This window comes from Actinoplanes nipponensis, assembly GCF_016862275.1.
Classification (GTDB): Bacteria; Actinomycetota; Actinomycetes; order Mycobacteriales; family Micromonosporaceae; genus Actinoplanes; species Actinoplanes nipponensis.
Genome location: NZ_BOMQ01000054.1, coordinates 1 through 54,204, shown reverse-complemented (window position 1 = coordinate 54,204; position 54,204 = coordinate 1). Strand labels below are relative to the sequence as shown.

The 54,204-nt window shown below is 73.1% G+C and carries 59 protein-coding genes, 1 tRNA gene and 2 pseudogenes (1 of these 62 only partly in view); 35 read left to right on the top strand and 27 right to left on the bottom strand.

The genetic code is table 11. The annotated features are described in order from the left end of the window. On the bottom strand, positions 1 to 8 hold the start of the coding sequence (locus Ani05nite_RS23095) for a flavoprotein (RefSeq protein ID WP_203771339.1). It extends 577 nt beyond the left edge of the window; only the first 8 of its 585 coding nucleotides appear in the window; its start codon is at positions 6 to 8; its stop codon lies beyond the left edge, outside the window. Positions 9 to 24: 16 nt separating this feature from the next. Continuing rightward, complete coding sequence (locus Ani05nite_RS23090; protein WP_203771337.1) at positions 25 to 1,254, bottom strand: helix-turn-helix domain-containing protein; 1,230 nt, start codon at positions 1,252 to 1,254, stop codon at positions 25 to 27. 245 nt (positions 1,255 to 1,499) lie between these two features. Between Ani05nite_RS23090 and Ani05nite_RS23085 the strand changes: the two genes are divergently transcribed. The 3 genes from Ani05nite_RS23085 (at position 1,500) to Ani05nite_RS23075 (ending at position 4,420) form a co-directional block, all read left to right on the top strand. Then, positions 1,500 to 2,195, top strand: a complete 696-nt coding sequence (locus Ani05nite_RS23085; protein ID WP_203771335.1) for a bifunctional DNA primase/polymerase — start codon at positions 1,500 to 1,502, stop codon at positions 2,193 to 2,195. 182 nt (positions 2,196 to 2,377) lie between these two features. Further along, complete coding sequence (locus Ani05nite_RS23080) at positions 2,378 to 3,217, top strand: class I SAM-dependent methyltransferase (protein ID WP_203771333.1); 840 nt, start codon at positions 2,378 to 2,380, stop codon at positions 3,215 to 3,217. A gap of 87 nt (positions 3,218 to 3,304) precedes the next feature. Continuing rightward, on the top strand, positions 3,305 to 4,420 hold the full coding sequence (locus Ani05nite_RS23075; protein WP_239130517.1) for an SGNH/GDSL hydrolase family protein: 1,116 nt from the start codon (positions 3,305 to 3,307) through the stop codon (positions 4,418 to 4,420). 54 nt (positions 4,421 to 4,474) lie between these two features. Here the strand turns inward: Ani05nite_RS23075 and Ani05nite_RS23070 are convergent, their stop codons facing one another. Next, complete coding sequence (locus Ani05nite_RS23070; protein WP_203771331.1) at positions 4,475 to 5,059, bottom strand: helix-turn-helix domain-containing protein; 585 nt, start codon at positions 5,057 to 5,059, stop codon at positions 4,475 to 4,477. Between the two features lie 47 nt (positions 5,060 to 5,106). On the opposite strand from Ani05nite_RS23070, the gene Ani05nite_RS23065 reads away from it, so the two are divergent. Then, a complete protein-coding gene (locus tag Ani05nite_RS23065; protein WP_203771329.1) occupies positions 5,107 to 6,033 on the top strand; it encodes an NAD(P)/FAD-dependent oxidoreductase in 927 nt (308 codons plus the stop codon). A gap of 146 nt (positions 6,034 to 6,179) precedes the next feature. On the opposite strand, the gene Ani05nite_RS23060 is transcribed toward Ani05nite_RS23065, so the two are convergent. Further along, positions 6,180 to 7,712 carry an FAD-dependent oxidoreductase gene (locus Ani05nite_RS23060; protein WP_203771327.1) on the bottom strand — a complete coding sequence of 511 codons (1,533 nt, stop codon included), beginning with the start codon at positions 7,710 to 7,712 and terminating at the stop codon, positions 6,180 to 6,182. Positions 7,713 to 7,804: 92 nt separating this feature from the next. On the opposite strand from Ani05nite_RS23060, the pseudogene Ani05nite_RS41300 reads away from it, so the two are divergent. Further along, positions 7,805 to 8,143 (top strand): annotated as a pseudogene (locus Ani05nite_RS41300) (ArsR/SmtB family transcription factor); the annotation flags it as partial. Then, positions 8,120 to 8,470: an ArsR/SmtB family transcription factor gene (locus Ani05nite_RS41295; RefSeq protein WP_275410610.1), complete on the top strand. Its 351-nt coding sequence runs from the start codon at positions 8,120 to 8,122 to the stop codon at positions 8,468 to 8,470. The pseudogene Ani05nite_RS41300 and the gene Ani05nite_RS41295, both read left to right, overlap by 24 nt. A gap of 11 nt (positions 8,471 to 8,481) precedes the next feature. Here Ani05nite_RS41295 and Ani05nite_RS23050 read toward each other — a convergent pair whose 3' ends face one another. The 3 genes from Ani05nite_RS23050 to Ani05nite_RS23040 form a co-directional block, all read right to left on the bottom strand. Further along, complete coding sequence (locus Ani05nite_RS23050; RefSeq protein ID WP_203771323.1) at positions 8,482 to 9,345, bottom strand: hypothetical protein; 864 nt, start codon at positions 9,343 to 9,345, stop codon at positions 8,482 to 8,484. A gap of 262 nt (positions 9,346 to 9,607) precedes the next feature. After that, on the bottom strand, positions 9,608 to 10,162 hold the full coding sequence (locus tag Ani05nite_RS23045) for a hypothetical protein (protein WP_203771321.1): 555 nt from the start codon (positions 10,160 to 10,162) through the stop codon (positions 9,608 to 9,610). Positions 10,163 to 10,285: 123 nt separating this feature from the next. After that, positions 10,286 to 10,912, bottom strand: coding sequence for a maleylpyruvate isomerase family mycothiol-dependent enzyme (locus tag Ani05nite_RS23040; RefSeq protein WP_203771319.1), 627 nt, complete (start codon positions 10,910 to 10,912; stop codon positions 10,286 to 10,288). Between the two features lie 54 nt (positions 10,913 to 10,966). On the opposite strand from Ani05nite_RS23040, the gene Ani05nite_RS23035 reads away from it, so the two are divergent. The 3 genes from Ani05nite_RS23035 to Ani05nite_RS23025 all read left to right on the top strand — a co-directional run bounded on the left by Ani05nite_RS23035 (position 10,967) and on the right by Ani05nite_RS23025 (position 13,777). Then, positions 10,967 to 11,425 (top strand): NUDIX domain-containing protein, encoded by a 459-nt coding sequence (locus Ani05nite_RS23035; protein WP_377880805.1) that lies wholly within the window; start codon positions 10,967 to 10,969, stop codon positions 11,423 to 11,425. Positions 11,426 to 11,490: 65 nt separating this feature from the next. Beyond that, positions 11,491 to 12,705: an MFS transporter gene (locus Ani05nite_RS23030; RefSeq protein WP_203771317.1), complete on the top strand. Its 1,215-nt coding sequence runs from the start codon at positions 11,491 to 11,493 to the stop codon at positions 12,703 to 12,705. A gap of 208 nt (positions 12,706 to 12,913) precedes the next feature. Beyond that, positions 12,914 to 13,777 (top strand): TIGR02569 family protein, encoded by an 864-nt coding sequence (locus Ani05nite_RS23025; RefSeq protein ID WP_203771315.1) that lies wholly within the window; start codon positions 12,914 to 12,916, stop codon positions 13,775 to 13,777. Here Ani05nite_RS23025 and Ani05nite_RS23020 read toward each other — a convergent pair. Then, entirely contained in the window at positions 13,750 to 14,247 is a 498-nt protein-coding gene (locus tag Ani05nite_RS23020) for a DUF402 domain-containing protein (RefSeq protein WP_203771313.1), read from the bottom strand. The genes Ani05nite_RS23025 and Ani05nite_RS23020 overlap by 28 nt on opposite strands. A 56-nt stretch (positions 14,248 to 14,303) precedes the next feature. Between Ani05nite_RS23020 and Ani05nite_RS23015 the strand changes: the two genes are divergently transcribed. Beyond that, complete coding sequence (locus tag Ani05nite_RS23015; RefSeq protein ID WP_203771311.1) at positions 14,304 to 14,597, top strand: barstar family protein; 294 nt, start codon at positions 14,304 to 14,306, stop codon at positions 14,595 to 14,597. Between the two features lie 27 nt (positions 14,598 to 14,624). On the opposite strand, the gene Ani05nite_RS23010 is transcribed toward Ani05nite_RS23015, so the two are convergent. Both Ani05nite_RS23010 and Ani05nite_RS23005 read right to left on the bottom strand, forming a co-directional pair. Next, complete coding sequence (locus Ani05nite_RS23010; protein ID WP_203771308.1) at positions 14,625 to 15,344, bottom strand: class I SAM-dependent methyltransferase; 720 nt, start codon at positions 15,342 to 15,344, stop codon at positions 14,625 to 14,627. 179 nt (positions 15,345 to 15,523) lie between these two features. Continuing rightward, on the bottom strand, positions 15,524 to 16,567 hold the full coding sequence (locus Ani05nite_RS23005; RefSeq protein WP_203771306.1) for an NAD(P)-dependent alcohol dehydrogenase: 1,044 nt from the start codon (positions 16,565 to 16,567) through the stop codon (positions 15,524 to 15,526). Between the two features lie 130 nt (positions 16,568 to 16,697). On the opposite strand from Ani05nite_RS23005, the gene Ani05nite_RS23000 reads away from it, so the two are divergent. Continuing rightward, complete coding sequence (locus Ani05nite_RS23000) at positions 16,698 to 17,573, top strand: helix-turn-helix transcriptional regulator (protein WP_203771304.1); 876 nt, start codon at positions 16,698 to 16,700, stop codon at positions 17,571 to 17,573. Here Ani05nite_RS23000 and Ani05nite_RS22995 read toward each other — a convergent pair. After that, entirely contained in the window at positions 17,548 to 18,117 is a 570-nt protein-coding gene (locus tag Ani05nite_RS22995) for an isochorismatase family protein (RefSeq protein ID WP_203771302.1), read from the bottom strand. The two genes, Ani05nite_RS23000 and Ani05nite_RS22995, sit on opposite strands and share 26 nt — an antisense overlap. Positions 18,118 to 18,204: 87 nt before the next feature. On the opposite strand from Ani05nite_RS22995, the gene Ani05nite_RS22990 reads away from it, so the two are divergent. From Ani05nite_RS22990 to Ani05nite_RS22980, 3 genes are read left to right on the top strand one after another with little or no spacing between them, the layout of a single operon-like run. After that, positions 18,205 to 18,585: a VOC family protein gene (locus tag Ani05nite_RS22990; protein WP_203771300.1), complete on the top strand. Its 381-nt coding sequence runs from the start codon at positions 18,205 to 18,207 to the stop codon at positions 18,583 to 18,585. A gap of 17 nt (positions 18,586 to 18,602) precedes the next feature. Then, positions 18,603 to 19,013: an SRPBCC family protein gene (locus Ani05nite_RS22985; RefSeq protein ID WP_203771298.1), complete on the top strand. Its 411-nt coding sequence runs from the start codon at positions 18,603 to 18,605 to the stop codon at positions 19,011 to 19,013. Between the two features lie 51 nt (positions 19,014 to 19,064). Then, positions 19,065 to 19,796 carry a class I SAM-dependent DNA methyltransferase gene (locus Ani05nite_RS22980; protein WP_203771296.1) on the top strand — a complete coding sequence of 244 codons (732 nt, stop codon included), beginning with the start codon at positions 19,065 to 19,067 and terminating at the stop codon, positions 19,794 to 19,796. A 27-nt stretch (positions 19,797 to 19,823) separates the two neighbouring features. On the opposite strand, the gene Ani05nite_RS22975 is transcribed toward Ani05nite_RS22980, so the two are convergent. The 7 genes from Ani05nite_RS22975 to Ani05nite_RS22945 form a co-directional block, all read right to left on the bottom strand. Next, complete coding sequence (locus tag Ani05nite_RS22975) at positions 19,824 to 19,985, bottom strand: hypothetical protein (RefSeq protein ID WP_203771294.1); 162 nt, start codon at positions 19,983 to 19,985, stop codon at positions 19,824 to 19,826. A gap of 50 nt (positions 19,986 to 20,035) precedes the next feature. Then, positions 20,036 to 20,479 (bottom strand): VOC family protein, encoded by a 444-nt coding sequence (locus Ani05nite_RS22970; RefSeq protein WP_203771292.1) that lies wholly within the window; start codon positions 20,477 to 20,479, stop codon positions 20,036 to 20,038. Between the two features lie 218 nt (positions 20,480 to 20,697). Further along, a complete protein-coding gene (locus tag Ani05nite_RS22965; RefSeq protein WP_203771290.1) occupies positions 20,698 to 21,276 on the bottom strand; it encodes a hypothetical protein in 579 nt (192 codons plus the stop codon). 85 nt (positions 21,277 to 21,361) lie between these two features. Then, positions 21,362 to 21,436, bottom strand: a tRNA-Val gene (locus Ani05nite_RS22960). 69 nt (positions 21,437 to 21,505) lie between these two features. Next, positions 21,506 to 21,970, bottom strand: coding sequence for a peroxiredoxin (locus Ani05nite_RS22955; RefSeq protein WP_203771288.1), 465 nt, complete (start codon positions 21,968 to 21,970; stop codon positions 21,506 to 21,508). A gap of 76 nt (positions 21,971 to 22,046) precedes the next feature. Beyond that, positions 22,047 to 22,478 (bottom strand): DUF3052 domain-containing protein, encoded by a 432-nt coding sequence (locus Ani05nite_RS22950; RefSeq protein WP_203771286.1) that lies wholly within the window; start codon positions 22,476 to 22,478, stop codon positions 22,047 to 22,049. 108 nt (positions 22,479 to 22,586) lie between these two features. Next, positions 22,587 to 24,869: a thiamine pyrophosphate-dependent enzyme gene (locus tag Ani05nite_RS22945; RefSeq protein ID WP_203771284.1), complete on the bottom strand. Its 2,283-nt coding sequence runs from the start codon at positions 24,867 to 24,869 to the stop codon at positions 22,587 to 22,589. Between the two features lie 8 nt (positions 24,870 to 24,877). Between Ani05nite_RS22945 and Ani05nite_RS41945 the strand changes: the two genes are divergently transcribed. From Ani05nite_RS41945 to Ani05nite_RS41285, 5 genes are all read left to right on the top strand, one after another. Next, the gene (locus Ani05nite_RS41945) at positions 24,878 to 25,000 is read left to right on the top strand and encodes a hypothetical protein (protein ID WP_275410608.1); all 123 of its coding nucleotides are present in this window, start codon (positions 24,878 to 24,880) and stop codon (positions 24,998 to 25,000) included. Positions 25,001 to 25,031: 31 nt separating this feature from the next. Then, positions 25,032 to 25,436, top strand: a complete 405-nt coding sequence (locus tag Ani05nite_RS22940; RefSeq protein ID WP_203771282.1) for a YjbQ family protein — start codon at positions 25,032 to 25,034, stop codon at positions 25,434 to 25,436. Between the two features lie 149 nt (positions 25,437 to 25,585). Next, on the top strand, positions 25,586 to 28,324 hold the full coding sequence (gene aceE / locus Ani05nite_RS22935) for a pyruvate dehydrogenase (acetyl-transferring), homodimeric type (protein WP_203771280.1): 2,739 nt from the start codon (positions 25,586 to 25,588) through the stop codon (positions 28,322 to 28,324). A gap of 67 nt (positions 28,325 to 28,391) precedes the next feature. After that, positions 28,392 to 29,207 carry a Cache 3/Cache 2 fusion domain-containing protein gene (locus Ani05nite_RS41290; protein WP_239130516.1) on the top strand — a complete coding sequence of 272 codons (816 nt, stop codon included), beginning with the start codon at positions 28,392 to 28,394 and terminating at the stop codon, positions 29,205 to 29,207. Between the two features lie 33 nt (positions 29,208 to 29,240). Then, positions 29,241 to 30,032 carry a methyl-accepting chemotaxis protein gene (locus Ani05nite_RS41285; RefSeq protein WP_239130514.1) on the top strand — a complete coding sequence of 264 codons (792 nt, stop codon included), beginning with the start codon at positions 29,241 to 29,243 and terminating at the stop codon, positions 30,030 to 30,032. Between the two features lie 15 nt (positions 30,033 to 30,047). On the opposite strand, the gene Ani05nite_RS22925 is transcribed toward Ani05nite_RS41285, so the two are convergent. Further along, positions 30,048 to 30,581: a dihydrofolate reductase family protein gene (locus Ani05nite_RS22925; RefSeq protein ID WP_203771278.1), complete on the bottom strand. Its 534-nt coding sequence runs from the start codon at positions 30,579 to 30,581 to the stop codon at positions 30,048 to 30,050. 294 nt (positions 30,582 to 30,875) lie between these two features. Between Ani05nite_RS22925 and Ani05nite_RS22920 the strand changes: the two genes are divergently transcribed. The 6 genes from Ani05nite_RS22920 (at position 30,876) to Ani05nite_RS22895 (ending at position 35,936) form a co-directional block, all read left to right on the top strand. After that, positions 30,876 to 31,478, top strand: a complete 603-nt coding sequence (locus tag Ani05nite_RS22920; protein ID WP_203771276.1) for a tlde1 domain-containing protein — start codon at positions 30,876 to 30,878, stop codon at positions 31,476 to 31,478. Positions 31,479 to 31,517: 39 nt separating this feature from the next. Beyond that, a complete protein-coding gene (locus tag Ani05nite_RS22915) occupies positions 31,518 to 32,345 on the top strand; it encodes a hypothetical protein (RefSeq protein WP_203771274.1) in 828 nt (275 codons plus the stop codon). 95 nt (positions 32,346 to 32,440) lie between these two features. Further along, positions 32,441 to 32,977 (top strand): SigE family RNA polymerase sigma factor, encoded by a 537-nt coding sequence (locus Ani05nite_RS22910; RefSeq protein WP_203771272.1) that lies wholly within the window; start codon positions 32,441 to 32,443, stop codon positions 32,975 to 32,977. Continuing rightward, on the top strand, positions 32,977 to 33,621 hold the full coding sequence (locus Ani05nite_RS22905; protein WP_203771270.1) for a hypothetical protein: 645 nt from the start codon (positions 32,977 to 32,979) through the stop codon (positions 33,619 to 33,621). Before Ani05nite_RS22910 ends, Ani05nite_RS22905 begins: the two co-directional genes overlap by 1 nt. Before the next feature lie 20 nt (positions 33,622 to 33,641). Next, positions 33,642 to 34,667: a winged helix DNA-binding domain-containing protein gene (locus Ani05nite_RS22900; RefSeq protein WP_203771268.1), complete on the top strand. Its 1,026-nt coding sequence runs from the start codon at positions 33,642 to 33,644 to the stop codon at positions 34,665 to 34,667. An 18-nt stretch (positions 34,668 to 34,685) separates the two neighbouring features. Next, positions 34,686 to 35,936, top strand: coding sequence for an MFS transporter (locus Ani05nite_RS22895; protein ID WP_203771266.1), 1,251 nt, complete (start codon positions 34,686 to 34,688; stop codon positions 35,934 to 35,936). A 24-nt stretch (positions 35,937 to 35,960) separates the two neighbouring features. On the opposite strand, the gene Ani05nite_RS22890 is transcribed toward Ani05nite_RS22895, so the two are convergent. Further along, on the bottom strand, positions 35,961 to 37,340 hold the full coding sequence (locus Ani05nite_RS22890) for a glycosyl hydrolase family 18 protein (RefSeq protein ID WP_203771264.1): 1,380 nt from the start codon (positions 37,338 to 37,340) through the stop codon (positions 35,961 to 35,963). A 145-nt stretch (positions 37,341 to 37,485) separates the two neighbouring features. Here Ani05nite_RS22890 and gltX point away from each other — a divergent pair, with 145 nt between their 5' ends. Then, a complete protein-coding gene (gene gltX / locus Ani05nite_RS22885; protein ID WP_203771262.1) occupies positions 37,486 to 38,895 on the top strand; it encodes a glutamate--tRNA ligase in 1,410 nt (469 codons plus the stop codon). A gap of 331 nt (positions 38,896 to 39,226) precedes the next feature. Beyond that, complete coding sequence (locus Ani05nite_RS22880) at positions 39,227 to 39,880, top strand: hypothetical protein (RefSeq protein ID WP_239130512.1); 654 nt, start codon at positions 39,227 to 39,229, stop codon at positions 39,878 to 39,880. A gap of 10 nt (positions 39,881 to 39,890) precedes the next feature. On the opposite strand, the gene Ani05nite_RS22875 is transcribed toward Ani05nite_RS22880, so the two are convergent. The 4 genes from Ani05nite_RS22875 to Ani05nite_RS22860 form a co-directional block, all read right to left on the bottom strand. Further along, positions 39,891 to 40,655, bottom strand: a complete 765-nt coding sequence (locus Ani05nite_RS22875; RefSeq protein ID WP_203771260.1) for a hypothetical protein — start codon at positions 40,653 to 40,655, stop codon at positions 39,891 to 39,893. Further along, positions 40,652 to 41,173 (bottom strand): RNA polymerase sigma factor, encoded by a 522-nt coding sequence (locus tag Ani05nite_RS22870; protein WP_203771258.1) that lies wholly within the window; start codon positions 41,171 to 41,173, stop codon positions 40,652 to 40,654. The genes Ani05nite_RS22875 and Ani05nite_RS22870 overlap by 4 nt, the downstream gene beginning before the upstream one ends. A 47-nt stretch (positions 41,174 to 41,220) precedes the next feature. After that, on the bottom strand, positions 41,221 to 41,784 hold the full coding sequence (locus Ani05nite_RS22865; protein ID WP_203771256.1) for a TetR/AcrR family transcriptional regulator: 564 nt from the start codon (positions 41,782 to 41,784) through the stop codon (positions 41,221 to 41,223). Between the two features lie 83 nt (positions 41,785 to 41,867). Next, positions 41,868 to 42,086 (bottom strand): hypothetical protein, encoded by a 219-nt coding sequence (locus Ani05nite_RS22860; protein ID WP_203771254.1) that lies wholly within the window; start codon positions 42,084 to 42,086, stop codon positions 41,868 to 41,870. 269 nt (positions 42,087 to 42,355) lie between these two features. On the opposite strand from Ani05nite_RS22860, the gene Ani05nite_RS22855 reads away from it, so the two are divergent. From Ani05nite_RS22855 to fabF, 5 genes are all read left to right on the top strand, one after another. Further along, positions 42,356 to 43,552: a PucR family transcriptional regulator gene (locus Ani05nite_RS22855; RefSeq protein WP_203771252.1), complete on the top strand. Its 1,197-nt coding sequence runs from the start codon at positions 42,356 to 42,358 to the stop codon at positions 43,550 to 43,552. 154 nt (positions 43,553 to 43,706) lie between these two features. Continuing rightward, entirely contained in the window at positions 43,707 to 44,879 is a 1,173-nt protein-coding gene (locus Ani05nite_RS22850; protein WP_203771250.1) for an acyltransferase domain-containing protein, read from the top strand. Between the two features lie 31 nt (positions 44,880 to 44,910). Then, positions 44,911 to 45,861, top strand: coding sequence for a beta-ketoacyl-ACP synthase III (locus tag Ani05nite_RS22845; RefSeq protein ID WP_203771248.1), 951 nt, complete (start codon positions 44,911 to 44,913; stop codon positions 45,859 to 45,861). Between the two features lie 58 nt (positions 45,862 to 45,919). Next, a complete protein-coding gene (locus Ani05nite_RS22840) occupies positions 45,920 to 46,162 on the top strand; it encodes an acyl carrier protein (RefSeq protein WP_203771246.1) in 243 nt (80 codons plus the stop codon). A 1-nt stretch (position 46,163) separates the two neighbouring features. Further along, a complete protein-coding gene (gene fabF, locus Ani05nite_RS22835; RefSeq protein WP_203771244.1) occupies positions 46,164 to 47,390 on the top strand; it encodes a beta-ketoacyl-ACP synthase II in 1,227 nt (408 codons plus the stop codon). A gap of 185 nt (positions 47,391 to 47,575) precedes the next feature. Here the strand turns inward: fabF and Ani05nite_RS22830 are convergent, their stop codons facing one another. Both Ani05nite_RS22830 and Ani05nite_RS22825 read right to left on the bottom strand, forming a co-directional pair. After that, the gene (locus Ani05nite_RS22830) at positions 47,576 to 49,291 is read right to left on the bottom strand and encodes a glycoside hydrolase family 3 protein (RefSeq protein WP_203771242.1); all 1,716 of its coding nucleotides are present in this window, start codon (positions 49,289 to 49,291) and stop codon (positions 47,576 to 47,578) included. Positions 49,292 to 49,347: 56 nt separating this feature from the next. Then, positions 49,348 to 49,839 (bottom strand): DUF3145 domain-containing protein, encoded by a 492-nt coding sequence (locus Ani05nite_RS22825; RefSeq protein ID WP_203771240.1) that lies wholly within the window; start codon positions 49,837 to 49,839, stop codon positions 49,348 to 49,350. Positions 49,840 to 50,091: 252 nt separating this feature from the next. Here Ani05nite_RS22825 and Ani05nite_RS22820 point away from each other — a divergent pair, with 252 nt between their 5' ends. Further along, positions 50,092 to 50,421: a hypothetical protein gene (locus Ani05nite_RS22820; RefSeq protein ID WP_203771238.1), complete on the top strand. Its 330-nt coding sequence runs from the start codon at positions 50,092 to 50,094 to the stop codon at positions 50,419 to 50,421. 1,493 nt (positions 50,422 to 51,914) lie between these two features. On the opposite strand, the gene Ani05nite_RS22815 is transcribed toward Ani05nite_RS22820, so the two are convergent. Then, on the bottom strand, positions 51,915 to 52,601 hold the full coding sequence (locus Ani05nite_RS22815) for a carbonic anhydrase (RefSeq protein ID WP_203771236.1): 687 nt from the start codon (positions 52,599 to 52,601) through the stop codon (positions 51,915 to 51,917). A 177-nt stretch (positions 52,602 to 52,778) separates the two neighbouring features. Between Ani05nite_RS22815 and Ani05nite_RS22810 the strand changes: the two genes are divergently transcribed. Both Ani05nite_RS22810 and Ani05nite_RS22805 read left to right on the top strand, forming a co-directional pair. After that, entirely contained in the window at positions 52,779 to 53,723 is a 945-nt protein-coding gene (locus Ani05nite_RS22810; RefSeq protein ID WP_203771234.1) for an alpha/beta fold hydrolase, read from the top strand. Between the two features lie 151 nt (positions 53,724 to 53,874). Then, positions 53,875 to 54,204 (top strand): annotated as a pseudogene (locus Ani05nite_RS22805) (ATP-dependent DNA helicase); the annotation flags it as partial.

Here is a 54,204-nt window from a genome sequence, read left to right as displayed (position 1 = left end):
ATGCTCATCACCCGAGAACCCACCTCATACGCCGACTCCCATCTGCTCGGCCAGCTCCGCGATCGGCGCCGGCGGTGTGCCCCGGGTGCGTCGCAGCACGTCGGAGATGACCTCGTGGGCGAGCGGCCGGCAGCGGATCTCCGCCGGGGCGAGCCGGTCGCCCTCCAGCAGCATCTCGCTGGCCTTCTCCACGTCGCCGACCTGCGAGTAGCCGCGGGCGATGTCCAGGTAGTGGTGGGCCCGCCGCTCCGGCAGCATCGCGGCGAAGCTCTCCGGGTTGATCCGGTTGTGCGTCTCGATCGCCTTGCCGCCGTCGCCCAGCTCCACCGCGGCCGCGGCCCGGTGCAGCTCCACGTTGGTCGGGCCGAACGACGACCAGTAGTAGTTGAAGTCGCCGCCCAGCGCGCCGGCCGCCTGCTCGGCGCCGCACACCAGGTCGCGCACGGTGGCGCTGTCGCCGATCCGGGCCGCCGCCATGGCCCCGGTGAGCAGCAGCAGGCCGTACACCGAGAGCCGCTCCGGGGTGGCCGCCTCGGGGGTCATCGGCGCGAGCCGGTTGGCGATGTTGACGTTGACCTCCAGGGCCGAGCGGATCCGGCCGAGCGAGAGCAGCGCCATGCCCACCCGGTGCGTGGCCATCCCGGCGAGCAGCTGGTCACCGGCCCGCTGCGAGACCGCGATCGAGCGGTCCGCGGCCAGCCAGGACAGCTCGTGCTCGCCGACCTTGCGCAGCGCCGACGAGGCGATCTGGTAGACCTGCCCGAGCAGGTGCGCCGCGTCGCGGGCCTCGTCGCCGGTGGCGTGGGCGCTGTCGGCCGCCTGGGCGTCGCGCAGCAGCTGGGGAAGTTTGCGGGCGAGGACGCCGTACTTGGCGTGCTGGTAGGTCAGCCAGGCGTGGCTCACCGCCTTGCGCATCTCGGTCAGCGGCGGCGCCACGGGCACCGGGTGGAAGAACGCGCTCATCTGGTCGTACCGCTCCAGGGCCGCGCGGATCTCCTCCACCTCGACCTGGTCGATGCAGTTCTGCGTCTCCGGCCGGCGCTCGACGTCCTTGCCCAGCAGCAGCTGGACGTCGATCTGCAGGACGTCGGCGATCTCATAGACGACGGAGAACTTGTCGAGCCGGCGTACGCCTCGCTCCACCTTGTCGACCCAGCTCTTCGACTTGCCCAACCGGTCCGCGAAGACCTGCTGGGACATCTTGCGACGGCCGCGCCAGTAGGCGACTCGGCGGCCGATCGGCAGCTCGTCCACGGTGCCTCCCCCACTCATCCGGCGACCCCCGCCGGTGAGCATGTCCGGTGTCTCAGCTGCAGTGTGGACCTCACTGGACCGTGCGGGTCGCACAGCTTGTGTGATCGCCTGCTCACCGATGCTCGATAGTTTCTCATGCAAGTTGCAATAGCTGATCTGCCCCAACAAACGAGGCGTGTCCTGCCGGGTAACGGCAGTCGCGCCTGCTATAGCGGCACGAGTGCCGGATCGGGGGTATTCCGACCATGCAGTGGAGCAACCGATGGCCGATCGGCCCATGGGAGTACCTGGATCGATTGCGCCTGCGGCGCGCCGCGCTGCGGTACGCCGCCCGGGGGTGGGCCGTGACACCGGGCGCCCGCCTGGACGGCCACCGTTTCGCCTGCGGCCGGCCGGGCTGCCCGATCCGGGGCTGCCATCCCGCCGTCGAGTCCTGGGAGGACGACGCCAGCACGGACCCGGCGCGGGTGGCGGGCTGGTGGCGCCGGCGGCCGTACTCGGTGCTGCTGGCCACGGGCCGGACGTTCGACGCGCTGGAGGTGCCCGCGGCCGTCGGCCTGCGGGTGCTGGGCGCGGTGCGCCTGCACACCGGCGTCCTCGGCCCGGGCCGCGGAGAGGCGCGCGGTCCGGTCGCGGTGACGCCGTCGGGACGCTGGATGTTCCTGGTACGCCCGGGCGCCGACCTGCGACCGGAGCTCGGCGCCTGCCTGGACGTCCTGCGGCACGGGCGTGGCTCGTGGATTCCGGCCGCGCCCAGCCGTACCCCGGAGGGCCCGGTCCGCTGGGCCGTCTCCCCCGAGCAGACCGCCTGGCGCCTGCCCGAGTCCGCAGCCGTCCAGGCGATGCTGCTCGACGCGCTGGAGGCCCTCGGCCGCCGGCCGCGGCCCGCCGCCGCGGTGAGTGTTCCCCGCCAGCTGTCCACGGCCCGCCGGGCGGCGTGACGGGGACCCACCGGACGTTCTCGGGACCGACGGTATCGGGGCATGGCGCGGGGAACTCATCGTGGCTGACAACCTATTTGCCTACCTTGGGGTAGTCGAGTCACCCGAAGGAGTGAACATGCGATCACGGTGTGTTCCCAGGGTCGGCCGTTCGGGGCTTGACGGCCGGGGAAGATGGCCGCATGGCGCATTCCCACGACACTGTGGACTGGGCGGAGCTCGGTCCCGATCTCATCACCGACGCGGAGGTCAACGCGCCGATGGTGGACCAGGCCCTCGAGTGGCTCGCGCGGCGCGTACCGCGGGCGGATCTGGCGCTGGATGTCGGCAGTGGCCCCGGAATCGCGGCCTGCCGGCTCGCCCAGCTGCTGCCCGGCGCGACCGTGCTGGCCGCCGACGGCGCCGCGCCGCTGCTGGCCCTGGCCCGCGAGCGGGCGGCGCGGCTCGGCCTCGGCGAACGGGTGGTCACCCGGGAGGTGAAGCTGCCGGACGGCCTGGCCGACCTGCCCCGCGCCGACCTCATCTGGGTCAGCGGCGTTGCGCACCATCTGCCAGATCCGGCAGCCGGCGTACGGGCGTTCGCCGGGCTGCTGCGGCCGGGCGGGGTGCTCGCGCTGCGCGAGGGCGGCCTGCCGTTGCAGTACCTGCCGCCGGCCGCGGACGGCGGGCTGGCCGCCCGGATCACCGTGGTCGACCAGGCGCTGTCCCGGGACCACGCGCACCCGATGGGCGCCGTCGTCGCGCCGCGCTCCTGGCCGGAGCTGCTGGCCGAGGCCGGGCTCGCCGAGGTGCGCAGCCGCAGCTTCCTGCTGGACCTGCCGGCGCCGCTGCCCGGGCCGGCCCGGCGGCACCTGGCCCGTACCCTGCGCCGCACGCGGGAACTGCTCGCGGACCACCTGTCGGCCGGCGACCGGGCCCGGCTGGAGGTCCTCGCCGATCCCGATCACCCGGAGGGCGTGCTGCACCGCCCGGACGTCTTCCTGCTGCGCGCCACGACGGTCCACACCGCCGTCCGAGGTTGACACTTGACCGGTTCAGTGCTGACATCGACGTTCATGATTGTTCAGCGCTGTCGCCGGGCCCGGCGAGACCGGGTACGACCGGGCCGCATGACCGGTGTTCTGATGGCCGCCGCCCTGGCGCCGGCTGTCCTGCTGCCCACCGCCCTGCTGCCCACCGCCGCGGGCGCGGCGCCCCCACCGGTCCGGCCCGGCGCCGTGCTGTCCCAGGCGCACACCGCCGGGCGCGTGGAGGCGACCCGGGACGCGGCGCGGTACAGCTGGCCCGGGGTCTACTTCGAGGGCCGGTTCCGCGGCACGGGCGTCGGGATCGCCCTGGACGACGCCGCCGCCGACTACGACGTCCAGGTCGACGGCGCGACGGTCGCCACCCTGGTGACGCCCGGCCGGACCACGTACTGGGTGCGCGACCTGGCCCCCGGCGCGCACCGGGTACGGCTGGTCAAGCGGTCCGAGAGCCCGTGGGCGATCAGCGAGTTCGGCGGCTTCCGGGCGGCGCCCGGCGGCGCGATCCTGCCCGGCCCCCCGGCCCGGCACCGGCAGATCGAGTTCATCGGCGACTCGTACACCGCGGGCTACGGCAACCTGTCCCCGACCCGCGACTGCACCGGCGACGAGGTCAACCGCACCACGAACGCGGACCTGAGCTTCGGCGCCCGCACCGCGCGGCAGCTGAACGCGGACTACCAGATCAACGCGTTCTCCGGCCGCGGGATGGTGCGCAACTACAACGGCGGTGAGCCGGGAACCAGCTACCGCACCTACTACGACCGGGCGCTGCTGAGCGTGGACGGCGACGTGTGGCGGCCGGGCCGGTGGCGGCCCCAGCTGGTGGTGATCGGCCTGGGCATCAACGACTTCTCCACGGCGATCAACCCGGGCGAGCCGTGGACGCCGGAGAGCCTGGTCGCCGCGTACCGGGCGGCCTACCTGGAGTTCCTCGGCAAGCTGCGGGCCCGCTACGGGCCCCGGACCGTCATCGTGGTCAGCGCGACCGCGGTGTCCGGCACCACGGCGTTCGCCGACACCGCGCGGCAGGTCGTCCAGGAACGCAACGCGCAGGGGGACGAGCTGGTCCGCTACTGGTACTACGACAGCGCGGGGCTGGACTACGGGGGCTGCCACTGGCATCCGTCGCTGCACGACCACGAGGTGATCGCGGAGCGGCTCGAGGCGTATGTCGCCACCTTGCCGGTGCGCTGGTAGGTCTCACGACCGTGCGGGTGTCACGGCCGTGCGGGCCTCACTGCCGTGCGGGCCTCAGGGGGTGCGGGTGGAGCGGGCGCGGACGTGCATGCGCTCGCCCTGGCGGCCGAAGATGCTCAGGAACTCGACGGCCTCGCCGTTCGCGCTGCCGAACCAGTGCGGCACCCGGGTGTCGAACTCCGCCGCCTCCCCCTCCGGCAGGACCAGGTCGTGCTCGCCGAGGATCAGGCGCAGCCGGCCGTGCAGGACGTACAGCCACTCGTACCCCTCATGGGTCTTGGGGTCCGGCTCGGCCGGAGCGCCGGCGGCGATGAGGTGCTTGAAGGCCTGCAGGCCGGTGGCCTGCCGGCTCAGCGGCAGGATGGTCTGGCCGCTGCGGTGCCGCAGCGGCCGGGCGTAGATCCGCGGGTCGCCGGTGGGCGGGGCGCCGACCAGCTCGTCCAGCGGCACCCGGTAGGCGCCGGCCAGCGGCAGCAGCAGCTCCAGCGTCGCCCGGCGCTGCCCGGACTCGAGCCGGGACAGGGTGCTCACCGAGATCCCGGTGGTCGCGGCGAGCTCGGCGAGGGTCGTCCCGTGCTCCTGCCGCAGGGCCCGCAGCCGCGGCCCGACCGCCGCCAACACGTCCTCGTTTGCCGTCATGGCAACAAAGCTTGCCACTTCTGCGGGACCGGGGCCACCGTGGCGGCATGACATACGACGTGATCGTGATCGGCGGCGGGCCCGCCGGACTGAGCGGCGCGGTGGCCCTGGGCCGCGCGCTGCGGTCGGTGCTGGTGATCGACGCGGGCGAGCCCCGCAACGGCCCGGCCGACGGCATCCACAACTTCCTGACCCGCGACACCATCCCGCCGGCGGACTTCCGGGCGGCCGGGCAGGCCGAGGTACGCCACTACGGCGGCGAGATCATCGACGGCCGGGTCACGGCCGCGGGGCGCGACGGCGACCTGCTCACGGTGCGGTTGGCGGACGGACGGTCGTACGCCGCCCGGCGACTGCTGGTCACCACCGGGCTGACCGACGAGCTGCCGGACATCCCCGGGCTGCGCGAGCGGTGGGGCCACGACGTGCTGCACTGCCCGTACTGCCACGGCTACGAGGTGCGGGGCCGGGCCATCGGGATCATCGGCGGGTCGCCCCTGTCGGTGCACCAGGCGCTGATGTGGCGGCAGTGGAGCGACGACGTGACCCTGTTCCAGCACACCGCCCCGGAGCCGGACGCCGAACAGGCCCGCCAGCTCGCGGCGCGCGGCATCACGGTGGTGCGGGACAAGATCGCCGAGGTGCTGGCCGAGGGTGGCCGGCTGACCGGCGTACGGCTGACCGACGGCGCCGTGATCGCCCGCGAGATCCTGGTCGTGGCCCCGCGCTTCCTGGCCAACGCCGAACCGCTGCCGTCGCTGGGGCTGACCGCGACGGACAACGACTTCGGCAGTTCCGTGGTGGCCGAGCCGAACGGGCGGACGGCGGTTCCCGGGGTGTGGGTGGCCGGCAACGTCACCGACCAGATGGCGCAGGTGATCAGCGCGGCGGCAGCGGGGCTGCACGTGGCCGCTCAGCTCAACATGGATCTGATCATGGAGGAGACCGGACGGGCGGTCGCGGCCGCCGGGTGAGCCGCCGCTCTCCACCGACGGCTTTTGACGTCAGCCTTCACCCCACCGCCGTGCGGCTCACTGGAACGTGAGCCTTCACCCCCACCGCCGTGCGGCTCACCGGACGGTCAGCCCTCACACCCCCGGCCGTGCGGCTCACCGGACGGTCAGCTGCAGCAGCCGCCGCCTCCGGCCGAGGCGGACACGAGGGTGAGCGGCGCGGACACCAGCCCACCGGCGACACCGGTGGCCAGCCCCCGGCCCGCGATGTCCGCACCGGTGACCGGGTTGCTGTTGCAGACGCCGGTCTCCGGCAGGTCGAGCTGCACGTCGCGGGCCGCGGCCCAGTCGCCGGCGAGCGCGGCCGCGACCGAACGAGCCTGTTCGTAGCCGGTGGCCAGCAGGAACGTCGGGGCCCGGCCGTAGGACTTCACGCCGATCGCGTAGAAGCCCGGCTCGGGGTGCGACAGCTCGTCGACGCCGTGCGGCGGGACGGTGCCGCAGGAGTGCTCGTTGGGGTCGATCAGCGGCGCGAGGGCGCGGGTCGAGCCGAGCACCGGGTCCAGGTCCAGCCGCAACTCCGAGGTGATCGTGTGGTCCGGGCGGAAGCCGGTGGCCGACACGATCCGGTGCGCGGTGACCGTACGGGTGCCGTCGGAAACCTCGACCGTGCCGTCCGTCCCGGCGGTGACGCGCTGCACCCGGAAGTCGCGGAGCAGCGTGATCGCGCCGGACTCGACGTGCTCGCGCAGCCGGCTGCCCAGGGCGCCCCGGGCCGGCAGCGCGTCGGCCGTCTGACCGCCGTAGCTGCGGGCCGGGTCGGCCGCCCGGATCGCCCAGGTCACCGCGGTGCCGGGCGCCTGTTCGGCCAGCTCGGCCAGGGCGAGCAGGGTGTTGGCGGCGGAGTGCCCGGCGCCCACCACCAGCGTGTGGCGGCCGGCGAACCGGTCGCGGTCGCGGCCCAGGACGTCGGGCAGCGCCGATTCCCGGAACGCCGCCGCCTCCGCCTCACCGTGGGCGGGGATGCCGGAGGCGCCGAGGACGTTGGGCGTACCCCAGGTGCCGGAGGCGTCGATGACCGCGCGGGCCAGGATGTCCTCGCCGCCGGCCAGGCGGACCAGGAACGGGGTGGTGGCGCGGCCGGCGGTACGGACGCGGTCGAGCCCGAGCCGGGTGATCGCGACGACGCGGGCGCCGTAGCGGACGTGCGGCTTGATCGCGGGCAGGTCGGCCAGCGGCTGGAGGTAGTCGGCGGCCAGCTCGGCGCCGGTGGGCAACCGGTCGTCGGCGGGACGCACCCAGCCGGCCTCGGCGAGCAGGCGGGCCGCGGCGGTGTCGATGTCGTAGCGCCAGGGCGAGAAGAGGCGTACGTGGCCCCAGCTGCGCACGGCGGCGGCGGGACCGTCGCCGGCCTCGAGCACCTCGAAGGCGAGCCCGCGTTCCCGCAGCTCGGCGGCCGCGGCCAGACCGACCGGGCCGGCCCCGACGATCACGACCGGCAGCCCCGCCCACTCATCACTCGATCCTGATACGTCATGCCCCGCGGCGTCGTGGCTCCCCTGCCCCGCCGCCTCGCCGCAGCAGTTCGCGCCGGCGGCCAGCGCCTCGTCCTTGGCGGCCGGGTCGCAGCAGGCGCCCGCCGCCTGGGCCGCTTCGGTGGTGCCGCAGCAGGGACCGGCACCGACAGTCTCGTCACTCATGACTTGGCTCCTCGAACACTTCGCTGGATCGACTGCGGTCTAACTTCCGCCACCACCTTGCCTCGAACTTAGACAAGTGTCAAGCTATTGCCATGTCCGTTCTCACCGTGGTCGACGTCCCGCCGGCGGCGGCGTGCTGCCCTCCCCTCTCGGCGCAGGCGCTCGCGCCGCAGGCCGCCGCCGAGCTGGCCCCGATATTCAAGGCGCTCAGCGACCCGGTCCGGCTGCGGCTCCTGTCGCTGATCGCGGCGTCACCGGAGGCCTGCGTCTGCGACCTGACGGACGCCTTCGACGTGACGGGCGCGACCATCTCGCACCATCTGCGGGTGTTGCGCGAGGCCGGGCTGGTGGACGCCGAGCGCCGGGGCACCTGGGTGTACTACTCGGCGCAGAGGCAAGCCCTGGACCTGCTGGGCGGCCTCCTGGCGTCCCCCGCGACGGCGTCTCATCAGGGCTCGCTGATATCAGCCGGTTCCGATGTCGTCCGGCTGCTGGCCGATCCGCTGCGGGCCCAGCTGGTGGAGATCCTGGCCGGCGGGCCGGCGTGCACCGCCTACCTGGTGGCCGAGACCGGGGCCAAGCAGCCGAATGTCTCCGGCCACCTCAAGCAGTTGCGGGAGGCCGGGGTGGTGGGAGCGGAGCCGCGGGGGCGGTACACGTTCTACCGGCTGGTGCCGGAGATGTTGCAGGGCGCGGCGGCGCATCTGGGGGACCTGGCCGAGCAGGCGCGGGCGAACGCGGACAACTTTCGGTCCTGACGGACGCCGCCTCAGCGGCCGGAGGCCAGCTCGCGGTAGGCGGCGATGACCGCAGCCGTGCGTTCGGCCAGTTCCGGGCCGGCCTCGGTGCGGGGCGGGCCGGCCGCCGTCAGCCGGGAGATCGCCAGTTCCGCTTCGCGGGCGGTGTCGCCGATGCGCTGCTCGCGGATGAGGTGCTCCCCCGCCAGCGCGGCGGCGTTGATGCTGGCCAGGATGCGGTTGGCCGCCCCGGCGGTGGACCGCCAGAGTGACTCGACCCGCAGCCGCTGCTCCGCCAGCGCCTGCACGGCCGGGCTGTCCGCCGGCAGGTCGTGGCGGTTGGCCTGGGTGAGCTCCTCGCGCAGGCGGCGGATCTGCTGGCGCCGAGCCATGATCGCGGCGAGTTCCTCCAGCGCGGCCGCCAGGCTCCGGTCGGCGTCGTCCGCGTCGATCATGTGCCGCAGCGCGGGCCAGGTGCGCCGTACCCGCTTGGCCACGGCGAAGGCCCGCTCGAACGCGGCCCGTTCCTCGGCGGCGTGCAGCACGTGGGCGCGGTCGCCCTTGGGCAGGGCGATGATCCCGGTCCGGGCCGCCCGCGCCTGTTCCACGGCCACGAAGGCGACGAGCGCCACCGAGCCGCCCGCGGCCAGCCACCAGGCGACGCCGAGCGCGCCGAGCACGGCCGACAGCACCACCAGCGCGAGGACGAGCTGGGAGGCGAACCGCGTCCGCTCCTCCCGGCTGCGCCCGCTGGGCGCAACCGGCACGACCTCGGTGACCGAACCCCAGCGAACCCGCCGGGCCCGCCCGGTACGCATCCTGAGCGGAACGGGCGACACGACGACCTTCTCCGCGTCGATGCCGATGTGCAGGCCCCTGGGCCCCGGTGTGACCACGGTGCACCCTTCCGCCTGCGGGAGCTGAGCGGGCCCGGACGCCGAGGGGGTTACGCCCGGGCCCGCTCACCAGCGGAGCCGTCCGCCAGTGCCTGAAGGAATCGGGTGGACGTGGCCCTACCTGAGCTCACGCCGGGTGCAGCGAGGGTGCATACCGCCGGGCGCGGGCGATGGCGGTGTGCACCCTCGCGATCGGCGAACTCGAGCGACGCCAGCGGCCGAGACGGAACCGAACGGGCAGGCCGCGTACCGCCGCACCGGCTCATGCCGCCTCGGTGACCACCCCCGTCCCGTCGCCGGCGCCGCTGCGCTGCGCCGGGGCCACCGGCACGGCGTCGGGCGTGATCAGGCCGAGGTGTTCGAGCCGGGCCAGGATCCCGCCCCGGCTGCGCCCGAACTCCGCCATCAGCTCCCGTGAGCTCGCGCCGGCCCGATGCCGCGCGGCCAGCCGTTCGTCGTCCTCGGCCGTCCAGCGGACGCCCTGGTTACGGTGGCGCCGCTGCCGCTCCCCCGGCGCCGTCGGGGCGGAGGCCGCCGAGCCCGACGCCGTCAGGCGTTGGCGGCGCAGCGCGGCCAGGCCCGCCAGCGTCGAGGTCAGGGCGTCCGCCACCGGGGCCAGGTCGGCGGGCGAGATCCCCCCGCTGATCTCGCTCACCACCTCGCCCGTGGCGCTCCACCCGACCAGGGACAGACCGATGGGCTCGTCGCCGGTGCCGGCGGCGGTGAGCTGGTAGACGTGCGGACCGATGGTCAGATGTCGTTCGAGGTTGAGGTGTGGACGGTGATCGTTCTCGGGTGGGTGCTCGTTGTCATCCATGCCGCGACGGTAGGACCGGCCACTGACATTTTCCGGCTCGGCGTGGCGCACGGCTCCGCGCGTCGCGGACAACTATCCGGAAAGGACCTCGCGGCCCCGCTCGGCTCGGAGGTTCCGCGCTGGTCAGGCCAGGCGGTTGCGCAGGATCGGCACGCCCGGGCCGTCCAACTCGGTCAACGCCACGCCGCGGCCCGTCATCGCCAGCATCAACGCTTCCGCCGGACCGGTCACCAGCGGACCCGTTCCCGTGGCCCAGTCCAGGTCCGCCGCCTCGAAACGCAGCCCGGCCAGGCGCCGTCTCGGGGCGAAACCGACGGCCCGGCCGCCCACCAGGAAATCCAGCGACACGCGCAGCCGTTCCAGCCGCAGCCCGTGCGGCAGGCCCAGCGGCCGCCGCATGTCCTGGCCGTGCACCTGCAGGTCGGTGAGCTGCCCGGGATAGCCGACGATCGGCGGCCGGAACGGGTTCTCCGCGTTGTCCCGCAGACCGCGGGCAAGCTCGCCCGGCGGTCGTTCGGCCGTCAGCACCGCAAGCCGCGCGTTGGCCCGGTGGATATTGAAGCCGCTGCGGGCGACCAACGGCAGCAGCGGCGTGACCGGCTTGCTGATCGCCGCCAGCAGGTGACCGGCGACTTCCCGGACCGTCCACTCGCCGCACAGGCTGGGGGTGTCGAGCTGCTCGGGGGTCAGCGATTCCACCAGATCGGCGACGCGGCGCCGCTCGTCGGCGATCGCGGGGAGGATATCCACAGGGTCAGGCTAACGTCGCGCGGCCGCCCGGCCATCGCCCGTACGCTGGCCGCCGTGACCGACTGGACCGCCACCTTGCCGCGCAAACGGATGGGCGCCGCTCTCCTCCTGCGGGATCGCGACGACCGCATCCTGCTGGTGGAGCCCACCTACAAACCCGACTGGGAGCTGCCCGGCGGCGTCGTCGAGGCCGACGAGTCGCCGCGGGACGCCGCCGCCCGCGAGATCACCGAGGAGCTCGGCCTCACCGTCGTGCCGGGGCGGCTGCTGGTCGTCGACTGGGTGCCGCCGCGCGACGGGCGCACCGACGGATTGATGCTGGTCTTCGACGGCGGCCGGTGCGACGGTCCGGCGCGCCTGGCCGCCACGGAGCTGCGCGGCTGGGCCTGGTCCGACCCGGACGAGGCGGCCCAACGCCTGCGGCCTCTGCTGGCCCGCCGGGCCGCGGCGGCCCGGCAAGCAGTGCGCACCGGCGTCACCGCTTACCTGGAGGACGGTCGTGAGCCGGACTGAAGCATCGAGAGGTGCGGAAATGTCAATGCTTGACCGGACGTCACGGCCACGACGACAGTCGGGGTATGACCCTTGCGCCGGAACAGTTGTGGCGCAACCGGGAGTTCAACCTGCTCTGGGTCAGCCAGTCGCTCTCCGACGTGGGCAACGCGATCTCCGCGCTGGCCGTACCGCTGCTGGTGCTGGCCCTGACCGGCTCGCCGGTGCAGGCCGGGCTGGTCGGCACGATCGGCCTGGTCGCGACGGTGGTGTGCCGGCTGCCGGCCGGCGTGCTGGTCGACCGCGCCGACCGGCGCCGGATCATGCTCAGCTGCGACGCGATCCGGCTGGTCGCCTATCTCGCGCTCGGCGTCGCGGTGCTGCAAGGCCGGGCGACGCTCACCCTGGTCGTCGCGGTCGTGGTGATCGGCGCGGCGGCCAATGCCTTCTTCGGTACGGCGGAGCACTCGTCCCTGCGCACCATCGTGCGCCGGGGCCAGTTGCCGGCCGCGGTCGCCCGCAACGAGGCCCGCAGCTATGCCACGTCGCTGGCCGGTCCGCCGGTGGGCGGCCTGCTATTCGGCCTCGGCCGCTCGCTGCCCTTCTTCGGCGACGCGGTGACGTTCCTCGCCTCGTTCGCGGGCATCTGGCTGATCCGCCGGCCGCTGCAGCAGGCCCGGGACATCGAGCCGGGCGGGCACGCGGCCGCCCTGGCCGAGGGCTTCCGGTTCGTGTTCGGCGACCCGTTCCTGCGGGCCGTGCTGTTCATCGCCGCACCGCTCAACCTGGCCATCCACGGCATCATCTTCACGATCATCGTGACGCTGCAACGCGACGGCGTGCCCCCGGCCATCATCGGTGGCGTGGAGACAGTGGTCGCGGTCGGTGGCCTGCTCGGGGCCCTGGCCGCGCCGGCGCTGCAACGGCGGCTGCCGCTGCCGGCGCTGATCCGCGGCATCTGCTGGACCGCCGCGTTGCTGATGTCGGCCAGCGCCCTGCTGATCCACAGTGTCGCCGCGGCTGTGCCGGTGGCGCTGGCGGTGTTCCTGGGCCCGGCGTCGAACGCGGCGCTGTTCGGCCACCAGGCGGCGATCACGCCGGACCGGCTGCAGGGCCGGGTGGTCAGCGTGATCATCGTGGTCGCGACGTCGGTGGCGGCCGCCGCGCCGTTGCTGGCGGGCGCGCTGATCACCCTCTGGAACCCGCCGATGTCGGTGCTGGCCTTCGCCGCCACCGTGGGGGGCGCGGCGGTGGCCGCGACCACGAGCAGCGGCATCCGCGAGGTCCGACCGGCGCCGTAGGGGTGCGGGCCGGTGTTGTAGGTATGCGGGCCGGCGCTACGGGCGCGTGGGGCGGCGAGGTGGACGTGCGGGCGGCGGAGACGCGCGGCGCACGAGCGCAGGACCACCGCCAGCACGCAGGCGCAAGACGACGGCAGACGGCCGGCCGACGGGATCGCCCGGCCCACCTGCCGCACCGGCCGGCCACGCCAGCCGGTTCAATAGGGACATGGCAGAGGAAGGACCGCCGGCGTGGGTGCGGGCGGCGTTCGCCGCTCAGGGCGACCCCGTGCGCCTGGCCGGAGGCAAGGGCGGCACCTGGCGGGTGGGTGACGTCGTGCTCAAGCCGGCCGAGGGTGACGAGGAGGTCCGCTGGCGCGGTGACATCCTGGCCGGGCTGCCGGAGTCGCCGCATTTCCGGATCGCCCGGCCGGTGCGGGCGGCCGACGGCGACTGGCTGGCCGGGGGCTGGGAGGCGACCCGCGCCGTGGCCGGGCAGCCGGACCCGCGCCGCGTCGACGACGTGATCCGGGCCGGGGCCGCATTTCACGAGGCTGTCGCGGCGGTGCCGCGGCCCGCGTTGCTGGACCGCCGGGACAACCCGTGGGAGTACGGCAACAAGCTGGCCTTCGGCGACGACGTGCCCGCGGGGCGGCGGCGGCCGTCGGCGGTGCTGGACCAGTTGCTCGATCTGTGGCGGCCGGTCGCGCTGCCGGAGCAGATCGTGCACGGTGATCTGCTCGGCAACGTGCTGTTCGAGCCCGGCCTGCCGCCCGCCGTGATCGATTGGGCGGCCTACTGGCGGCCGGCGGTGTGGGCGTCGGCGGTCGTGGCGGTGGACGCGATGGTCTGGCACGGCGCCGGCAGCGGGGTGATCAACCGGTGGGCGCATCTGCCGGAGTGGGGGCAGGCGCTGGTCCGGGCCGCGATCTACCGGCTCGCCACCTGGGACGCGGGCGGATGGCCGCAGGAGCCCGAGGAGCCGTACCGCCCGCTGGTGACCGCGTTCGAGCGGCTGCTCGCCGGGCACGAGGAGGGCCTGTCCGGCGGGGTGCGAGCGGCGGGTCAGACGCGGTCGAGCCAGGAGATGTAGTGCGTACCGAACGGCTCGACCCGGGCACGGGCGGCGGCGACGATCTGCCGGGCGGCTTCCGCGACTGCCTCGATCACCTCGCCGGGGTAGCCGTAGCTGACCTGGTGCGCCGCGGACTCCTCCTCGTCGAGCAGGGCGACGCGGCCCCGGTGGGTGCGGGTGACGCCCAGGTCGAGGTCCACGAGGCTGACCTGCGCCGGGCCGGCCCATTCGGCCGGCGCGGTGATGTCGCAGTACATCTCCAGCCGGCGGGTCGGCGCGAAGAACAAGGCCGTGTACCAGCCGTCGCGGGGGACGAGGCGTACGCCGCGATGCTTGTCGCGGCGGGTCACACCGGCAGAGACGTAGTGGATCTCGGTGCCGCAAGGAACGCCGAGCCAGGTGCCCCATTCGTCCTCGCCGAGGTGGTGCTCGACCGCCCGCCGGTGCAGGCGGCCGTCGTACTCGCGGACCACGTCGACTTCGCCCACGCGAGGCACCCTGGCGGCGGCGCGCGCCTCACGATCGGGAGAGGAGACGCGGAGAGGTGAACGTGGTCATCGACGGCCGTTTCGTTCTGAACGAGGCCGACCTGCAGCGGCGTCTCGCCGGGGCGTTCGGCTACGGTCCGTACTACCGCTTGGACCTGGACGACCTGTGCGCGCACCTGGCGGCCGGCGACCCCCGGCCGGTGCAGCTGGTGTGGATCCACTGTGAGGCGATCAAGATGGCCCTGGGCATGGCGCTGTACGACCGCTATGTCGGCGCCCTGAACCGGATCGAGGCGGCGGACGAGGGCCTGGACTGGAACGAGCGCTTCATCTTCCGGGTCCTGGAATGACCCTGCCGAGACCTTCCCGCGACCGGGTCAGCCGGTGAAGACGACCAGGTCGAGGCGCTCGTCGAGCGGATAGCTCAGTCCCGGCGCATCGCGTCGCACGGCTCGCAGACCGGCGGCGAAGTCGTCGTCGGGCAACCTGGCGAGGTTGCTCAGCGACCGGGTGGCCACCTTGTCGACCAGCTCACGGGCGCTCCCGGCGTACCGTTGCGGCACCTCGACCCGCGCCGTGCGGGACACGCCGCATGCGCTCAGCCGGGCCGCCACCTCGGCGAGCAGGCCGTGGGAGTCGCCGAAGGCGCTCGGGAACCAGCGGTGCAGCGGGATCAGCTCCGGCGCGCCGAAGCCGCCGCGCAGCAGCAGGCGACCGCCCGGGCGCAGCACGTGACGGATGCCGCGGGCGAAGGCCGCCAGGTCGCGCACGTGGTGCAGCACCTGCGACGCCCAGACGGCGTCGAAACTCGCCCGGCGGAACGGTGGCGTCTCCGCGGCGCCGCCCACGAGATTTCCCTCACGGGGGCAGACGGCTCGCATCGCCGGCGACGGCTCGCAGGCGATCACCGTCGCGCCGGTGGCCTGCCCGAGCGCCGCGGTGAACCGGCCGGTGCCCGCGCCCAGGTCGAGGATGCGGCCGCCCGGGCCGGGCAGGTGGGGCGCGGCCGCGCTCATCCAGGCGGCGACGTCCTCCGCGCGCAAGGTGCGTCCGCGCAGGTAGGCGCCGGCCATCGTGGTGTCGTAGACCGGGGACATCGGGGCAGGCTATCGCGGGGTGGCCGGTGCCAGCAGGTCCCGGCCGACGGCGGTGCCGATCAGGGCCAGGTCAGGTCGCCCAGCGGTCGAGGCCTCCTCCTTGCGCCCCATGGTCCGGCCCCCACCGGCGCCGGCCTGTGCCCGCCACGCTGGATCCGTGGCGGGCCCAGGCGCGCCCCTCAGCTCAGCGTGGCCACGTCGATGACGAAGCGGTACCGCACGTCGGAGGCGAGGACCCGCTCGTACGCGTCGTTGATCTTGTCGGCCGGGATGACCTCGATCTCGGCGCCGAGCCCGTGCTCCGCGCAGAAGTCGAGCATCTCCTGCGTCTCGCGGATGCCGCCGATCGAAGAGCCGGCGAACGAGCGCCGCCCGGTGAACAGCGAGAAGACGTTGACCGGCAGCGGCTCGGCGGGCGCGCCCACGTTGACCAGGGAGCCGTTCAGCGCGAGCAGCGACAGGTACGCGTCCACGTCGATCCGGGCGCTCACCGTGTTGACGATGAGGTCGAAGGTGTTGGCGAGCTTGGTGAACGTCTCCGGGTCGGACGTGGCGTAGTAGTCGTCGGCGCCCAGCCGCAGCCCGTCGTCCTGCTTGTTCAGGGTCTGGGACAGCACCGTGACCTCGGCGCCCATGGCGTGCGCGAGCTTGACCGCCATGTGCCCGAGCCCGCCGAGCCCGACCACGGCCACCTTCTTGCCCGGCCCGGCCCCCCAGTGGTGCAGCGGCGAGTACGTGGTGATGCCGGCACACAGCAGCGGCGCGGCGACGTCCAGCTCGAGCCCGTCCGGGATCTTCACGACGAAGTCCTCGGTGACCACGATGTGGGTGGAGTAGCCGCCCTGGGTGATCTCCCCGTCCCGGCCGACCGCGGCGTAGGTGCCGGTCATGCCGTTGAGGCAGTACTGCTCCTCGCCGTTGCGGCAGTTCACGCACTCGCGGCAGGAGTCGACCATGCAGCCGACACCGACCCGGTCCCCGACGGCATGCTTGGTGACCTGCTCCCCCACCTCGGTGACCACACCGGCGATCTCGTGACCGGGCGTGAGCGGATACCGCACCTCACCCCACTCACCGCGCACGGTGTGGATGTCGGAGTGGCAGATGCCGGCGTACCGGATCTCGATGAGCACGTCGTGCGGGCCGACCTCACGGCGCTCGAGCGTCGTCCGGACCAGGGCTTCGGTCGCGGACGGGGCAGCGTAGGCGTTGACAGTGAACACGATTCTCCCGTTTGTCGGTCAGGTCTGGCAGCTTCAGTCAACCGGCTCGCCCCGGAGTCCGGGAGGGCCTGCTGAGGCAGGTACTGACAGAACCTCCATACCCCGTCACGGCGGCCGTACCGTTGATCGCGTGGACAACCGCAACGACATCCGCGAGTTCCTGGCCTCGCGGCGCGCCCGGATCACCCCGGAACGGGCCGGGCTGCCGACCTACGGCGGCCACCGGCGGGTGCCCGGCCTGCGGCGCGAGGAGGTGGCCCTGCTCGCCGGGGTGAGCCCCGACTACTACACGCGCCTGGAACGCGGCAACCTCGGCGGGGTCTCCGAAGGCGTGCTGGACGCGATCTCCCGGGCGTTGCAGCTCGACGAGGCGGAGCGGGCCCACCTGACCGACCTGGCCCGGGCCAGCAACGCGCCCGCGCGGGCCCGGCGCCGCCCGGCCACGCACCGGATCCGCCCCGGCGTGCAGCAGCTGCTCGACGCGATGACCGACGCGCCGGCCTTCGTCCGCAACGGCCGGCTGGACGTCCTGGCCACGAACCGGCTGGGCCGGGCTCTCTACGCGCCGGTCTTCGACCACCCGGCCGCGCCGAACCTCGCCCGCTTCGCGTTCCTGGACGCGCGCGCGACGGACTTCTACCCCGACTGGGAGGACGCGGCCAACACAACGGTCGCGCTGCTGCACACGGAGGCCGGCCGGGACCCGTACGACCGGGGGCTGACGGACCTCGTCGGCGAGCTCTCCACGCGCAGCGAGTCCTTCCGGACGCGGTGGGCCGCACACGACGTACGGCTGCACCAGACCGGGACCAAGCACCTGCGCCACCCCCTCGTCGGTGACCTGAAGCTGGGCTTCGAAGCGATGCCGCTGCCGGCCGACCCGGGCCTGACCCTGACCGCCTACAGCGCCGAGCCGGGCTCGCCGGCGCAGGACGCGCTGCGCCTGCTGGCCAGCTGGTCCGCGCCCGCGGAGGACCGGCTCAGCGAGACGGAGCCGACGCGCTGAAGTCGACGGCGTCGGCCGGCGCCGTGCCGGCTGTGCGCCCCGGCGCCGTGTGGTGGTGCCAGTAGAGATTGGTGTGGGCGATGACCAGGCCGGGCGGCGGCGCGCCCCACTCGCTCTGATCCTCGGTGGTGTGGGCGTCGCTGACCAGGGTCGCGTCGTAGCCGCGGACGACGGCGCCGTGCAGCGTCGAGCGGATGCACTCGTCGGTCTGCGCGCCGGAGACGATCAGGCGGCCGACCCGGAGCCCGGCGAGGACCTCCTCCAGGTCGGTCTCCTCGAAGGCGTCGGCGTAACGCTTGGGCACCAGCGGCTCGGACTCGTCGCGGCTGAGCTCGGGGACGAACTGCCAGCCGTCGCTGCCCTGGGGCAGCTGCTCGCCGGAGTGCTGCACCCAGACCACCGGGGCACCGGCGGCCCGGGCCTTGCCGACCAGCACGGCGATGGTGGCGACCACCCGGTCGCGGTCGTGGGCGCCAGCGACGACGTCGTTCTGCACGTCGATGACCAGCAGCGCGGTGTTCGGACGGTCGGGCAGGGTCGTCATCGGGCTCTCCTTCGCGTCGGGCGGGGACGTGCCGAGAACTCTAGGAGGGGGGTCCGACAGTTCCGGGCCGTTCCTAGAATCGGGACCATGACCACCCACTGGACCCTCGCCGGGGACGCGGCGGACCCCCGGCGGCTGGCGGCCTTCTGGGCGCTGGCGCTGGGCTACGTCGACGAGCCGGGCTACGACTTCGCCGGCGGCGCGTCGCTGGTCGACCCGGAGGGCCGGCTGCCGGCCATCAGCTTCCTGCGGGTGCCCGAGGGCAAGACCGCCAAGAACCGGCTGCACATCGACATCCGCGTCGCCGCCGGGCGGCGGACGGATCCGGCGGTACGGGAGCAGCTGATCCGTAGCCGCGCGGCCGAGCTCGTCGCCGCCGGGGCGACCGCCGTCCGCGAGGAGCACGACGCGCACCTGAGCCACATCGTGATGCTCGATCCGGAGGGCAACGAGTTCTGCGTGGCGTGAGTAGGCTCGCGGGGAGGATGAGCGACCTGCCGTTCCTGGACGAGCACCGGATCACGATCGCCGCACCACGCGACGTCGTGTGGGCGGCCCTGTGCCGCTACGCCGACTCGTCCATCGGCGCGGGCCCCGGCCTGCTCACCCGGCTGCTCGGCACCGACCCGCCGCGCGGCTTCGCCGTGACGCAGTCCCGCCCGCCGCAGCACCTCGGCCTGGGCGGGCGGCACCGGTTCTCCCGCTACCTGCTGACCTTCGACCTGGCGGACGGACCCGACGGCGGTACGCGGGTGAGCGCGCGCTCGTACGCGGAGTTCCCGGGCCTGCCCGGCCTGGCCTACCGCACCGCTGTCATCGGCAGCCGGGGACACGTCCTCGCCGTCCGGCGCATGCTGCACGGCATCCGCCGGCAGAGCCTGGCCACCCCGTCGTAGCCGGCCGAAATCCGGTGGACAACGCGGGCCGCCCGCGCGATCGTCGGCGCCATGCGACAAGAGGACGTCTGGGACGCCGAAGCCGCCCGCCAGTACGACACCCCGGGGCAGGGCGTGTTCGCGCCGGAGGTGCTGGAACCGGCCGTGGACCGTTTGGCCGGGCTCGCCGGCGACGGGCGCGCCCTGGAGTTCGCCATCGGCACGGGCCGGGTGGCCGTGCCGCTGCGCGAGCGCGGCGTCGCCGTGACCGGCATCGAACTGTCCCAGCCGATGCTCGCCCAGCTGCGCACGAAGGCCGACGAGGAGACCATCCCGGTGATCGTCGGCGACATGGCGACGGCCACCGCCCCCGGCCGGTACACCCTCGTCTACCTCGTCTACAACACGATCTCCAACCTGCTGACCCAGGCCGAGCAGGTCGCCTGCTTCCGCAACGCCGCCCGCCACCTCGAACCCGGCGGCCGCTTCGTGATCGAGCTCGGGGTGCCGCAGCTGCGCAAGCTCCCGCCGGGACAACGCGCGGCCGTCTTCCGCTCGGAGCCGGGCTACATCGGGCTGGACACGTACGACGTCGTGCGCCAGCGCATCGTGTCGCACCACTTCACCTTCGCCGAGGGCCGGCGGGCCGACGTGTTCCGCAGCCCGCACCGCTACATCTGGCCGGCCGAGCTCGACCTGATGGCGCAGCTGGCTGGGCTCGAGCTGGAGACGCGGCACGCGGACTGGGCCGGTGGGGAGTTCACGGAGGACTCGCCGTCACACGTGTCCGTCTACCGGAACTGACCGCCAGCGAAACCCGACCACGTGAGGTCAGTCCCGCCGCCAGGCATACCAGGCGACGGAGGACAGGATGGCTACGCCGGCCACCACGAACATCACCCGGCCGGGCCCAGGCGGAACGTCCAGGAGGCCGACCGCGCTGGAGATCAGGCAGGCGGCTCCGAACAGCACCCCGAACCCGCCGGTTCGCACCGGTCGACAAGACTCTGCTCTGGTACGCCCAGTGGTTGCCATGGGCATCGTCACGTGAGCTGCTCGGCCAGCCCGACGATGATCCCCTCCGGGCCGCGGACGTAGCAGAGCCGGAACATGTTCTCGAACTGCGCCAGCTCGCCGACGAGTTCGGCGCCGTGGGCCCGGAGCCGGGCGACCACGTCCTCGATGTCGTCGACGGCGAACATGATGCGCCGGAGGCCCAGCGTGTTCGCCGGCGCATCCCGCGGCTCGGGACTGATCGCCTTCGGCGTGCGGAAGCGGGCCAGCTCGACCTTGCCGTGCCCGTCGGGCGTGCGCAGCATCGCGATGTCCTGCCGGACGTCGTCGATCCCGATGATCCGCTCCACCCACCGCCCCTCGACCGGGCCGGGCTCGCCCTCCAGCTCCAGGCCGAGCTCCACGAAGAACGCGATGACGGCGTCCAGGTCCTCGACCACGATGAGGACGTTGTCCATCCGCTGGATCGCCATGGTGGGCCTCCTTGGTCAGGTACGGCCCCGGTGGCCGCGTCCGCGCCGGGGACGGAGCCGCCGGGCTGTTCTCGACATCGTCCGGCCCACCCGATCACCTCACCGAGGCGAAACGGCCGGCCTGGTGGGACATCGCCCGGGCGTCAGTCACCCCGGCCCTGTTCGGTACCGCCGAACGGGGTGCCACCCTCGAGCGGCGAGAGATCGGGCCCGGCCGGTCAGCGAGGCGGCGGATCGCCGGCCACGGTGGACAGGGCATTCTCGTACGCGCCCCCGAAGTCGATCCTGGTGATCTTCCGTAGTGGCCATTTGGTGGGTTCACGATCCCACGTTGCCCGCGGGCTCACCTCCCGGATGGCGACGCTGCGCTCGCGAACGCCGACGAGACGGCCGATGAAACACACGTCCGGGATGGCCTTCTCCAAGTGCAGAGAGACCAGGGAAAAGTGCTCGGCGACCGACGTGATGAGCTTTCGAATGTCAGTCAGATCCACGTCCGGCGGCGCGGTCGGTGGCCAGGTGCCCTGCAGTGCGAGCGCCTTGCCGACGAAGCCGTCCGTCGGACGCCGCTTGACCGCGACGACGTCGGCGGACCGCACCGCCACGAAGCCGTTGAGCCGAATCCCGTCATCGGTGACGGCCATCAACAGCCACGAGTCGGCGAGCATCACGACGTACCCGGTGAGCTTGTCCGCCCGATCGATCCTGCGCCGCAGTAGGACCAGCCGGCGCTCGCGCAGCGCCCGATCGAGCCGGAAAGCCACCAGGGCTCTCGCCCGCACCTTCGATCTGCCCATCGTCCGATCATCACCGAACGCGACATCCCGACGCAGGCATTTCCTGGCCAAGGACGAGCCCGGACGACGTGCGCGGAAACGCCGGTGGTGGGCGCGGTAGGTTTCGAACCTACGACCCCTCGCTTGTAAGGCGAGTGCTCTCCCACTGAGCTACGCGCCCGGTTCCGCGGCAACCGGAGTGGTCATCCTACCCTGCCCCGCCCCGCGCCCCGGCGGCCGCCGGACACCCCTAGAAGATCGTCTCCTTGATGATGTCCCGCCAGGTCCGCTGGTCGCGCGCCTCGCCCGGTCCCTGCATGTGGGCGTACCGGACGACGCCCTCCTGGTCGATCAGGAAGGTGCCCCGGTTGGCGAATCCCGCCTGCTCGTGGAACACCCCGTACGCCTGCGCCACCGCCCCGTGCGGCCAGAAGTCGGCCAGCAGCGGGAAGGTGTAGCCCTCGCGTTCGGCCCACACCTTGTGGCTGTACGGCGAGTCCACGCTCACCGTCAGCACCTGCACGTGGTCGTTCGCGTACTCCGGGAGGTTGTCGCGGATCTCCGCCATCTCGCCCTGGCACGTGCCGGTGAAGGCCAGCGGGTAGAACACCAGCAGGACCGCCTTGCGGCCGCGGAAGTCGGCCAGGGCGACCTCCTGGTTGTCCTGGTCCTTGAGCGTGAAGTCCGGCGCCTGGGTTCCCACGTCGATCGGCATGGGATCACCTTAGCCGGGCGTACGTCGAATGGCCGGTCGCCCGTCCTGGGGGCGCCGGCCGGCAGAAGCGCCGTGGCTACTTCTTCTTCGCGCCCCGGGGTGAGACCAGCCTCGCGGCCGTCCAGTCCTTGCCCGCGTTCACCGTGGAGGTCTGCTGGAGGCCGGCGGTCTGCGCGGACTCGCTGACTTCACTCGGCTCGACGTGGCCGTCGCGGCCGGCCTTCGGGGTCAGCAGCCACACCACTCCGGTGTCGGCCAGCGGCCCCAAGGCATTGGTGAGCAGGTCGAACAGGTCACCGTCGCCGTCTCGGTACCAGAGCAGTACCGCGTCGACCACCTCATCGGTGTCCTCGTCCTCGAGCTCACCACAACGTTCGGCCAGGGCGTCACGGAGGTCTTCGTCGACATCGTCGTCGTAGCCCATCTCCATGACCACCATGTCCGGTTCGATCCCGAACCGGTCAGCCGGGCTCCGTACGCCGTCGGCCTGACCAGCGGTCGCGCTCACTGTCGAATGCCTCCTTGTTCCGTGGTAGGGGCCGGATACCGACCCCGGTCCAGGTAGTCCACACAGTTGTGGCCCTGCGCGCAAGTGGCGCACCGAGTGTGTGGCAATTTACCGCGCCAGCAGGGCATGGGCACCCTGTGTGATGGCATCTTCCCCGATCAGGACCTGTTGTGCTGCCGGACCCAGCGGAACGAGCGAGTCCGCCGACGCGATCCGGCGGACCGCGCCGACGAATCCGCCGTCCACCAACGCCGCGAGGATGCCCTCGCCGACCCCGCCGGAGCGCCGGGTCTCGTCCACGATCAGCACCCGGCCGGTCGCCGAGGCCTCCCTGACCAGGTCGGCCGTGGGCAGCGGGGACAGCCAGCGCAGGTCGACCACCCGGGAACCGTACCCCTGCTCGGCGAGCCGGGCCGCCACCCGCAGCGACATGGGCACCCCGTTGCCGAAGGTCAGGATGGTGAGATTGTCGGCCGCGCCGACCGGGTAGGTCCGGGCGCGCCCGATCGGCGCGTGCCCGCTCGCCCATTCCTTCGGGCCCGCGTACGGCGCCAGCCACTCGTTGTCGCCCGGCTCGTACAGGTCGCGGGTGTGGTAGAGCGCGATCGGCTCCAGGTAGACGCAGACGCTGCCGTCGGCCGCCGCCGCGGCCAGGCACGCGCGCAGCATCGGCGCGGCGTCCGCGGCGCGGGCCGGCACGGCCAGGACCAGCCCGGGTACGTCGCGCAGCACGGCCACCGAGTTGTCGTTGTGGAAGTGGCCCCCGAAGCTCTGCTGGTACGCCAGCCCGGCCACCCGGACGACGAGCGGGTTGCGGAACGCCTGCTGGGAGAAGAAGCCCAGGGTGGCCGCCTCGCCGCGCAGCTGGTCCTCGGCGTTGTGCAGGTACGCCAGGTATTGGATCTCCGGTACGGGCAGCATGCCGGCCAGCCCGGCGCCGAGCCCGAGGCCCAGGATGGACGTCTCGTCCAGCAGGGTGTCGAACACCCGGTCGGCGCCGAAGCGGTCCCGCAGGTTCTTCGTGACGCCGTACACGCCGCCCTTGGCCGCCACGTCCTGCCCGAACAGGATCGCGCCCGGGGTGGCCAGCAGCGCGTCGGTGAGCGTGGCGTTGATGGTCTGGGCCAGGGTCAGCGGGCCGCCCTGCTCCGGCAGCCGGCCGCCGAACGCCTGGGCGCGGGCGGCCGAGCCGGGCCCGGCCGCACGGCTGCCGGCGTCGGCGATCACCCGGGCCGTGCGCAGCGGGCGGCGCGGGGCCAGCGGCGCGACGATCTCGCCGAGGGCGGCCAGCTTCGGCTCGTTGAGCACCTCCTCGGCCACCTTGCGGACCTGCCAGCCCACCTCGTCGTAGCGGGTGATCAGCTCGTCGACGGTGGCGTTGCCGCTCGCGACGAGCAGCCGGGCGGTGCCGACCAGGGGATCGCGCTCCAGGTCGCGGGCGATCTCGTCGGCGGTACGGTACGCGACCTCGGCGTCCGCGCCGGCGTGGCCCATCAGCCGGACCATGGTGAGGTGCAACACGGCCGGGCGGCGCTGCTCGCGGACCCAGTCGGCGGCCTCCCGCGCGGCGTCGTACGTGGCCGCCAGGTCGCAGCCGTCGGCGGCGAAGTAGCGCAGGCCGGGCCGCGCGCGCAGGGTGGCCGCCACCCAGCCGTCGGGTGACGGGACGCTGATGCCGTACCCGTTATCCTCGCAGACCAGCAGCAGCGGCAGCCGCTGTCCGGCGTGGTCGAACCAGCCGGCGGTGTTGAACGCCGCGGCCGCGGTCGCGTGGTTGACCGAGGCGTCGCCGAAGGACGCCACCGCCAGCGCGTCCGCCGGCCAGGGCGTCTGCTTGCCGCGGGCGATGCCGAAGGCGAGCCCGACCGCCCGGGGCAGGTGCGAGGCGATGGTGGAGGTGGTCGGGATGATCCGCAGGTCGGCCCGGCCGAAGACCTTGTGCCGCCCGCCGGCGATGGGCTCGGTGGCCGCGGCCACCACCCCGCGCAGCACGTCGCGCGCGGCCTCGACCAGCGGGTCCTTGCGGGAGTCGTCGTCACTGTCGACACCGGCCTGCAGGGCCCGCGCACAATAGAACCCGCCGGAGCGGTAGTGCAGCAGCGCCGGGTCGTCCGGGCGCAGGGCGGCCGCCACCGCCGCGTTTCCCTCGTGGCCGGACGAGCCGATCGTGTAGAAGCCCTCGTTGAAGCTGCGCAGCCAGCGCGCGGCCAGGTCGAGGTGCCGGCTGGTGAGCTGGGCGTCGAAGAGCTCGCGGGCCCTCAGGGCGGTCAGCGCCGAGCCGTCGCGGACCGGTTCGTCGGGGGCCGGCCGCCGGCCGCTCGGCTGCAGGGCCGAGACGGCGTCACGGAAGCGCTCGTCGAGGTTCTGCGGGGTGGTCACGCGACCCAGCATTGCCGACCATGGCCACCGCCGCCACCGCGCGTGAGTGCCGTGACGACACTGCGTCGGAAAGTCGTCCGCCGTCGATGCCGGCGACCATGGGGTGGCCGCCGGCCGATCGCCTGCTCGACCTCTACACGTGACGGGGCGGCGCGGGTGGCAGACTTTCCCGCTATGGACACCACGGTGATCACCGTCCGGACCGGGGACCGGCCGGTCGTCCGGGACATCACGGGCGAGGCCGAGCGGTTCGTCAGCGGCCGCGGCGACGGGCTGCTGCACGTCTTCGTGCCGCACGCCACCGCCGGGGTGGCGATCATCGAGACCGGCGCCGGCTCGGACGAGGACCTGCTCACGGCCATCGACGAGCTGCTGCCGGCCGAGGACAAGTGGCGGCACCGGCACGGCTCGCGGGGGCACGGCCGCGACCACGTGCTGCCCGCCTGGATCCCGCCGTACGCCTCCCTGCCGGTCCTCGACGGGCGCATCCAGCTCGGCACGTGGCAGTCGATCTGCCTGGTGGACCCGAACGGCGACAACCCGTCGCGCCAGGTGAGGTTCAGCTTTCTCGCCGGTTGACCCGAAGTTACTGCTCAGTACGTGTGTCGAGCGTCGCGTACCCGGCCGGTAGGCGTGACGACAGACACCGCAAGGGGGCAGGATGGAACCATTCCCGTGCGGTTCACACAATGCGCCGCACGGTCCGACACCGACCTAGAGGAATGCCTGTGGCCACGGAACGCAAGCGCCCGGTGATCAGCGACGGCCTGCCGAGCCAGCTTCCGGACATCGACCCCGAGGAAACCAGCGAGTGGGTCGAGTCGCTCGACGGAGTCATCGACAGCGGCGGGGCCAAGCGCGCCCGCTACGTGATGTTGCGCCTGCTCGAACGGGCCCGGGAGCGACAGGTCGGTGTCCCGCCGCTGACCTCGACGGACTACATCAACACGATCTCGCCCGAGCAGGAGCCGTGGTTCCCGGGTGACGAGTTCGTCGAGCGCCGGATCCGGGCCTACATCCGCTGGAACGCCGCGATGCTGGTGCACCGCGCGCAGCGGCCGGACATCGGCGTCGGTGGCCACATCTCGACGTACGCGTCGTCGGCCAGCCTCTACGAGGTCGGCATGAACCACTTCTTCCGCGGCAAGGACCACCCTGGCGGCGGCGACCACATCTTCTTCCAGGGCCACGCTTCCCCGGGCATGTACGCCCGCGCGTACCTCGAGGGCCGGCTGAGCACCGACCAGCTGGACGGCTTCCGCCAGGAGCTGTCACACGCGCCGCACAGCCTCCCGTCGTATCCGCACCCGCGGCTGATGAACAACTTCTGGGAGTTCCCGACGGTCAGCATGGGCCTCGGCCCGCTGAACGCGATCTACCAGGCCCGCTACAACCGCTACCTGCACAACCGCGGCATCAAGGACACCAGCCAGCAGCACGTCTGGGCGTTCCTCGGCGACGGCGAGATGGACGAGGTGGAGTCGCTGGGCGCGATCGGGGTGGCGGCCCGCGAGGAGCTCGACAACCTCACCTTCGTGATCAACTGCAACCTGCAGCGGCTCGACGGCCCGGTCCGCGGCAACGGCAAGATCATTCAGGAGATGGAGGCGTTCTTCCGCGGCGCCGGCTGGAACGTCATCAAGGTGGTCTGGGGCCGCGAGTGGGACCCGCTGCTCGCCGCCGACAGCGACGGCGCCCTGGTCAACCTCATGAACGTCACGCCGGACGGCGACTACCAGACGTACAAGGGCGAGTCCGGGGCGTACGTGCGGGAGAACTTCTTCGGTCGCGACCCGCGCACCCGCAAGCTGGTCGAGGGCATGACCGACGACCAGATCTGGAACCTCAAGCGCGGCGGTCACGACTACCGGAAGCTGTACGCGGCGTACAAGGCGGCCACCGAGCACACCGGCCAGCCGACGGTGATCCTGGCCAAGACCATCAAGGGCTGGACGCTGGGCTCGCACTTCGAGGCCCGCAACGCCACGCACCAGATGAAGAAGCTGACCCTGGACGACCTCAAGCAGTTCCGGGACCGGCTCTACCTGGAGATCCCGGACAAGCAGCTGGAGGAGAACCCCTACCTTCCGCCGTACTTCCACCCCGGGGAGAAGTCCGACGAGCTGCAGTACATGCTCGAGCGCCGCAAGGAGCTGGGCGGTTTCGTGCCGACCCGGCGCACCAAGCACAAGTCGCTGGCGATCCCGGAGTCGAAGACCTTCGGCGACGTCAAGCGCGGCTCGGGCAAGCAGAAGGTCGCCACCACCATGGCGTTCGTCCGGCTGCTCAAGGACCTGATGCGCGACAAGGAGTTCGGGTCCCGCTGGGTGCCGATCATCCCGGACGAGGCGCGCACGTTCGGCATGGACTCGCTGTTCCCGACCAAGAAGATCTACTCGCCGCACGGCCAGACGTACACCTCGGTCGACCGGGAGCTCTTCCTGTCGTACAAGGAGTCGACCAGCGGGCAGATCCTGCACGAGGGCATCAACGAGGCCGGCTCGACCGCCAGCTTCATCGCGGCCGGCACCTCGTACGCCACGCACGACGAGCCGATGATCCCGCTGTACATCTTCTACTCGATGTTCGGCTTCCAGCGCACCGCCGACGAGCTGTGGGCGGCGGCCGACCAGATGACCCGCGGCTTCCTGCTGGGCGCGACCGCCGGGCGGACCACGCTCAACGGCGAGGGCCTGCAGCACGAGGACGGGCACTCGCTGTTGATCGCGGCGACCAACCCGGCCGTGGTGGCGTACGACCCGGCGTTCGCGTTCGAGATCGCGCACATCATGGAAGACGGCCTGCACCGGATGTACGGCGCGAAGCAGGAGAACGTCTTCTACTACCTGACGGTCTACAACGAGCCGATCCTGCAGCCGGCCGAGCCGGCCGAGGTCGACGTGGACGGCCTGCTCAAGGGCATCTACCGGTATGCGGCGGCGCCCGAGACGACCGGCCCCAAGGCTCAGGTGCTCGCCTCCGGCACGGGCATGCAGTGGGCGCTGAAGGCCCAGCAGCTGCTCGCCCAGGACTGGGGCGTGGGCGCGGACGTGTGGTCGGTGACGTCGTGGACGGAGCTGCGCCGCGATGCCGTCGAGACCGAGGAGCACAACCTGCTCAACCCGGGTGACGAGCCGCGCAAGCCGTACATCCAGACCAAGCTGGAGGGCACCGAGGGTCCGGTCGTCGCGGTCAGCGACTGGATGCGGGCCGTGCCCGACCTGATCAGCCGGTGGGTGCCGAACGACTACACGTCGCTGGGCACCGACGGGTTCGGCATGAGCGACACCCGGCACGCGCTGCGCCGCCACTTCCACGTGGACGCGGAGTCGATCACGGTGGCCACGCTGCGTCAGCTCGCGCTGCGCGGGAAGGTGCCGGCGCACGTGCCGGCCGAGGCCGCCCAGAAGTACGCGATCGACGACGTCACGGCCGCCCCGGTGGGCGAGACCGGCGGCGACAGCTAGTCCGGCCGACGCACGACGAAAAGGGGGAAGCCGAGGCTTCCCCCTTTTCGTCCGTAGGTCCTCAGTTGTGCCCGGATGCGGCCGAAGGGCCGGACATGGGGTTCCAGATCAGCCACAAACTGCTCGCGCGGGGTCTGGGAGGGGTGGTCAGCACCGCGGCGGTCCTCGGCGGCGTCGGACCGCCAACTCGCTGCTGGCCCAGCGCGCCGGCCTGCGCCTCGACGACAAGACCGCCACCTGGACGGCGACCAACCAGCTGTCGCAGGCCAAGCGGTCGGTGACGCTGCCCCGGGTGACCGTCGGCGGCCGCTGGCTGGGCCAGAACACCGACGTGAAGAAGCCGACCGCGTTCGTCGACGACGTGGTGTCGCTGCTGGGCGGCACGGTGACGGTCTTCCAGCGGCTGAACGACGCCGGTGACCTGCTGCGGGTGGCCACCAACGTCAAGGCCAAGACCGGCAACCGGGCGATCGGCACGTACATCCCGGCGCTGACCGCGGACGGCACGCCCAACGCCGTGGCCGCCGCGATCAAGGCCGGCAAGCCCTACCGTGGGGTGGCCCAGGTCGTGGACACCTGGTACATCACCGCGTACGACCCGGTCAAGGACGCCTCCGGCAAGGTGATCGGCGCCCTGTACGTCGGTGTGCCGCAGACCGCCGCGCTCAAGAACCTCACCGACGCCATCGCGGACACCTCGGTCCGCGAGAACGGCTGGGTCACCGTCTACAGCACCGCCAAGGCGGACGCGGGCCGGGTCATCGCCTCCAGCCTGGACGGCGCGGCCGGGCGTACGGACCTCGACGCCGTCGACGCGGACGGCACCGGCTACGTCAAGGAGATCGTGACCCGGGCGACGGCGCTCGAGGACGACGCGACCTGACGGACCACCTATCGGCTGCCGTCGCGGCGCGACATGCTCACCGCGCTCGTCCTCCCCGCGCTGCTGCTGGCCCTGGCCCGCGGCCTGTTCGCGGTCTGGCAGGCGCGCCGGATCGCCGGCCGGCTCGGCGGCCTGACCGCGGCCCTGACCCGGCTGGCCGGGCGCGATCTGACCGTCGCGGCCCCGCCGGGCGGCGCGGACGAGATCGGCCGGGCCGGCGCGGCGCTGAACACCGCCGTCGCGGAGCTGCGCGAGGTCGTCGTCGAGGTCGCCGGCGCGTCGGACGGCGTCTCCCGCTCCGCCCGGCAGGTGGCCGCGACCGGCAGCGAGCTGACCGCCTCCGCCCAGGACGCCTCCGGCCGGGCCGGCGCGACGAGCGTGGCCGCCGAGGGCATCACGCACGTCGTGCAGACGGTCGCGGCCGGCGCGGAGGAGATGGGCGCCTCGATCGGCGAGATCTCCAGCAACGCCCAGGAGGCCGCGCGGGCGACCGACGACGTGACCTCCCGGGTCGCCGCGATCGAGGCCGACACGGCCCGCGCGGTCGAGGCGATCTCCGCCATCACCGCGACCATCGCGCAGGTCAACGACTACCAGACAGCGATCGCGGCCGCGGTGGAGCAGCAGGCCGCGACGACCGCGGAGATGACCTGCAACATCAGCGAGGTGGCCGGCGGCAGCCGGGACATCGCGGCCGGCATCACCGCGGTCAGCGGCGCTGTCGACACCACCCGCACCACGGTGGAGGTGTCGCACCGGGCGGCCGGCGAGCTCAACGCGACCGCCCGGCGGCTGACCGAGCTGGTGGGGCGGTTCACCGTCTGACGGCTGCGCCCCGGGTCAGGCCGGCTGGTAGGTGAGCACCTGGACGCCGGTCTTGGTGGTGAAGGTGGACTGCAGCTGCAGGGCGACCTTGGTGCCCTCGTCCCACAGCTTGCGGCCCTCGCCGACGACCACGGGATAGACCATGATCCGGTACTCGTCGATGAGGTTGTGCCGGGTCAGCAGGTTGACCAGGGACGCGCTGCCGTTGATCAGCAAAGAGTCGGGCCGGGCCTTGAGCCGGGCCACCTCCGCGACGACGTCGCCGCCCAGGAACTGCGCGTTCCACTCCGGCTCGGTCAGCGTGGTGGTGGCGACGTACTTGGGCATGCCGTTCATCTTCTTGCCGAAGTCGCCGGTCGCCTCCTCCATCTGCGGCCAGGCGGCCTTGAAGCCCTCGTACGTGCGGCGGCCCAGCAGCAGCGCGTCGGCCTCCCGCAGGTTTCTGTCCTGCCAGCTGCCGAGCTCGTCGTTGAAGTACGGCCCGCTCCAGGCCGGCTCCTCGAAGACGCCGTCCAGCGTCACGTACTCCACTGCGATGATTCTGCCCATCGTCACGGCTCCCGTATTTCACCGACCGGTTAATTAGCTGAACGGCAAATTAACCGGTCGCCGGTGCGGCGTCAAGACGCCACGCGGCCGGCGCCGCACCATTGGGGCTTTGGGCGGCTTTGACGACATTTGGGATTGACGGGTCTGACGGTCCGGCGAATTCTGTTATCGTCTGCCGGTCAGAAAACGCAACACGGGGGCTCCACTTGCACCATCATCGGCTCGCCTGCACACCTTTGTGTGCGGGCGAGTCGCGCTGCCCCCGTGCTGCTCCATTCTCACTCGGGGAGACACATGGGGGACCACATTCGGCCGTCGCGGAAATGGCGGCGCATCAGCGCCGTCGTCACCGCGTTCGTCGTGCTGACCGCGCTCGGCGCCGCACCGGCGCAGGCCTATTCCGAGAAGTATCTCGGCCGCGGGCTCATGGAGCCCTACATGGTTTTCGAGATCAACCGCCAGGCGACCCTGAAGAGCAAGCTCACGGCCTACGTGAGCGTGGGCCGCAAGCGCTACCGGCTCACGATGCGCGGCGGCTCGGGCAACGGGACCAAGAGCCAGTGCGTCCGCAACAAGGGCCGGCTGCCGGCCGGCTTCTACGACCCGCGGGACGAGGACAGCGGCAGCACCCTCAAATACATCAAGAACAAGACCTGGGGCAACGCGGTCGTGCGCGGGCCGGTGTGGGAGCTGGGCACCAAGAAATGCACCCCGGCGTCCGGCGAGAGGCAGATCAAGCGCTCCGATCTCTATATCCACTCGCAGGGCGCCAGCGGCTGGAGCGGCAATTACGTCTCCAATGGTTGCATCAAGGTCAGCCAGAACGACCGCACCAAACTGAAGCAACGCTGGTCGAAGGCCTATCGCATGCGCCACGGCATGCTCATGGTCTATTGATCCCCGTTCCCGCCCGGCCCCGCACGATTCTGGAGTGACGTGAAAACACCCCTCATCAAGAGATTCCTCGGCATCACGACGATCGGCGGCCTCGCGGCCGGCGCCCTCGCCTTCGCCCTGGCCGGCCCGGCCGGCGCCGACGTCGTCACCGATCCCGCCGCCGCCGCGCTGCGGGCCGCCGCCCTGGCCCAGGAGCAGCGCACCGCCGCCTGCATGAGCCAGCGAGGCTTCGAATACGTCGCCGCCGTGCCCAACGACGTGCTGCTCGACGAGGCTTACGTGGCCGCGGTGGCGGCCGGCAAGAAGGGCACGGCGCTGCAGGAGGCCCTGACCGCCGCCCGCTCCCGGCTGCCCGCCGACCCGAACGTGGCAGTGGTGCAGCAGATGCCCGCGTCCCGGGTGTCGGTCTACGACGACGCGCTGAGCGGCACCGACAGCACGGTCGGCTGCTCGGAGCCCGGCGTGACGATGACCGAGGCGGAGCTCGCCGACCTCGAGACGGAATCCGCGCGGGCCGACACGGCGCTGGCCGCCGCGCCCGCCGACCCGGCGGTGGTGGCGGGGCAGGCCGCCTACGTCGCGTGCATGAGCGGCAAGGGCTACACGGTCACCGACACCGAGCAGATCGACGAGATCATCGCCACCGAGGAGGCGCGCTACCGGCCGGCCGAGGAGGACTGGCCGGCGGAACCGGCGGCGGACGCGACCCCGACCGAGAAGATCAGGTACGCGGCGTCGCTGGCCCGGCTGAACGCCTTGGAGAGCCAGGCGGACGCGGTCCTGGAGAAGGGCAACGCCGCGCACGAGAGCTGCGTGGGGCCGTACGAGGAGGCCTTCGCCGGGGCCTACGAACGGCTGGTCGAGTAGCCGGTCCCGGCCCGGGCCGGCGAGCGCCGAATGCCGCGCGCGGCGGCCCGGGGCCGGGCACCAACCTTTCCGCCGTCGACCACGTCTAGGGAGACATGATGATCGGACGGGGCCGTCACACCGACGAGTCCTTCGCAGCCTTCGTGACCGCTCGTTCGGGCCGGCTGATCGGCTACGCCGAGCTGTTGTGCGGCGACCGCGACCAGGCCCGCGACATCGTGCAGACGGTGCTCACCCGGGCCTACCCGCGCTGGCGGCACATCGAGCACGAGGACCCGTACGGTTATCTGTGCCGGGCTGTGACCAACGCCGTCACCGACTGGTGGCGTACGGCGCACCGCCGGCGCGAGCAGCCGGCCGGCGAGCTGCCCGAGCAGGCCGTCTCCGATCACGCCGCGACGTTCGAGAACCGCCAGACGCTGCTGGCGGCGCTCGGCGGCCTGACCGCCCGCGAGCGGGCGGTGGTCGTGCTGCGGTATCTGGACGACCACGCCGAACGCGAGGTCGCGGAGCTGCTCGGGATCAGCGTGGGGACAGTCAAGTCGACCTGCCACAAGGCCCTGGGCAAGATGCGGATCGCCGTCGCCGAACCCGCCCCGCTCACTACCGCGAAGCAGAACAGGAGCAGTTGATGGCCACGACCGAGGAGCTGCGGATGGCGATGAACGACCTGGCCGCCGGTACGGAATCGCTGTCGTCGGCGGCCCTGCTGCGCGCCGGCAAGCGGCACCGCACCCGGCGCCGGCTGCTGGTCGCGGCCGGCGCCGCCGCTGCCGTGCTGGCGGTGGTGGGCGTGGCGAGTCTCGTCGCCGGGCGGCCGGGCGGCGGGCAGAGTGCCCCGGTCGCCGCGGCCGAGTCCCCGGTGGCGCCCGCCTCCCCGTCGGTCCCGGGCCCGAGCCGGGCCGACCGGTTCGCGTTCGGGCCGGAGAAGGAGACCGAGCCCGGCGTCTTCACCACGGTCATCACCGACCGGAGGCTTCCCGACGGCGCGACGGACCAGGCGCAGCTGGACCTGATGCGCATCCCGGGCGAGACCGAGCTGGGCCCGGCCGGCGCCGACGCCGACACCCGGATCCGCACGCTCACGGTGGCCGGCGCCGAGGTGCGCCTGGAAGAGGAACAGGCCGATGTCGGCTGGAACCGGCAACTCGAGTGGATCGCCGGCGGCACCCGGTACGTGCTGGCCGCGAACGCCTACTCCACCGACGCCGGCACGCCGTACGGCGCCACCGAGGACGACCTGCGCTGGCTGGTCGAACGTACGATCAAGCGCTGACGACCAGGGGAGGCCCCGCCGTGAACCTCGACGAGATCCTCCGCCGCCGCATCGACCGGCACCATCTCGGCCGCGCCCGGGCCGGCGACGTGGTCGCCGCCGCCCGGCGGATCGGCGGCCTGCACGCCCAGGTCGCGTCCTCGGCGCTGGCCTCGGCGACCCTGCGGCTGACCGCCGCGCCGGAGCTGGACGACGCGCTGTACCGGCGCCGGTCGCTGGTCCGCACCTGGGCGGCCCGGGGCACCCTGCACCTGCTGCCCGCCGCCGACCTGCCGCTCTGGGTGGCCGCGATGAGCACCCGGACCCGGGAGACCACCGGCTCGTGGCTCAAGTACCACGGCGTGACCGAGGCACAGATGCGCGACATCATCGCCGCCGTGCCGGACGTGCTCGGCGGGACGCCGCTGACCCGCGAGGAGCTGGCCGACGCGATCGTCACGGCCACCGGGCACGAGGAGCTGCACGAGCCGTTGCGGCAGGGGTTCGGGGCGATCCTCAAGCCGCTGGCCTTCCGCGGGCTGCTGTGCTCGGGGCCGCCGCGCGGCCGGCACGTCACCTTCGTGGCGCCGCGGGCCTGGCTGGGCGACTGGCTGCCGGTGCCCACCGAGGAGGCCGTCGACCAGCTGGTGCTGCGCCACCTGGACGCGTACGGGCCGGCGGACGCGGCCGAGTTCGCCCGCTGGTTCGACCTCAAGCCGGCCCTGGCCAAGAAGTCCTTCGCGCGGCTGGCCGACCGGCTGCGGGCCGTGGGGGACGAGGGCTTCCTGCCGGTGGACGCCCCGGACGGCGGCGGCGAGGACACGGTGCTGCTGCTGCCGGCGTTCGACCCGTACGTGGTGGGCAGCCTGCGCCGGCTCGACCGGGTGAGCAGCGGACCGAAGTCCGCGGTTTCCCGGCCGCAGGGCTGGATCTCCCCCACCCTGGTGGTGAACGGCCGCATCGAGGGGGTGTGGGAGCTCGCCGACGGCCACCCGGTCGTCACGCCGTTCCAGCCGCTGCCCGCCGCGGTCCGGTGTGCCCTCCCCGAGGGGGCCGTCGTCCGCTGAAGCCCGCCCGGAGCGCCGATGAGCGTCACGCAGGACACGCCGGCCGCGCTGGCCGAGCCCGCGCGGCCCGTCCGCCGCTCCTGGGTGGCCCTGCTGTTCGCCGCGAACCTGGGTCTCTGGATGGCGTTCTTCACGCCGGTGCAGGTGCTGCTGCCGGAGCAGATCAGTGAGCTCGGCATCGTCGGCAAGGAGGCGGCGCTGGGCTGGGTCACCGCGCTGGGCGCGCTGGTCGCGATCGTCGTCAACCCCGCGGCGGGGGCGCTCTCCGACCGGACCCGGCTGCGCGCCGGCGGGCGGGCGTACGGCCGCCGGCACGTCTGGACGCTGGGCGGCGCCCTCATCGCCGCGGTGTCGCTGGCGGCCCTGGCCCGGCAGCCGGACCTCGCGGGCGTGGCGCTGGGCTGGGCCGGCGCCCAGCTCGGGCTCAACATCATGCTGGCCACGCTGACCGCGGCGGTCCCGGACCGGGTCCCGGTGCGGCAGCGCGGCGCGGTCTCCGGCTGGATCGGCATGCCGCAGGCGCTCGGCCTCGTGCTGGGCGCGGTGCTGGTCACCGCGGTGGTCACCGAGGTCGCCGCCGGCTACCTGGCCATGGCCCTGGCGCTGGTCGTGCTGGCCGTGCCGTTCGCGCTGCTGACCCCGGACGATCCGCTGCCCCCGGCCGGCCGGGTGCCGCCGGGGCCCGGGCTCCGGCGGCTCTTCCGGGAGCACCCGGACTTCGCCCGGGCCTGGGGCACCCGGTTCCTGGTCCAGCTCGGCAACGCCCTCGGCACGCTCTACCTGCTGTACTTCCTCACCGACCGGGTGCGGCTGGCCGACCCGGACACCGGGCTGCTGATCATGATCCTGCTCTACACGGCCGGCATGGTGGCGACGGCCGTGCTCGGCGGGCGGGCGTCCGACCGCTCGGGCCGCCGCAAGGTGTTCGTGGTGTGGTCCGGCGCGACCATCGCCCTGGCCGCCCTGCTGCTCGCCATCTGGCCGGTCTGGCCGGTGGCCATGGTGGCGTCGGTGCTGCTGGGCGCCGGCTACGGGGTCTATCTCGCGGTCGACAGCGCGTTGATCACCCAGGTGCTGCCGGCGGCGGTCGACCGCGGCAAGGACCTCGGCGTCATCAACATCGCCACCGCGGCGCCCCAGGTGCTCGGGCCGGCCATCGCGGCGCCGCTGGTCACGCATCTGGGCGGCTACTCCACCCTCTACGCGCTGACCGCGGTGGTCACCCTGCTGGGCGCGGTCATGGTGGTACGGATCCGCGCGGTCCCCTGACGGCGGGGACCGCGCGGACGGCCGTCACGCGGGGAGCGTCCAGCGCTGGTTCGTGCCGGCGAAGCACTCCCAGATCTGCAGCCGGGTGCCGTTGGCCGAGCTGTTGTCCGACGCGTCCAGGCACTTGTTGCTCGCCGGGTTGCGCAGCGTGCCGTTGCTCTGCGCCTGCCACTGCTGGGCGCCGGTGCCGTTGCAGTCGTAGAGCTGCACCAGCGAGCCGTTCGCCGTGCCGGCCGCCGCCACGTCCATGCACTTGCCCAGCCCGCGCAGCGTGCCGTCGGTGGCCACCGTCCAATTCTGCGCGGCGCTGCCGTTGCAGTCGTAGAGCTGCACGGCGGTGCCGTTGGCCGAGGAGGCCGCGGCGATGTCCACGCACTTGCCGCCGATGCCGGTGATCCGGCCGGTGCGCCCGGCCGGCGGCGTGGTGGTCGGCGGGGTGGTCGGCCCGGACCCGCCGGTGGCCACCGCGTAGATCGCGCTGACCAGCGAGTTCGCCCCGGTGGCGTCCTGGGACAGCTCCCAGTTCATGATGCCGCCGGCGTTCGCCAGGGCCCACTGGGTCTTGCGGCGGATCGTCGGCAGGCCGTTGTAGCACTCGTTGACGCCGCCGATCGTGGCGCAGTCCTGGTTGGCGTACGCCGGGTTGGCCGCGACGATCTGCGCGTACGTCCGGTATCCGGGCCGGCTGTAGAACGGCACGCCGAGCACCGCCTTCGCGGCCGGCAGGCCGCGGCTCTTCCAGAAGTTGACGCTGGCGATCGACCAGTCGTAGTTGGCGTGCGGGCTGCCGCCGTCGTACGCCATGATGTTGAGCCAGTCGACCAGGCCGAAGACCGCCGGCTGGATGCCGTTGGCCGTGCCGCCCTCGGAGACGACCGCGGCGGTGAGCAGCTTGCCCTGGTTGTGCAGCGCGGTGCTGAGCTGCTGCATCAGGGCCGTGTAGTTGGTGGCGGAGGCGCCCGGGTCGGGGTACTCCCAGTCGATGTCGATGCTGTCCAGGTTGTACTGGCCGACCAAGCCCATGACCCCGTTGACGAACGTGGTGCGCGCGCCGGAGTTGCCGGCCAGCGCCTCGAAGGCCGAGTCGTTGCCGTCGTTCCAGCCGCCGAGGGCGAGGCCGACCTTGACATTGTTCTGGTGGCCGAGCGAGACCAGCGACTGGAGCTTGGCCGGGTCCGGCACGGCCTGCAGGGTGCCGTTGGCGTTCGGCAGTACGAACGCGTAGTTGATGTGGGTGAGCTTGCTGTACTGGATGCTGTTCACGCTGCCGGCCCAGGACGGCTGGTAGCCGACGCTCTTGAAGTTGCCGGGCAGCACGGCGGCTTCGGACGTGCCCTGCATGGCGATGGCGCCGGTGGCGACCATGGCGACCGCGGCCGCCGCGGCGGCCAGTTTCCTCTTCATCGGGGACCTCTCTGTCCGGCGTGGGGGCGCCGTGGGGAGTGACATCGGGCCGCTGAAGTTTAAGAAGGTTAACTAATAGTCGTCAATATAAGACGTGATAAAAGGTCGCCGACAACCTGCTCGACACGCGCCGTAGGCTGGTCGGGTGACAGTACGCGTACGCTTCGCCCCTTCTCCGACCGGAATGTTCCATGTCGGCGGCGCCCGCTCGGCGCTGCAGAACTGGATCTACGCCCAGCAGACCGGGGGCGTCTTCGTCCTGCGGATCGAGGACACCGATGCCGCCCGCAACCGTCCGGAGTGGACGGAAGGGATCATCTCGGCGCTCGACTGGATCGGCATCGAGCGCGGCTCCTACGAGGGCCCCTACTTCCAGTCGGCGTACGCCGGCGAGCACACCGCCGCCGCGACCCGGCTCTACGGCGAGGGCCGTGCCTACTACTGCGACTGCTCCCGTGACGACGTGATCGCCCGGACCGGCAACACCCACACCGGATACGACGGCTTCTGCCGCGACCGGGCGCTGGGCCCCGGCGAGGGCCGGGCCCTGCGTTTCCGCACGCCCGACGAGGGCGAGACCGTGGTCGTCGACCTGGTCCGCGGCGAGCCCACCTTCGAGAACAAGCTGCTCGAGGACTTCGTCATCGCCCGCAGCGACGGCTCGGCCGTGTTCCTGCTGGCCAACGTGGTCGACGACATGACCATGGGGATCACCCACGTGATCCGGGCCGAGGAGCACCTGCCCAACACCCCGAAGCAGCAGCTGCTCTGGGAGGCGCTGGGCGGCAAGCCCCCGGTGTGGGGACACGTGCCGGTCATCGTCAACGAGAAGCGGCAGAAGCTCTCCAAGCGGCGCGACAAGGTGGCGCTGGAGTCGTACCGCGACGAGGGCTATCTCGCCGCCGCCATGCGCAACTACCTGATGTTGCTCGGCTGGGCGCCCTCGGGCGACCGCGAGATCGTGCCGTGGTCGGTCGTCGAGGAGGAGTACAGGCTGGAGGACGTCAGCCACTCCCCCGCGTTCTTCGACGTCAAGAAGCTGCGGGCGTTCAACGGCGACTACATCCGGGCCCTGGACGCCGAGGAGTTCGCCGCGGTGTGCGCGCCGTGGCTGGGCGGCACCGACACGATCCCGGCGCCGCCGTGGGACCCGGCGAAGTTCGACTCCACGGTGTTCGCCTCGGTGGCGCCGCTCGCGCAGACCCGCATCGCGGTGCTCAGCGAGATCGTCGACTACGTCGACTTCCTCTTCCTCGACGAGCCGGTCCGCGACGAGCAGTCGTGGCAGAAGGCGATGAAGGAGGGCGCCGCCGACATCCTGGCCGCGGCGCAGGACGCGTTCGGCGCGCTGGAGACCTGGTCGGCGGAGCCGCTGAAGGCCGCCCTGGAGCGCGTCGGCGAGGAGCGCGGGCTCAAGCTGGGCAAGACCCAGGCCCCGGTCCGCGTCGCCACGACGGGTCGCACGGTGGGCCTGCCGCTGTTCGAATCGCTGGAGGTGCTGGGCCGCGAGCGGACCCTCGCCCGGCTCGCGGCCGCCCGGGCCGAGCTCGCCTGAGGTTTCGTGACCGTTTCGGTACGCGCGCGCCGCGATGGCGGCGCGCGCGTACCGCACCAGGCCACCTCCGGGCCAGCTGGCCGCGCCGAAGGGGTGGCAAGGTCAGCAGCACGGGTGACGGCGGCCGCCCGGACTTGCCCGCCGTGGGTACTATTCGCCCGCTGATCAGAGGCCGCCGTTCCGGCGTCGCAGTAGTTCCCAGATAGCTCCACTTCGTCCGCATCCGAGATGCGGACGGGACCATCTGCGGGCAGGCTGTGGGGGCTGCGCTGATCCGGTCAGCGCAGGCATGTCATCCACGGGGCGGGGAGGCCGGACGGTGGTTCAAGGGGTGATCACCCGATTGCTGGCGGCGACCGGGGTCCTCGCGGCGGGTGTCGTGTTGAGCGCGGGACTGGTCCCGCCGGGCGGCGCGCAGGCGGCGCCGAAGGCGCCGGCCAAGCCCACGGCGGTGCAGATCGCCGGCAAGTTCCCGGGCGGCACCATCACGGTGCAACAGTCCGAGCGGCCCGACCTGTTCAAGCGGCTGCTCAGCGAGGTGAGCTGGCTGGCCACCACCGCGCCGACCACCTCCAAGCCGGAGGCCAAGAAGCTCGGCGCCAAGTTCACGGTCACCGTCCTGATCAAGGACAAGGCCAACCAGACGTACGAGCTCTACCCGGACGCCGCCGGCGGACCGCGGGCCTACCGGCCGGAGAAGCAGCCGACCGGCAAGAAGACGGCGGGCTGGTTCTACGGGCGGCTGACCATGTCGGAGTCGCTGCGCCTGAGCGGCGTGCCGCTCAAGGAGAAGCCGGACGTGGTCAGCGGCGGCATCGGCGGTGGCGTCGGCGAGGACGTCGAGGCCTCCGAGCTGGACCCGGTCGAGGGTGTCAGCGACGTGCTGGCCGACATGCGCCGGCTGCTCCTGCTCAACGGCGCCGTGCTGCTCACCATCCTGCTCGGCCTCGGCGGCATCGCGTACCTCATCCGCCGCCGGGTCTGAGAGCACCCGGTCAGCCCGCCGGGCGCACCGGCACCCGCAGGATCGGGCAGGCCGGGGCGGGCGCGTTGCACCGCTCGCCCACGCCGAAGGCGTCCGGCAGCCTGACGTCCGTGGCCGCCCGGGCGACCTCGACCGTGGTCAGCGGCGGCTCACCCCGCCCGGCGTCGCCGGTGCCGCGTTCGCCCGTGGCCATCACCGCCACCGTGCGGCCGTCCACCACCCGGCGGGCGATCACCTCGTGCACCTGCCAGTCGGCGTCGCGCGTCTCGGCGTAGCGGGCGTACTCGACGCCGGCCCGGGTCCGGTCCGGCAGGGCGCAGGCGTCGGGGTCGGCCCGGACGGGCAGGCAGAGCCCGGCCGGCGCGTCGTAGACGGCGACCTCGACCAGCCCGCGGGGCTGGCCGTCCGCGCCGAGCACCGCGTACTGCCGCCAGCCCACGCCGGCCGCGGGCAGCCGGGGCACGATGCGATAGCCCTTCGCGTCCACCGCCGGCGCCAGCACGGCCAGCACCGGGTCCAGGACGGCCGACGGGCGGGGCTGGGGGACGGCCACGGCGGCAGTCGAGCGGGGCTTGGGGCCGGGCAGCAGGACGGTCGTGAGGGCGTACCCGAGCAGGACGACCAGGGCCACCACGATCAGGCCGGCCAGCACGACGCGGCGGGCCCGGCGCCGGCGCAGCCGGTCGGCGCGGCGGCTGATGTCGGGCACCGCGTCCGCGGGTGGCGGCTCGCCGTCGCAGGCCCGCTCCAGCACGGCCGTCAGCAGCGCGCTCATCGCACGCCCGCCGGCCGGGTCGTGGCCAGCAGGCCCGCGAACGCGCCCAGGCCCTCCGCCTCGAACGCGAGCACCCGGCTGTCGTCGAGGTCGAGGGCGTCGGCGGTCTCGTCGATGGGCAGGCCGCAGAAGTGCCGCAGCACCAGCACGGCGCGGCAGCGGGGGCTGAGGCCGTGCAGGGCGTCCAGCACCAGCACGGTGTGCACCGAGTCGACCTCGGTGGGCGCGGTGGCGAGCTGCAGCCGTCCCCCGCCCTCGGCCGGGCCGGCCGGCGCCGCGCTCGCCGGCGGGGCCGGTTCGGGGGCGACGAAGACGTGCTCGCGCCGGCCGCGGGGCTTCTTGAAGGCGGCCATCAGGTCGGCGTACGCCCACAGGTCGGGCTGGGTGATGTCCGGGTCGGCCAGCACCCGCGCCATGGTGGTGCGGGCCAGCTCGTCGGCCAGCGCCCAGTCGCCGCACATCAGGAACGCGGCGCGGCGCAGCTGGATGTACCGCTCCAGAACGTACCCGTCGGACATAAGCCTCTTTATAGGCCACGGCACGTGGGCGGCGACGCGGAACGGCGTCACGCGACGCTAACGGTGACCTCCACCAGCCGGACCAGGTCGTCGAGGTCGGCGTCGTACTCGGCCGCGGCGTCGTCGCGGACCGCCTCGTCGCCGGCCGGCAGGCCCCCGGTCACCTCGCCGACGGTGTAGCCGAGCAGGAAGGCGCAGATCATCCGGGTGAGCCGGGGCACCTGCTCCCCCGGAACGCCCGCGTCGTGCAGGCAGCCACGCAGCGCGGCGGTCAGCCAGGACGCCGAGGCGCCGGCGGCGCGCCGGTTGAGCAACAGCGGGTACGCGCCCGGGTGCGCCCGGGACAACGCCCGCACCGCCCGGCCCAGGGCGCGCAGGCGCTGCCGCCAGTCGATGCCGGCGGGGTCCTCGCCGTACTCGGCGCCCAGCTCCAGGTGCAGGAGATCGACCAGCCCGTCGAGCAGGGCGTCCTTGCCGCCGACGTACGGGTAGAGCGCCATCGAGGTGAGCCCGACCCGTTCCGCGACGGCCCGCATGCTCATGGCGCCGAGGCCGTGTTCGTCGACGAGGGCCAGGGCCTGGTCGAGGATGAGTCGTCTCTTGTCGTCCACGGACACACCGTGTCGAGGCGGACGCGGCGAGGGGGCGGAACGAGCCCGCCACACCGCTGCCAGTCACCCACGCGGGTGAGGTCCTAACACCACCGGCCGGGCGGGCGGCCCCGGCTGACGGCCCGGCGCCGGGGCCGGACCGCGCCGTGCAGGTGCGCACCGGCCCAGCCGCGCAGCTCGGTGCGGCAGCCGACCCGGTGCGGAACGTCGTCGGCCGGTTCCTCGGCGGGCGCGGGGGCGGGCTCCTCGGCGGCGACCTGCTCCGCCTCGGCGTACAGCTGGCTGTCCTCGCGTTCCGTCATCCCTGCCCCCCTCCGCCCGTCGTGCGAACTACCCGGTCCCATCGGCACCGCGCCGTCCGGCATTACCGCTAGGACGACACCTTGCCAGGTCACCGACCGAAATCGCGGTGCAGGCGCACCGCTATATAGGACAAATAACTCAAAAGTTACAAGTGAAGAAACCTCGGCAACCGCGCGGAACGGTACAACGACCGAGGCCGCAACGGCCACGGTAAAGGCGCCACGGCACCGGCGGGCGCCGGCGGGCGTGGCCGTGACAGGCTGGCCGGATGGCAGAGGAGGCGAAATCCGCGGGTACGGCGAAACGACCCCCGCTGGCCGCCACGCTGCGCCGGGTCGAACGGCGCGCCGGGGCCCTGGCCAGCGCCAGCGTCGCCCGGATGGACGAGACCCTGCCCTGGTTCCGGGCGCTGCCGGCCGATCAGCGCTCCTGGGTCATGCTGGTGGCCCAGGCCGGCGTCCGCTCCCTGGTCGAGTGGCTGCGCTCGGGCGGCACCGCGGCCGGCACCCAGGAGATCTCCGACGAGGTCTTCGCCGCCGCCCCGCGCGCGCTGGCCCGCTCCATCACGCTGACCCAGACCGTCGCCCTCATCAAGGTCACCATCGACGTGGCCGAGGCCGAGGTGACCAGCCTGGCCGCGGCCGGCGAGGAGGAGGCCCTGGCGACGGCCATCCTCAAGTTCTCCCGGGAGATCGCCTTCTCGGCCGCGCGCGTCTACGCCCGCGCCGCCGAGTCCCGCGGCGCCTGGGACGCGCGGCTGCAGGCCCTGCTGGTCGACGCCCTGCTGCGCGGCGACTCCTCCGACGTGCTGGCCAGCCGCGCGGCCGCCCTGGGCTGGGCGGACGCCCCGCCGGTGGCCGTCGTGGTCGGGCGTAGCCCCGGCGGCGACATCACCGCGGTGCTGCACTCCGTCTACCGCGCCGCCCGGCGGGCCCGGGTCGAGGTCATCGGCGGCGTGCACGGCGACCGGCTCGTGGTCGTGCTCGGCGGCGTCGCCGACCCGCTGGCCGCCGCCGGGCACCTGGCCGCGAGCTTCGGCGAGGGGCCGATCGTGGTCGGCCCGGCCGTGCCGTCGCTGGACCAGGCCACCGAGTCGGCCCGGGCCGCGCTGGCCGGCTTCCGGGCGGCCCGGGCCTGGCCCGGCGCCCCCAACCCGGTGAGCGCCGAGGACCTGCTGCCGGAACGGGCCATGGCCGGGGACTCCGAGGCCCGGCGGGCGTTGCGGCACGACGTCTACGGCGCGCTGTCCCGCGCCGGCGGCGGGCTGCTGGAGACCCTGGACGCGTTCTTCGCCGCCGGCGGGGTGCTCGAGAGCGCCGCCCGGGAGCTGTTCGTGCACCCGAACACCGTGCGGTACCGCCTCAAGCGGGTGGCCGAGGTGACCGGGCTGTCGCCGCTGGACGGGCGGGACGCGTTCGCGCTGCGGATGGCGCTGACCATCGGGCGGCTCGATCCTGCGAGCTAAATCACGGCCCACCGCCGCGCTCGGCAGAGCCCCGATATCATGCCTAATCAGGACCAAAACGGGGGGTGTTTGTAGGAAAGCTACAACACCGGTCGTAGGGTTTGGTCCCGTGCAGCAACCCCGGAAAGCCATCGCATCCGGAAGAGTCGACTCCGTGCTCGCCGTACTCTCGCCCGGCCAGGGTTCCCAGAAACCCGGCTTCCTCTCTGGATGGCTCGACCTGCCCGGCGCCGAGGCGCGCCTCACCTGGTGGTCGGCCCTGGCGGGCGTGGACCTGATCCACCTCGGCACCCGCGCCGGCGCCGACGAGATCAAGGACACCGCGCGCACCCAGCCGCTGCTCGTCGCCGCCGCCCTGCTCGCCGCCGAGCACCTGCCCATGTCCGACGTCGGCCTGGTCGCCGGGCACAGCGTCGGCGAGCTGGGCGCGGCCGCCCTCGCCGGGGCGCTCTCCGCCGAGACCGCCGTCACCCTCGCCGGCGTCCGCGGCCGCGAGATGGCCGCCGCCTGCGCCCTCGAACCCACCGGGATGAGCGCCGTGCTGGGCGGCGACCCCGACGAGGTGCTCGCCGCGATCGAACGCCACGGGCTGCACCCGGCCAACCGCAACGGCGCCGGCCAGATCGTCGCCGCCGGCGCCCTGGACGCGCTGGCCAAGTTCGCCGCCGAGCCGCCGGCCCGGGCCCGGGTCATCACGCTGCAGGTCGCCGGGGCCTTCCACACGCCGTACATGGCGCCGGCCGAGCAGGCCCTCGGCGCCGTCGCGGGCGGCGTGACCGCCGCCGACCCGGCCCGCATCCTGCTGTCGAACCTGGACGGGGCCGCGGTGACCCACGGCCGCGAGCTGGTGCTGCGCCTGGTCCGCCAGGTCACCGCCCCGGTCCGCTGGGACCTGGTCATGCGCGGCCTGCGGGGCCTCGGCGTCACCGGGATCATCGAGCTGCCCCCGGCCGGCACCCTGGCCGGCCTGGTCAAGCGCGAGCTCAAGGGCCCGGACGCCCCCGAGATCGTCACCCTCAACACCCCCGACGACCTGCCCGCCGCCCGGGCCCTGATCGCCCGGCACGGCACGGCCGCGACCCACCGGCCGACCACGCCGGGCCACGTGGTGGTCTCCCCCGGGCCGGGCGTGTTCCAGCCGGCCGAGGGCCTCGCCGAGGGCGCCGACCTGCGCGCCGGTCAGGTCATCGGCAGCCTGGCCACCCGGCAGGGACCCCGCGAGGTGGCCGCCCGTGCCGCCGGCATCCTCACCGGGTGGCTCGTCCGGCCCGACGAACCGGTGGCCCCCGGCCAGCCGGTCGCCCGCATCGGCGGGCAGCAGCAGTGACCGTGTCCGTCGCGATCGAAGGAGCAACACGATGACCGCGGGATCCCGCATCGTCGCGATGGGCCACTACCAGCCCTCGCGCATCGTCACCAACGACGATCTGGCCAAGATCGTCGACACCAACGACGCGTGGATCAAGGACCGGGTCGGCATCGCCGAGCGCCGGGTCGCCGAGACCGAGTCGGTCGCCGACATGGCCACGTTCGCCGCCGAGAAGGCCCTCGCCGGCTCCGGGCTCAGCGCCGCCGACATCGACATGGTCGTCGTGGCGACGTGCTCCTCGATGGACCGCTGCCCGAACGTGGCGACCCGGGTCGCGGCCCGGCTGGGCATCACCGCCCCGGCCGCGATGGACGTGAACACCGCCTGCTCCGGCTTCTCGTACGCGCTGGGCACCGCCGACCACGCGATCCGGGCGGGCGCGAGCCGCAACGCCATCGTCATCGGCGCGGAGAAGCTCTCCGACGTCACCGACTGGACCGACCGCACCACCGCCGTGCTGTTCGGCGACGGCGCCGGCGCGGCCGTGGTCTCCGCGGTCCCCGACGGCGAGCAGGCCGGCGTCGGCCCGGTGCTCTGGGGCTCGGCCCCGGAGCGGGGCGACGTGCTCAAGATCGAGGGCTGGCAGCCGTACATCCAGCAGCAGGGGCAGGCGGTCTTCCGCTGGGCGACCACCGCGCTGGCCCCGTTCGCCCTCGAGGCCTGCGAGCGGGCCGGGGTACGGCCGCAGGAGCTGGCCGCCTTCGTGCCGCACCAGGCCAACACCCGCATCATCGACGGCATCGTCAAGCGCCTGGGTCTCGGGCCGGACGTCGTCGTCGCCAAGGACCTGGTCGAGTCCGGCAACACCTCCGCGGCGAGTGTGCCGCTGGCCCTGTCCAAGCTGGTCGAGCGCCGTGAGGTGCCCTCGGGCGCCCCGGTCCTGCTCTTCGGCTTCGGCGGCGGCCTCACGTACGCGGGCCAGGTCATCCGCTGCCCGTAGCACCGGTCAACGGCGCCACCCCGCGAGTTTTCCCCACCATCGAGAGGAACCACCGAACATGGCAACCCGCGCTGAGATCACTTCCGGCCTCGCCGAGATCCTCGAGGAGGTCGCCGGGGTGAACCCGGACGACGTCGCCGAGGAGAAGTCCTTCACCGACGACCTGGACGTCGACTCGCTGTCCATGGTCGAGGTCGTGGTGGCCGCCGAGGAGAAGTTCGGCGTCAAGATCCCCGACAACGAGGTGCAGAACCTCAAGACCGTCGGCGACGCCGTGACCTTCATCGAGGCGAACCACTGACATGAGCACCACAGACGTCGTCGTCACCGGGCTCGGCGCGACGACCCCGCTTGGCGGGGACGTCGCGTCCACCTGGGACGCCATGCTCGCCGGCCGCTCCGGGGTGAGAGCCCTCACCCAGGAGTGGGCCGCGCAGTTGCCCGTCCGCATCGCCGCCGAACTGGCCGTCGACCCCTCCGAGGTGATGGAGCGGGTCAAGCTGCGCCGGCTCGACCGGTCCGAGGCGATCGCCCTGATCGCGGCGCACCAGGCCTGGGCCGACTCCGGCCTCAAGGACGCCGGCCTCGACCCGGAGCGCCTCGCGGTCAGCTTCGGCAGCGGCATCGGCGGCGCGCAGACCCTGCTCAACCAGGACGACATCCTGGAGGCCTCCGGGCCGCGCCGGGTCAGCCCGCACACCGTGCCGATGCTCATGCCCAACGGTCCCGCCGCGTGGGTCGGCCTCGAGCTCGGCGCCCAGGCGGGCGTCCACTCGATGGCCAGCGCCTGCGCGACCGGCGCCGAGGCGCTGTCGCTGGGCCTGGACATCATCCGCTCCGGCCGGGCCGACGTGGTCATGGCCGGCGGCACCGAGGCCGTGATCCACCCGCTGCCGATAGCCGGTTTCGCCTCGATGCGGGCCATGTCGACCCGCAACGACGAGCCGGAGAAGGCGTCCCGGCCGTGGGACAAGGGCCGCGACGGCTTCGTGCTGGGCGAGGGGGCCGGCGCGCTCGTGCTCGAACGGGCCGACCACGCCATCGCCCGCGGCGCGACGATCTACGCGAAGCTGGCCGGCGCCGGCATCACCTCGGACGGCTACGACATCGTCCAGCCGCACCCCGAGGGCGCGGGCGCGATCCGGGCCATCGCGAAGGCGCTGGCCGACGCGGGGGTCTCCCGGTCCGACATCAAGCACGTCAACGCGCACGCCACCTCCACCCCGGTCGGCGACATGGCGGAGATCGCCGCGCTGCTCGCCGCGGTGGGTGACCACCCGGTGCTCACCTCGACCAAGTCGATGTCCGGGCACCTGCTCGGCGCGGCCGGCGCGCTGGAGTCGATCGCCACCATCCTGGCGATCCGCGACAGCGTGGTGCCGCCGACCATCAACCTGGACGACCCGGACGACTCCCTGACCATGGACGTGGCCGCGCACAAGGCCCGGTCGCTGGACATCCCGGCCGCGCTGAACAACTCGTTCGGCTTCGGCGGCCACAACGTGGCCCTGGTCTTCACCCGGGCGTGACGCGAAGCCGCGGTCGAGGGGCGCCTGCGGGCGCACCTCGGCCGCGGCGAACCGCATGATGGACGGCGTGGACGCGGATCCGGGCCGCAGCCACCCCTGGCGGCGCCACCACGGATTCACCAACACCGCCTGGGACCCCGACGCTCATCTGCGACGTCAACGCCGCCAGAGGGGGTTCCGCCGGCTCACTTGACGCAGGCGCTGCGGGGCAGGCCGGCGACCGCCACCGGCGACCGGCCCGGCGCCGTCGCCTTGCCGGCCAGCACGGTGGCGAGCGCGGTGAGGGACAGCGGGCTGGACGAGTAGGTCGCCAGCAGCGTCGGCGACCGCGCCCCGGCCAGCAACTGCGGGGTGTCCATGATGACGGTGATCGCCGCGTCCGGGCTCAGATCGGTCTGCCGGTCGCCGTACCCGACGAGGTGCACCACCGTGCCGCCCGCCGCCTGGACCTTGACGCCGGCCGCCTGCAACGCCTTGACCAGCGCGATCCGGGCCGCGTCGCGGCCACCGGACGCGGTGACCGTGACCGGCCCGCTGACCAGGGGCCCGGAGCAGCGGCCGCGGAGCAGGGTGACCGCCGCCGCCGCGGCGTCGCCGACCGCCCGCACGTGGGGGCCGGAGCCGAGGCCGGACAGCTCCGGGCGGGTCTTCGCGGCGGTGCGGAACTTCAGCGTGAGGATCCGGGTGACCGCCTCGACGAGCCGCTCGCGTTTCAGGCTGCCGTCCTTGAGCCCGGCCAGGATGCCGTCCCGCGCGCCGGCCAGGTCCGGCGGCATGAGCAGCAGGTCGTTGCCGGCGTTGAGCGCGCGGACCGCGGCCTCGCCCGCCGGCCACCTCATCGCGGGCGGCATGTTCATCGCGTCGGTGACCGCCACCCCGGTGAACTTCAGCTCGCCCCGCAGCACATCCGTCATGATCTTGCGAGAGAAGGTGGCGGCGACGCCCTTGTCCAGGCCGGTCACGTCGAGGTGCCCGGACATGACCACCCCGGCGCCGGCGGCGATCCCGGCGGCGAACGGGGGCCGGTCCTCGGCCGCCCACTTCGCCCGGCTCTGCGCGACCACCGGCAGGTCGTCGTGGCTGTCGCCGGTGGTGTGCCCGTGGCCCGGGAAATGCTTCAGCGCGGCCGCGACGCCCGCGCCCTGGATCCCGCGGACGGCCGCCTCGACCTGGGCGGCGTTGGCCCGCGGGTCGGCGCCGAAGGACCGCGAGCCGATCACCGAGCTGCCCTGCGGGCCGAGCGTGTCGGCCACCGGCGCGAAGTCGAGGTTGATGCCCATCGCGGCCAGCTCCTCGCCGGCCGCGCGCCACGCGCCCTCGGTGAGCCGCGGCTTGCCCGCCGCGCCGAACGCCATCGCGGACGGCAGCAGGGTCACCCCGGTCCTGACCCGGGTCACCACGCCGTACTCCTGGTCGGTGCCGATCAGCAGCGGGGCGCCGCCGGGCAGACCGCCGGCCGCCCGCTGGAGGCCGTCGGTCAGCGCGCGGACCTGCTTCGGGTCGTCGACGTTGGTCGCCGGGTTGGTCGCCCCGGTCGGGTCGTCCGGGGTGAACGCGACCAGGATCAGCCCGCCCAGGCCGAACTTCGTGACCATCGCGGCGGGGGTGTCCACGCCGGCGATCCGCTGGTTGCCGGCCGCGGCCGTCCGGTCGACGCGGTCGGCGGCGTCGCCGTACGCGTAAGGCATGAGAACCTGCCCGGCCAGCTGGGCGTCGGTGAAGGTCCGCACGACCGCCCGCGCCTGCGCGCCGGGCTCGCCGGCCGGGGCCGGCGCGGCACTCGCGGACGGCGCGGGCGCGGCCGCGGACCCGGGCGTGGGCTGCGGCACCCGCGGCGCGTCACCGCTGCCGCACCCCACCAGGCCGGACAGAGCCAGGGGTACGGCCACAGCCACGCGCATCGCCCGGTTCACGCCCGCCATTCGATCAGCTCGGGGCCGCCGAGACAAACCGGGCGTCAGCCCACCCGGGTCAGCAGGGTGAGCGGCGCTCCGTCACCGGCGTAGCGGTACGGCTCCAGCTCCGCGTCCCAGGCGGTGCCGAGCGCCTTCTCCAGGGCGTGCGACAGCGCCTCGGGAGCCTTGGCGGCGACCATGATGGCCCGCAGCCGGTCCTCGCCGATCTGGATGTCGCCGGACGCCCCGATGGTGCCGCGGAACAGCCCGCGGCCGGGGACGTGCATGAATCGCTCCCCGTCGACGCCGGGGCTCGGCTCCTCGGTGACCTCGAAACGGATCATGGGCCACTGCCGGAGGGCAGCAGCCAGCTCGGCGCCAGTCCCGGGCCGGCCGGTCCAGCTGCACTCGGAGCGGCGCATGCCGGGGTCGACCGGCTGCGCCGTCCAGTGCAGATTGACCGGCGCGGTCAGGACGCGCGCGATCGCCCACTCGACGTGCTGGCACACGGCGAGTGGGGTCGAGTGGACGTATACGACGCCACACGTTGGCACGGTGACCTCCCGGAGACCGAGGTGCGTCTTCCCCTACGACCTCGACTGCGGTTGATCGTGCTCCATGATGCCGGGTGGTACGGATGGTGCGCCAGAGAAACCGCAATATCGACATGTGAATGGCCGTCGAGGCACACCTGACCTAACGGCCGAACCCCGTCCCGCGGCACGGGCAAGCCGCGCTCGTGTAGGCTGGCTGCGGCATTTTCTGCCGACAACTTTGCCGAGGAATACCTAGCTAGGAGTACCGCCGTGGCCAGCAACACCTCAAAGACCGCCCGCGCATCAGTCCGCGCCGGCCAGGCCGGTCAGGGCGGGGCCCTGAGCGTGCTCGGTGAGTTCAAGTACCTCATCCCGCTCGCCGAAGGTCGCTTCGCCTACGTGCGCAACCTGACCAACGGCAAGACCAACCACCTGCGCACCGACTCCGACGCCTTCGTCGAGGAGATCCGCGCCCTCGCGGCCGCCGGCCACGGCGCCAAGATCCGTGCCGAGATCGAGGGCCTGAACGCCTCGTTCCCGCAGCACGGCTGGGCGGCGACCGAGAAGCGGCTCGCGGACGCGGGCGTCTTCGAGGGCTGAGCACCGCAGAGCGTCAGGCGCTCTCCGTCCCGTGCGGGGCGGAGAGCGCTTTTTTGCGTTTACTGAAGATCACGACATGTTGATCAGCGTGGGGGGGTCTCGGGGGCGGTGCTTTCTCCCGCCTGTCGGCCGCTACCTGCTGTCTTGCTGGCTGCCTGGCTGTCCCGCTACGGCCGGCCGCCGCCCGTTGTGTCTGCCGCCAGCTCCACCCTGCCGCGACCACCGGCCGCAGCACGTTGTCCTGCCATCATCCCGACCTGCTGCGCCCATCGGGCACCGGCCGCTGTCCCCGCCGCCAGCCCCGACTGCTGGGCCTACGGGCTGCCGCTCGCTGTCCCCGCCGCCAGCCCAGCTGCTGCGCCCACCGGCCGCCGCTGGTGCGCCTGCCATTCCGGCTGCTCGCTACGCCTGGCGACTTGCCGCGCGCCGCTGCGCCTGCCGGAGGGTGAACGATACGCCGGCTACCTGCCGCTGCCGCCGGTAACTGCCACAAGCCCGCTTGCTGCGGCAGCGGCAACGGGCGGCAACGGCGACGGGCTGCGGCAGCGGGCGGCAGCAGCGGCAGCAGCGACGGGCGCGGCAGCGGGCGGCAACGGCGACGGGCCGCGGCAGCGGGCGGCAGCGGGCGGCAGCAGGCGGCAGGCGGCAGCCAGCAGCAGATCTTGAAGCATGGCGGTCGAGCTAACTCGTTCCAGCTGATCAAGATCCGCGAGCCTGACCCCAGCCGGCGCGGCAGCGAGCCGCCCACCACTCATGACTGCTCACCACACCACCGACACCCTTGCGATGTCGCCGCCGGCGAGACGAACCAGCCTCGGAGCAGCGCACCAGCAAGTAGTGGGGCCGGGCGGGGCGGGCTGGCGCGGCCCGGCAAGCTGGCGGAGCGAGGCGGCCTGGCGCGGCCCGGCAAGCTGGCGAGGCGACACGACCTTGCGCGGCCCGGCGAGGCGGCGAGGGCGAGACGGCCTGGCGCGGCAAGCCGGCGAGGCGAGCGGCCTGGCGCGGCAAGCCGGCGAGGCGAGACGGCCTCGGCACGACCCGGCAAGCCAGCAGGGCGGAGCGAGGCGGCCTCGGCGTAACCCCCGGCAAGCCGAAGTGGCCCGGCGGTCTGGCGTGGCCCAGCAAGGCCGACATGGCCCGGCGGGCTGACATGACCCAGCAAGGTCAACGTGCCCGGCCGGCTGACATGACCCGGCAAGGGCCGACATGGCCCGCCCGGCTGGCATGACCCAGCAGATTGGCGCGGCCCGGCAAGCCAGCCGCGCCCCGCAAGCTCGTGACCACGCAAGCTGCCATGACCCCGCACGCTCGCTCGCCGGCAGCAAACCCCGGACAGCCCAGGCCCCCAACCGAACCCAGACCGCCGACGCGACCCCACAAACCCGGGCCAAGCAAAAGCCGACGCAGCCAGAGAGGAGCGCACCCAGACGGCAGCACCGCCGACAATCAGCACAATCCAGCGGGCGATTCAGGATCGACCCACCCGGCCGAACTCAGCTGATCAACTCCACCAGACCGGTATCAAGGTCGTAAACCGCCCCCACCACCGAAACCCGCCCCGCCGCGATCGCCGCCGGCACCCCGGCGATCTCGTGCAGCCGGCCCACCGTCCGCCCGACGTGGGCCCGCATCGCCTTGGCCGCCGCCTCGGGATCGTCCAGGCCCACCGCCCGGACCGCCGGCGCGATCTCGTCGACCAGGTAGCCCACGTCCCCGTCGGGCCGCTCGCCCTCCCGCAGCGCCTTCACCGTCGCGTCCACTGCCCCGCACCGGACGTGCCCCAGCACCATGATCAGCGGCACGTTGAGCGCCGACACGGCGAAGCCCACCGAGCCCAGCACCGCGCGGTCCACCACGTGGCCGCCGGAGCGGACCACGCAGATCGAGCCGAAGGTCTGGTCGAAGATCGCTTCGAGGGGCACCCGGGAGTCGATGCAGCCGAGCACCACGGCGTGCGGCAGCTGGCCGCCGGACGCCGCCGCGGCCGCCGAGACCTCGTGGCCGTGCTGCGGGCGGCCGCTGACGAACCGGCGGTTGCCGGCGATCAGCTCGGCCAGCGCGTCGGCCGGCCGCACGATCCGCTCGGCCGGGTTGCCCGGCGCGAGGACCGCCCCGGTCGTGGTCACAGCATTCGAGAGCACCGGCGTGGCCTGCTCCGCTGGTGAGGAACCCGTCGTCATGGTCCTGATTCTCTACGAGCGACGACGCCGGGACACCCGGTGGGAGCCAGATCACGTCCCCCGGCCCATCCGTTGGGACGACATGAAGACCCACTTAACGTCTGGCATTTCCGCCGGGCACGCGTGATGCTTATTACCCGCGGGTACTACGGGGCCGTGCGAATCACGGAGGTGCCCATGTCCGAGCGGTCGGAGCTCACCCTCGCCGACGGCGTACGGCTGCACGTCGAGACCAGTGGACCGGTGGACGCGCCGGTCACCGTCGTGCTGCTGCACGGCTGGTGCCTCGACCGGCGCACCTGGCATCACCAGGCCAAGGCGCTGACCGGGGTCGACGCCCGGGTCGTCGCGTACGACGCGCGCGGGCACGGCCGTTCCTCCGCGACCCGGCTGCGCTCGGCGACCCTGGGCCAGCTCGGTGACGACCTGGCCGAGGTGCTCCGCGCGTACGCCCCGTCCGGGCCGATCGTGCTGGCCGGGCACTCGCTGGGCGGGATGACGATCATGGAGTTCGCCGAGGGTTACCCGCAGGAGTTTGCCGGACGGGTGGCCGGTGTGGTGTTCGTCTCCACCACCGCCGAGGGTGTCACCCACACCGGTTACGGCCTGCCCGCCCCGCTGACCCCGGTGCTGCGGGTCGCCGAGGAGACGGGCGCCGGGCTGCTGGCCCGGTTGGGCGCCTGGCGGCCGCACAGCGCGATGCTGCCGGTGCTGCGGCCCACCGTGCGCTGGCTGCTCTTCGGCGAGGGCCACGAGCCGGGCGACCTCGAGGTGACGATGTCCGCGTTCGGCCGGGCCTCGCTGCGGTCGATCGGCGGTTTCCGCGCCTCGGTCGGCGCCCAGCACCGGCTGGACACGCTGGCCGCGCTCGGCGACATCCCGGCGGCCGCCCTGGTCGGCGACCGGGACCGGCTCACCCCGCCGCCGTGTGCCGAATCGATCGCCGAGGCGCTGGTGGGCACCCATCTGACCGTCTTCGAGGGCGCGGGGCACATGCTGATGATGGAGCGCCCGGAGGAAGTGTCCGCCATCCTGCTGGACGTCGTCGCCCGTGCCGCGAAGAGCACCCCGCGCCGCCGGGCGGCCCGCGTCCGCCGCAGCGGTTACGACCAGGCCGCCTGACCCCGTTCCGCCTCCGCTGGCCGCCCCGGGCCGCCGCGGGCGTGCCGCCGTCGACGCCGGTGCCGCAACAGGAGTAAGTTCGATTGCCCCCTGGCACCGGTGCCGGGCGGCGGCAAGAGCACGCGGAGCACCAGCGGGGAGCACAACGGACTTGAGCGACGCCACCGTCCTGCAGCAGGAGATCGCGATCGAGCAGCAGCACGTCGACCGGGTGTACGCCCGGCTCGCCGCCCTGCGCACGGACGCGTCCCGGGCCGAGAAGGAGGGATATCAGCTCGCCGGCGTCGGCACCTTCGGCGCCCTGGTCGAGCGGGACGCCATGGTGTTCCACCGGGCCCGCCGCCGGCACGCCCTGGACGCCGAGTACGAGGGCCTGGTCTTCGGCCGCCTCGATCTGACCAGCGGCGCGGTGCACTACGTGGGCCGGATGGGCATCCGGGACGAGGAGTCGCAGTCGCTGGTGGTGGACTGGCGGGCGCCC

Excerpts from the sequence above, each read along its gene's own strand:
- Ani05nite_RS23085 (WP_203771335.1), top strand. The coding sequence starts at position 1,500 with ATGCAGTGGAGCAACCGATGGCCGATCGGCCCATGGGAGTACCTGGAT.
- Ani05nite_RS23080 (WP_203771333.1), top strand. The coding sequence starts at position 2,378 with ATGGCGCATTCCCACGACACTGTGGACTGGGCGGAGCTCGGTCCCGAT.
- Ani05nite_RS23075 (WP_239130517.1), top strand. The coding sequence starts at position 3,305 with ATGACCGGTGTTCTGATGGCCGCCGCCCTGGCGCCGGCTGTCCTGCTG.
- Ani05nite_RS23070 (WP_203771331.1), bottom strand. The coding sequence starts at position 5,059 with ATGACGGCAAACGAGGACGTGTTGGCGGCGGTCGGGCCGCGGCTGCGG.
- Ani05nite_RS23065 (WP_203771329.1), top strand. The coding sequence starts at position 5,107 with ATGACATACGACGTGATCGTGATCGGCGGCGGGCCCGCCGGACTGAGC.
- Ani05nite_RS23060 (WP_203771327.1), bottom strand. The coding sequence starts at position 7,712 with ATGAGTGACGAGACTGTCGGTGCCGGTCCCTGCTGCGGCACCACCGAA.
- Ani05nite_RS23045 (WP_203771321.1), bottom strand. The coding sequence starts at position 10,162 with ATGGATGACAACGAGCACCCACCCGAGAACGATCACCGTCCACACCTC.
- Ani05nite_RS23030 (WP_203771317.1), top strand. The coding sequence starts at position 11,491 with ATGACCCTTGCGCCGGAACAGTTGTGGCGCAACCGGGAGTTCAACCTG.
- Ani05nite_RS23025 (WP_203771315.1), top strand. The coding sequence starts at position 12,914 with ATGGCAGAGGAAGGACCGCCGGCGTGGGTGCGGGCGGCGTTCGCCGCT.
- Ani05nite_RS23010 (WP_203771308.1), bottom strand. The coding sequence starts at position 15,344 with ATGTCCCCGGTCTACGACACCACGATGGCCGGCGCCTACCTGCGCGGA.
- Ani05nite_RS22995 (WP_203771302.1), bottom strand. The coding sequence starts at position 18,117 with ATGACGACCCTGCCCGACCGTCCGAACACCGCGCTGCTGGTCATCGAC.
- Ani05nite_RS22990 (WP_203771300.1), top strand. The coding sequence starts at position 18,205 with ATGACCACCCACTGGACCCTCGCCGGGGACGCGGCGGACCCCCGGCGG.
- Ani05nite_RS22985 (WP_203771298.1), top strand. The coding sequence starts at position 18,603 with ATGAGCGACCTGCCGTTCCTGGACGAGCACCGGATCACGATCGCCGCA.
- Ani05nite_RS22980 (WP_203771296.1), top strand. The coding sequence starts at position 19,065 with ATGCGACAAGAGGACGTCTGGGACGCCGAAGCCGCCCGCCAGTACGAC.
- Ani05nite_RS22970 (WP_203771292.1), bottom strand. The coding sequence starts at position 20,479 with ATGGCGATCCAGCGGATGGACAACGTCCTCATCGTGGTCGAGGACCTG.
- Ani05nite_RS22965 (WP_203771290.1), bottom strand. The coding sequence starts at position 21,276 with ATGGGCAGATCGAAGGTGCGGGCGAGAGCCCTGGTGGCTTTCCGGCTC.
- Ani05nite_RS22955 (WP_203771288.1), bottom strand. The coding sequence starts at position 21,970 with ATGCCGATCGACGTGGGAACCCAGGCGCCGGACTTCACGCTCAAGGAC.
- Ani05nite_RS22945 (WP_203771284.1), bottom strand. The coding sequence starts at position 24,869 with ATGCTGGGTCGCGTGACCACCCCGCAGAACCTCGACGAGCGCTTCCGT.
- Ani05nite_RS41945 (WP_275410608.1), top strand. The coding sequence starts at position 24,878 with ATGGCCACCGCCGCCACCGCGCGTGAGTGCCGTGACGACACTGCGTCG.
- Ani05nite_RS22940 (WP_203771282.1), top strand. The coding sequence starts at position 25,032 with ATGGACACCACGGTGATCACCGTCCGGACCGGGGACCGGCCGGTCGTC.
- Ani05nite_RS41285 (WP_239130514.1), top strand. The coding sequence starts at position 29,241 with ATGCTCACCGCGCTCGTCCTCCCCGCGCTGCTGCTGGCCCTGGCCCGC.
- Ani05nite_RS22925 (WP_203771278.1), bottom strand. The coding sequence starts at position 30,581 with ATGGGCAGAATCATCGCAGTGGAGTACGTGACGCTGGACGGCGTCTTC.
- Ani05nite_RS22920 (WP_203771276.1), top strand. The coding sequence starts at position 30,876 with ATGGGGGACCACATTCGGCCGTCGCGGAAATGGCGGCGCATCAGCGCC.
- Ani05nite_RS22910 (WP_203771272.1), top strand. The coding sequence starts at position 32,441 with ATGATGATCGGACGGGGCCGTCACACCGACGAGTCCTTCGCAGCCTTC.
- Ani05nite_RS22905 (WP_203771270.1), top strand. The coding sequence starts at position 32,977 with ATGGCCACGACCGAGGAGCTGCGGATGGCGATGAACGACCTGGCCGCC.
- Ani05nite_RS22895 (WP_203771266.1), top strand. The coding sequence starts at position 34,686 with ATGAGCGTCACGCAGGACACGCCGGCCGCGCTGGCCGAGCCCGCGCGG.
- Ani05nite_RS22890 (WP_203771264.1), bottom strand. The coding sequence starts at position 37,340 with ATGAAGAGGAAACTGGCCGCCGCGGCGGCCGCGGTCGCCATGGTCGCC.
- Ani05nite_RS22875 (WP_203771260.1), bottom strand. The coding sequence starts at position 40,655 with ATGAGCGCGCTGCTGACGGCCGTGCTGGAGCGGGCCTGCGACGGCGAG.
- Ani05nite_RS22870 (WP_203771258.1), bottom strand. The coding sequence starts at position 41,173 with ATGTCCGACGGGTACGTTCTGGAGCGGTACATCCAGCTGCGCCGCGCC.
- Ani05nite_RS22860 (WP_203771254.1), bottom strand. The coding sequence starts at position 42,086 with ATGACGGAACGCGAGGACAGCCAGCTGTACGCCGAGGCGGAGCAGGTC.
- Ani05nite_RS22855 (WP_203771252.1), top strand. The coding sequence starts at position 42,356 with ATGGCAGAGGAGGCGAAATCCGCGGGTACGGCGAAACGACCCCCGCTG.
- Ani05nite_RS22845 (WP_203771248.1), top strand. The coding sequence starts at position 44,911 with ATGACCGCGGGATCCCGCATCGTCGCGATGGGCCACTACCAGCCCTCG.
- Ani05nite_RS22840 (WP_203771246.1), top strand. The coding sequence starts at position 45,920 with ATGGCAACCCGCGCTGAGATCACTTCCGGCCTCGCCGAGATCCTCGAG.
- fabF (WP_203771244.1), top strand. The coding sequence starts at position 46,164 with ATGAGCACCACAGACGTCGTCGTCACCGGGCTCGGCGCGACGACCCCG.
- Ani05nite_RS22830 (WP_203771242.1), bottom strand. The coding sequence starts at position 49,291 with ATGCGCGTGGCTGTGGCCGTACCCCTGGCTCTGTCCGGCCTGGTGGGG.
- Ani05nite_RS22815 (WP_203771236.1), bottom strand. The coding sequence starts at position 52,601 with ATGACGACGGGTTCCTCACCAGCGGAGCAGGCCACGCCGGTGCTCTCG.
- Ani05nite_RS22810 (WP_203771234.1), top strand. The coding sequence starts at position 52,779 with ATGTCCGAGCGGTCGGAGCTCACCCTCGCCGACGGCGTACGGCTGCAC.